This window comes from Stenotrophomonas sp. STEN083, from assembly GCF_056759195.1.
Genome location: NZ_JBRRCU010000009.1, coordinates 1 through 55,803 on the forward strand (window position 1 = coordinate 1; position 55,803 = coordinate 55,803).

Below are 55,803 nucleotides of genomic sequence, written 5' to 3' on the forward strand. Positions count from 1 at the left end.
GTTGGGTCGTCGCCTTATTTTCGTGGGGTTTTTGGGGGTGGGTGTTCCGGTGGTTGGTTGTTTTTTTTAATTCCACGCGTTGGGGGGCTTTGGCCGCTCCCACAACACCCCGTATCAAGGCCCCTGCACATGCTGCAGGATCACCTTGGCCAAGCCTTCGTAGTCACCTTCGAAATGATGGTCACCGGGCAGCTTGATCAGCTGCGCACTACCTGCAGGCAACTTCGGGCACAGCGCATCATCGTCATCGGCGCCATAGATGCACAGCGTGTGATCGGCAGCCATGAGGCGAATTTCTGGGGCGATCGGCAGCCCATCATCGCCGCCACTGGAAATCCAGTTGCTGACATGGAACTCATAGTCGGCACGTTCGCCCACCGACATCAGTGCGGTCATCCGCAAAATCTGTGCCGTGGCCGGCGGCAGCTTGTTGATGGCCGCTGGCAGCACGTCGGCACCCTGCGAGAAGCCGATCAGCATCAGCTTTTGCCGCCGCCAATGGTTGCCGTAGTAACGCGCAATACGGTCCAGATCGACCGCAAAGCCTGCCGGTGTGCGCTCACTCCAGAAGTAACGCAGCGAATCCACGCCGACCACAGGAATGCCTGCCCGCGCCAGCGCACCAGCCACATCCTTGTCCAAACCCGCCCAGCCGCCATCGCCGGATACAAACACCGCGAAGGTATCGCCCTGCCCGCTGGCAGGCACTTCCACCAACGGCAAGCCGTCCAGATCCTGCGGCACCGCAGGCAGGCTGACGCCACGCTGCGCACCAAGCACGCGTGCCGCTGCGACCTCGCCTGGCAGAGCACTGCCCCCGCGGGTACGGGCGAACTCGCGTGCCCATGGCACGGCATCCATGAAAGCCGTCACGGCCGTCGCCGGGCAGGCCTGCCCCCTGCCTGCGGCTGCGTTCAACCAAGGGAAGCGCAATGCCTGCGGCGACAGCGCGCGCCCCTTGATGGCATCGCCGCAGGTCACCGTGACGTTACCCATCTGCGGGCAGAAACCTTCGGTCAGCAAACCGGCGAACACACCCGGATCGGCCTGGGTCGCGACCGCATAGGCCAATGCCGCACCGGAACCATCACCGCCGAGGACAGGCAGGCGGTAGGTCGGCACGTGGTAATAGGCCTGCACGTAGCGCGAGAAATTCTCTACATCGCCTGCCGAAAAGCCGCACTTGCCGCCCTCTTTGGCCAGCACCCGGTAGAGATGACGGGTGTCGATATCGACCACCATCGCGCCGTCCTCGCGCAGCGCCTGCAGCCGTGCCTGATGTTCGGCAGTGGCGGTAGCCGAAGTATCACCGAACCACAGCACCACCCGTTGAGCTGGCGCACTGGGCAGCAGCACCGGCACATGCTCGAAGCGTCCATGGCTGACCTGCTCCGCCATTGCCGGCACCGCCAACAGGCTCAGCGCCAGTCCCCCCATCCGCCACATCAAACGTGCCATGTACAGGCCTCGATATCGGTGCCGCAAAGCCTACGCCCGTGGCGGGCAGAAGGATGTCCAAAGCGCCGGCTCAGGCCTGTGCTTCAGGATGACGCGCAGTCCATTCGGCCAGCTTCTGCCGGTAGGTCAGCAGCTCATCGGTATATAGATCCAGCACGCACAGCGGGCAGCCGCTGCCACAGCATTCGTTCGGACCCGGCGCTTCCGGCGGCTGCGGACGCGGATCGGGATCAGGCATGACGGGAGCTTGGACAGGCAGTTCGTTCATTACAGCGGCCGGTTCGGCCTGATCAGCAGTGGGACAACCCACATTTTAGCCAAAGCGCAGGCTCAGGCCGTGGCCCGTCGTAGATTGGCACGCGCCGCCGCGTCGTAACGTTCATGGAAGAAGTCGCTGAAAAAGATGCGCGGCTGCGCCAATAGCTTCTTCAGGAAACGCCGCCGATTGAGCCGGAACATGAAGCCCGGCACCTTGCCCTGGTATTCCTCGGCAATACCACGGTCATAGGCATCGAAGACCGCGTCCGGAGCACCAAGAATCGCCATATCACTGTCCAGGAACAGCGCGGCATCCGCATCCAGTCCGTCGCCGCTCAGGCTGCCATGGCGCGCAGTGAGGTCAATCAGCGCCATCACCCGCGCCACATCCACCTCGGTATCCGGCAGCCAGCGCTCAACGCCGGACGCGGCCAATTGTGCCGAGCGTGCCTCGTTGTCACCACGCCCAGCCTCGTAGATCGCATCGTGGTAAAGCACGGCCAGCATTACCTCCAGTGGCTGCCGCCAGCCGGGGCCAGCAGCCACATCGCGGTAGTGCTGCAGCACCGCCTGCACGTGGCCGAAGTTGTGATATGCGCGCGGCGGCTGGGCGTAAGCGGTTTTCAGCTCGGCCAGCAGCGGTGGCGGCAGGGTCTGCAGCAAGTTGTTCATGCCGTCATCTTGGCACGAAGCCGTGCAGCAAGCGTGGCGCCGGACAACCGCAAGAATCCGCCACGAAGCGCTTGCGCTGCTCGGGGCGCCGCGCGCTCAACCCAGTTGCCAGCGGCCTTCGATCTGATAGCGCCCTTGGCCGAGAAAACTGCGTACCAGCACGAATTCACGTACAAACCAGCGCAGCGGCTGCACCGGCTGCGTCGGCAAGCGGCGGCGATCGTACAGCAGGGTCATATGCGGGGTGAAACGCGGGTCCAGCTTGCCACCCACGCCCTGCAGGCAACGCGCCAGTTCCTCATGCAGGCCATTCAACAGCTCGGCACCGTACTCGCTACGCAGCACAAACGGGTTCTTCACGCTGCCGGCAAAGCTGCCCACCTGATCAAAGCAGACCTCAAACTCAGGCATCCGCACCCGCGCTGCTGCCTGCCGTACCTTGGGCAACAGGCTCGGCGGCAAGCCTGCGTAGTCACCGAGATGGTGCAGCGTCACGTGCAGGCGCTCGGGCGCCAACGGTTGCCCGACCAGACCGTGTTCCTCGCGCAGGCCATCGGCCAACTCGGCCACCCGCTCAGCGGTGAGCCCATCAGGCATCACTGCAAAGAACAGGCGTTCGGTTGGAATGTCGCTGCCCAGGCCCAGGGTCATCTGGGCCTCGGTGGAGGAAAGCTGCTTCGTCATGATCTGGTATCGAAAGCCGGCTGCCGTACCCGCTCCGTCGCGGCGGCCACTACTGTCTTGGGCCGCGGATACTAGCAGACCGCGCCGGTCGCGGCCCGGCCATGGTGAAAAATTAGCCACCACCCGGCGAGTCACGCCGCACAAGGGCTGCCAATAGTTATCCACATGTTTGCACCGTGCTGGTCCACATCCGCTGTGGATTTATCCCCGGCCCGCTTCCATCCCTCCGCAACAGGCCTACACTGGGCAAGCCGCAGCAAGCTCCGGGTGATCGCCATGATCGGTTGGAATGCGTTGGTCCTGCTCACCGTCAGCAGCGTGGCCTTGGCCGCGCCACCGCCACCGCCAGCACCGGTCCCCGGCCCGGAGCAGGTGATGGCCATTCCACCGGAAGTGCGTGCACTGCTGCAGGAGCGCGTCATCAAGGTCGCCAACTCACCGGAGCAACGCCTGCAACGGTTGGTTGAACTGGTATTCCGTCCGGAGGGGCTGGGCCTGGAGTACGACACCGAAGCCACGTTGACTGTGGCTGAAACCTGGCAACAACACCGTGCCAACTGCCTGTCCTTCACCCTGCTGTTTGTCGCCCTGGCACGCGAGATCGGCCTGGAGGCGCGGATGCAGGAGGTGGGGCAAGTGGTGTCCTGGTATCAGGACCAGGGACTGATATTCAATGCTGGTCACGTCAACGTCGGCATGCGGGTTGATGGGCGCCGGGCGACCCTGGATCTTGATAGCAACGTGCTGTACGACCGCCGCGGCCCGCAGCCGATCAGCGACAGCCGCGCGCTTGCGCACTTCTACAACAACCGTGGCGCCGAGCAGCTGGCCGCGCGCGACTATCCCGGTGCCCGCGCCTACTTCAACGCAGCGCTGCGAATGGACCCACGTTTTGTGCCGGCATGGAGCAACCTGGGCGTACTTGAATCGCGCGAAGACGATCTGACCGCCGCAGCCAAGGATCTGGAAACCGCGCTGTCGATCAACAGCAGGCATGCGCCTGCTCTGCACAATGCCACCAAGCTCTACCAGCGCATGGGCAATACCGGGCGCGTGGCACAGATGCAGACGCGGTTGGAACAGGTACGCAAACACGACCCGTTCTATCAGTTCATGCAGGGCAACACCGCTGAGCGCGACGGCGACTACGCCTTGGCCACCCACTATTACCGCGAAGCTGTGCGGCTATACGGCAATGCCCACCAATTCCATTTCGGGCTGGCCCGTGCCTATTTCCTCGGCGGCAACAATCGGCTCGCCGAGCGTGAAATGGCACGTGCCCGTGACCTTGGCGGCGATCAGTTGCGTGCGGTTTACCAGAGCAAACTGGAAGGCATCCGTCGCCTTGAAGCACGCCACGCGGCGCGCTGAGCGCACGCCGCTGGCGGCATGGGCAGCGCAAGCCGGCTCAGGCCTTGCGCAGGAAGCAGGCTTTCAGCACCAGGCCCTTGATCTTGTCCGAGTTGCCTTCGATGTTCTCGGCATCGTCTTCGACCAAGCGGATGTTGCGGATCACCGTGCCCTGCTTGAGCGGGATCGACGAGCCTTTGACCTTCAGATCCTTGATCACGGTGACGGTATCGCCGGCCACCAGCACATTGCCATTGCTGTCCCGGACAACCAACGTGGATTCGGCCGCCTCGCCTGCGGTCCATTCATGGCCGCAATCGGCGCAGATCCACAGCGCACCGTCGGCGTAGACGTTTTCCAGCGAGCACTGCGGGCAGGAAGTAACAGACATGGGGGACTCCCGTACATTGAATAACCGCCTATTGTAGCCGTTCAGCCAAAGCCACTCCCGGCAGCGCCGAGCGCGCAGCGGGAGCGTGACTGATCGCAAGCCCGTGCCCCGCAACTGGCGCACGCCCCTACCGGCAAGTGGCAGCGCACGATTCGCAATCCCGCCGGCTGGACCGACGGTCTGGACGGGCGGATGACCCTCTCATTCAGGCAGCGCGCATAGGCCGGAAAATCGTGACGCGGTTCGTGATAGTGCGGCCCTGGTGCCCGCGAACAGCGCCTCACGACCCACATGTGAAGCCAGCCGCACGACGGCGTAGTAAAGTGCGCGGCCGATTCAGCAGCAAGACGCGCAGGCCCCATGAAACTCGGCATCGATTTTGGCACCAGCAACTCGGCCGCCGCCGCCCATATCGACGGCAAGGTGGTACCCGTCAGCTTTGGTGAGGCCCAGCAGTTCCGCACCACGGTGTACTTCCCCGAGGTTATGCGCGACCCCAACGACTTCGAGCTGACCCCGGCATTGGAAGCACAGGTCGATGAGCTGATCGACTCCGGCCGCCGTGACGCCCGTGCGGTTGGCAATACACGCAGCCATGAGCAGCTGCGCAGCGCTGCCTTGCGCGTGGTGCGCCGGCAGTGGATGGAAGAACGCATTCGCGAACCGCGCAGCTCCACCACCCTGCTGCAGAACGCCGTTTACGGTGACGACGCGCTGGAAGCCTACTTCGAAGAAAACGAAGGCAATCTGGTGCAGAGCCCGAAGTCGATGCTGGGCTACAACCTGCATCCGCGTGCCAAGCAGACCATCACCGGCATCGCTACCCACATCCTTGAGCACATCCGCCTGACCGCCTCGCGCCAGCTGCAAAGCAACGTGCGCAGCGCCCTGCTCGGCCGGCCGGTGCAGTTCCGCAGCTCGATCGGCGCAGCTGGCAACGATCAGGCACTGGATATCCTGCGCAGTGCGGCGATGGCTGCCGGGTTTGACGAAGTGGATTTCCTCGAAGAACCCGCAGCTGCCGCCATGCATTACCACGCGGTCAGCAGCGAGCGCCACGAAGCGGTGATTGTCGACGTCGGCGGCGGTACCACCGATATCGCCCATGCCAGCGTTGGCGGCAGCACCGCACCGCAGATCCACCGCGCCTGGGGTATCGCCCGTGGTGGTACCGATATCGACCTGGCGCTGAGCCTGGCTGGCTATATGCCGCTGTTTGGCCGCGGCATCACCCGTGTGCCAGCGCACCACTATGTGGAAGCAGCGATGGTGCAGGACATGACCCGCCAGCGTGACTTCCGCCAGCACAACTACGATGCCGTCGATCTACCTTATGGCCCGCGCCTGCAGGCCCTGCAGGACACCGGCAATACCGCACGTCTGTACCGCGCGGTGGAGCAGTGCAAGATCGCCTTGAGCAGCCAGCGCAACCACAGCAGCGTGCTGGACTTCATCGAAGCAGGCCTCGCGGTCGACATCGACGCGCCGCATCTGACCTCAGCTGCGGGTGGCTATCTGGGTGAATTTGAATCCCTGCTGCAGCAGGTGCGTGCCGATATCGGCCACGACCCGGCGGCGGTGTTCCTGACCGGTGGCATGTCGCGCGCCGGCTACATCCAGCAGGCCGCTGCCGCGGCCTTCCCGGGCGCCACGCTGGTGCACGGCGACCCCTCGTTTGGCGTGGTGCAGGGATTGGCACTGGCGGCAACAACGAACACAGCTACTGTAGGAGCGGCGTAAGCCGCCAAGCCACAAATCTGGACGCGCAGAAGCCCCCCTCCCCAACCCTCCCCTTGCCTGCGGCAAAGGGAGGGAGCTGAAAGCCAGTCCCCCGTTGCTTCGCACAAGGAAGGGCGTCAATCAGCGATCCAGACTTACCCGCACACCGCCCGAATGCGACTGGATGGAAATATCACCATCACCGCCGCCAATCCGCGCATCCAGATTCTTGCTGGGTCCGTAACGCGGGGTCTGCACTTGGCCTACATCAGAGCGGATGCTGCCGCTGAAGGTGCTGACCTTCAACTGCGCCGAGGTGTTGGCCGGCAAGCCCAGCGACACCGAGCCACTCACCGTCTCCAGATTGACCCGGCCGCCCGGCTGCAAACCAGCGCTGCGCACGCCCAGGCTGCCGGATACCGACTCGGCATTGAGCCGCTGCACCTTGGCCAGATCCAGTGTGATCCCGCCCGACACGGTATTTGCCGAAACCTCGCCACCGCTGCCACCGGCAGCATTGATCCCACCACTGACCGTTCTGGTCTCCAGCCGCGATGTCTGCAGCTGCGAGCGGATCGCGCCACTGACCGTGGTCAACTCGGCCTCACCCGCACGACCGTTGGCAGTAATACTGCCGCTGACGGTGGAGCTCTGCAGGCGACGCAGGTCCACATCGGACACATCCACCATCGCGCTGACGGTACTGGTCTGCAACTGCGCAGCGCGCGGCACGCGCAGCTCCAGCACAGCGCCACGACTACTGCGGCCGTTCTGCGGATAAACCACTTTCAATGCCACCCGGTTGGCGCTGCTTTCCACCTCCAGGCGCTGGCCGTCGCCCAATGAACCGGTGAGCTGCACTTCGTTGCGATCCCAGCCACGTACGGTGACCGAGCCAGCCACATTGCTCAGTTCCACACGGCCGCCGCTGGACAAGGGCAGGTTGCGATTGACCGCGGTCTGCGCGAATGCGCTGGTCAGCGGGGCCAGCAGCAACGCTGTGGCGATCAGATTGCGCATGCAGGCTTTCATCGAATACTCCTTCAAGTCGGAAGTCCGGTCGGGTTTACGCCCTTGCGGGTGAGTTCAAGCCGCAGCGCGTAGGTGCGCTGCAACTGTCCAAGTAGAAAATCGGCGTCGGGGCTCTGCGCGATGGCGCTGCGGATGCTGCCGGCGCTTTCATCCAGTTCACGCAACGCTGGCTGCAGCTCTGCGGCAAGGTTGTCCTGAGGAATTGCCGCCATCGCCTGCCGGTACTGGTAGGTGATGTTGTTGGCCTGATGTTGCAGGGGGGACTCCTCCGCAGCCACCGATGCAACCGGCTGCCGCGGCAACAACGACAGACTGGTCACGCCAACCAGCGCCACGACCACCGCAGCAGCGGCATAGCGCGGCCAGTGGCGTCGCTGCCGCCGTTTTGTCCGTGCGATATCCAAGGAAGAAACAGCTACAGCATCCGCTTGCAGGGTACGCGGCGCCTGCTCCAGTTCTGCGGCGATACGCTGCCACACCATAGCCGGGGGTACCCGCTCGGCAGGCAGCCCGCGCAGGCGCTGCGCCAGCTCATCGCCTTGATCGCGATCGTCTTCGTAGTTATTCATCATGCGTCTCCAAGCCGCGTGCGTAACAAACTGCGCGCACGATGCAACTGGGCCTTGGAGCTGCCGACAGCCATCTGCAGTTCCACGGCGATTTCCTGGTGTTTCCAGCCTTCAATGTCGTGCAGCACCAGCACCGCGCGGGCACGTGGCGGCAGCGTTAACAGCGCGCGTTCCAGATCCATGCCGGTGGCATGGCAGCGCGGGGTGTCGGCCATGTCGGCCAATAGATCCATCCCGGATTCACCGATATCCAGCGATTCAAACGTTGCCGCGCGCAACTCCATCAGCGCCGTATTCACTGCAAGGCGATGCAACCAGGTAGCCAGCGTGCTCTCGAAGCGGAACTGCGGCAGCTTGCGCCAGGCCTGGATGAAGGTTTCCTGCATTACATCCTCGGCCCGCGCGGCGTTGCCGCCGCATAGGCGCCACAGCAAGGCGTACAAGCGCGGCGAGTGACGCCGGTAGATGCGCTCGTAGGCACGGGTATCTCCGGCTGCGGCGGCACGGGCCAGCGCAGCATCGTCGACGACGGGCGGTGAAGGGGCGGCGGTAGTCACGGTGGCGTCGAGCATATCCATTGGATGCGGCAAGCAGGAAAAAGGTTTAAAGCCAGTTCAATTCTTTGCTCAACTGGCCTGTCGGCACGCCGCGACTGGCAGCAAACGCCACACTGGCCGACAATCGACGCTCGCCAAACCGTTGCTGCCGATGTTGGGTAGCCCCGTCACTGCGCGTATCGCCGCGTTTGCCGCTGGCCAGCCGCGCCGCCTCCACTGCACTGAAACACTGACGTACCGCAAGGAAACCGCATGAAGCACTACCTCCCCGCCTCGATGCAGCAATGGATTGACCCCATCAACATCGGTCTGAGCATCCTGCTGATCCTGGTCGTGGCCTGGCTGCTGCGCCTGCTGACCCGCCGCCTGCTGTCCCGTCTAGGCCGCCACTACACACTGCCGGCGCAGATCGAGATGGCGATCCGGCGGCTATCCAATTTCGTCATCGGCGCGGTGGCCCTGGTTGCCATTCTGCAGACACTGAACGTACAAGCCAGCGTGCTGTGGACCGCGTTCACCGGCTTCGCAGCGGTGGGCGCGGTGGCGTTCTTTGCCGCCTGGAGTGTGCTCTCCAATATCTTCTGCACCTTCCTGATCTTCACCACCCGTCCGTTCCGCCTAGGCGACCAGATCGAACTGCTGGAAAACGGCGAAAAACCCGGCCTGAAGGGCGTGGTCACCGATATCAACCTGATCTACACCACCCTGCATGAAGTCGGCGGCCCCGCCGAAGGCACCCTGATGCAGATCCCCAACAGCCTGTTCTTCCAGCGTGGCCTGCGCCGCTGGCGCGGTGGCGATGCGATGCCCACAACCGTGCACGGAGACGGCTGAACAGGACGGTGCAGAGACCGATCAATCTCAGGTGTTGAACCATGATCCCTGCGAAAGCGGGGATTATTCTTGTTCTTGCCCACTCTCCCGCCGTGGCTCGTCATCCCCGCGAAGGCGGGGATCGCATTGGCACTGGCACTGGCCTTGGCTCTACAACCAACGCAAGAGCAAAAGCCAAGAGCAAGAGCGATCCCCGCCTTCGCGGGGATGACGGCGTAAGGCAAAAACCAAAACCAAAGCCACCGCCAAACCCAAACCCAAACCCAGCTGAACACCTTCCGTCAGCAGCGCCCCGGTCCACAGCGTTCCGCTCGCGTCCACATCACCCGTGCGAAAATTGCCGGCATTGAGCGACCGGCCCGGTCGCAAGCCCGCACGTAATGTCCTCCTCTCCCGATACCTCCTGCCCCGCCCCGCAGGCAGGCGACGCTTTTGCCGTTGCTGAAGCCCAGAATCCGCGCTCCGACCGCCAACGCTGGCTCAGCGTCATCGCCTTGGCCCTGGCGGCATTCGTCTTCAATACCAGCGAGTTCGTCCCGGTCGGCTTGCTGAGCGACATCGGCGCCGACTTCGGCAAGCCAATCGAGCACGTCGGCCTGATGCTGACCATCTATGCCTGGGTGGTCGCACTGACCTCACTGCCGTGCATGCTGCTGACCCGTAATTTCGACCGTCGCAAACTGTTGCTTGGCGTGTTTGCGCTGTTCATCCTCAGCCATGTGCTGTCCAGCGTGGCCTGGAGTTATCCAGTGCTGATGGCCAGCCGGGTTGGCATTGCACTGGCCCATGCCGTGTTCTGGTCGATCACCGCCTCACTGGCGGTGCGTGTGGCGCCGCAGGACAAACGCCCACAGGCGCTGGGGCTGCTGGCAACCGGCACGTCCGTGGCGATGGTGCTGGGCATCCCGCTCGGTCGCATCGTTGGTGAGCTGCTGGGCTGGCGCATCACTTTCATGGCCATCGGCGGCGTCGCCCTGCTGGTGATGCTGGTGCTCGCACGCCTGCTGCCGGCCCTGCCCAGCCACAACAGCGGCTCGGCCAGCAGCATCCCGTTGCTGCTGCGCCGCCCGGCATTGATGGCCTTGTACCTGCTGGTGATGGTGGTGATTTCCGCCCAGTTCACCGGCTACAGCTATATCGAGCCGTTCGTGCAGAAGATTGGTGGCTTTGATGCGCATGTGACCACGCTGGTGTTGCTGTTGTTCGGCGGCATGGGCTTCATTGGCAGCGTGTTGTTCTCGCGCTATGGATTGCGCTGGCCACGCGGCTTCCTGCTGACCGCGATCGGTACCCTGGCGGCAAGCTTGTTGCTGCTGCGCACGGGCCTGCACAGCAGCTGGCTGCTGTACGCATTGGTCTCGGTGTGGGGCGTGGCGATGATCAGCTTTGCGCTGTCGATGCAGTCCAAGGTGCTGAACCTGGCCTCCGATGCCACCGACGTGGCGATGGCCTTGTTCTCGGGCATCTTCAACATCGGCATCGGCGCCGGCGCACTGATCGGCAGCCAGGTCAGCCTGCAGCTGGGCATGCAGCATATCGGCCTGGTCGGCGGCCTGATCGCCGTCGCAGGCTGGCTGTGGTGCCTGTTCGCAATGCTGCGCTGGAGCGGCAGTTTCCAGCTTGGCGGCGCAAAGCACTGATCTGCCGCAACGCACACGTTTACAGCGCGTCCGCTGCAGGTATGCTTCCGTTCACGCCCCCCGCGTCCGGGGGCGCGCTACAGGGGAAGTACGTGGATCAGGACATCATTTTGCGCGATGCAGTCGTTGCCGATGCCGACGCGCTCAGCACGTTGGTCACGCCGTTGGCACGGCATCTGCTGGACTCTGATAGCGGCACCAGCGCACATGCCTTCCTTGCCTCGTTGACCCCAACCAGCTTCGCCGAGCGGCTGGCTGACAAGGACTTCGCGCATTACCTGGTGGAAGATGCCGGCACACTGGTCGGCATGATCGCGATGCGTGGCGACAGCCATATCCATCATCTGTTTGTCAGCCGCAGCGCGCGCAAGCGCGGCATTGCCCGCCTACTGTGGGAGCACGCATTGCGCGTGCACGGCCGCCGCGAGTACACGGTCAACTCATCCGAGATTGCAGTGCCGGTATATGAGCGGTTTGGCTTCATCAGCAAGGCCGCGCCGCAGACGGTCAAGGGCGTGCGGTTTGTGCTGATGGAACGGCCGAGATTGGTGCCTCGGGTTGTGCAGAAGCAGTATTTGAATGATGTGCTGCCAGGGCCTGGGAAGATCTGAAGCTTTGGGCTTTGAGCTTTTGACTGTGGCTTTTTTGCCGTCATCCTCGCGAAGGCGGGGATCGCTCTGGCCTTGGCCTTACGCCTGACCGGAATTACAGCACTGCCCTAAGACACAAGCGCAAGCAACTGCAGAGCGATCCCCGCTTGCGCGAGGGCGACGAGCCAAGGCAAATGCCAAAGGCAGAGCGATCCCCGCCTTCGCGAGGATGACGAGCAAGGGCAAAAACCAACGCCGCAACAACAGCCAAAGCCCCGGCCACAGCAAACCCTAGCGCAGCTGACTATCCTTGCTGCCACGCCGGTTGTAACCGGCAAACGCCTCGTCTTCGTCCTGCGCCTGTTGGCAAGCGATGCACAACCTCACTCCGGGCACGGCCTTGCGCCGTGCCTCGGGAATCGGCGCGTCACATTCTTCGCAGTGTTCCAACCCCGGACCGCTGGGCATGCGGCTGCGCGCACGCTTGATCGCGTCCTCGACGGTGGCATCAATCTGATCCTGAACGGCGGTGTCGCCCGCCCAACCGGTGGCCATGATCGCTGGCTCCGTAATGACCGGATCCCAGCCTAGCGCAGTTGCGGCAAGGCTGGGTAAACGCCGGTGGAACTCACCACATCAGGTCGTCTGGCACCTGGAACTGGGCGTAGTAGGCATCGTCTTCCGCGTTGCCGGTGGAAATCGGCATATCCGCACTCTGGCCGTGGTCGAGCACGATCAGGCTGGCGTCACGCTCGCGCACCTTTTCCGCCGCCATGCGCGGCAGCAGTTCGAAACTGTCGCCATGACGGGCAATCACCAGCGCACCATTGGCCAGCTGGGTACGCAGCGCCTCGGTGACCAGCATGGTGCGGATCACTGCGCCGTCGTTGAAACGGTATTCCAGCTCACCGGCGCGGGGCAGCTTGCGGTCGGCGATGATCTGCCGGGCCTGCGCACGCAGCTCATCGGCGCGGCGCTGGGCGTTTTGCTCGGCGGCCAGTTGACGGTCCTTTTCGGCCTTTTCGGCACGGGCGCGGTCGGCCTCGCGCTGGCTTTCGGTCGTGCTCGCCGGGCCTTTGCCATGGCGCGCCTTGACCTGCTCGCGTGCCACCTGCGAGACCTGCGATTTCTTCACCAGGCCAGCCTTGAGCAGCTGTTCCTGCAGTGGATTACCCTTTGCCATCGTCGTTGTTCATGGTTTTGTTGCCGAGGCTGCCATCATAGCGGCCTGCCCGGTCCCGCCCAAATGCCCATGCTTCCGCTGAAATACCTGAATGGCTATCCCGAACACCTGCAGCAGCGCGCTCGCGAACTGCTGGACGCGGGCAAGCTGGGCGAAGCGGTACGCAAGCGCTACGCCGAGCCCAATCCGGTGCGCAACGATCGCCAGCTCTACGACTACGTGCAGGCCATCAAGGAGCGCCACCTGCGCCAGTCGGTGCCGCTGGGCAAGGTGCTGTATGACGGCAAGCTGCAGGTGGTCAAGCACGCGCTGGGCACGCATACCGCTATCTCCCGCAACCACGGCGGCAAGCTAAAGGCCAGCCGCGAGATCCGCATTGCCAGCGTGTTCCGCGAGGCCCCGGCCGAGTTCCTGCGGATGATCGTGGTGCACGAGCTGGCCCACATCAAGGAGGCCGACCACAACAAAGCCTTCTACCAGCTGTGCCTGCACATGGAGCCGGATTACCACCAGTTGGAGTTCGACCTGCGCCTGTACCTGACTGCCTTGGAACATGAACCGGGCTGAGCCGACCATCGCCCCGGCCCCGCCACAGCGCTACACTCCCCGCCCTTCGTAGAACCCATTGCCACCATGACCACCCCTATCCGTCTCGACAAGCGCGTTGCCGCGCAGCTGCAGTGCTCGCGCTCGCAGGCCCAGCAGTACATCGAAGGCGGCTGGATCAGCGTCGATGGCGTGGTGGTGGAAACCCCGCAGACCATGGTCAGCGAGGAAGTGATCACCCTGGCCGCCGAAGGCAGCACTGAAGTGGCCGAAGCCGCCACCTTCCTGATCAACAAGCCAGCCGGCTGCACGCCCGAACAACTGTTCGCGCTGCTGGCCGACGAAAACCGCTTTGCCGATGATGCCTCCGGCATCCGTCCGCTGCGCCGTCATTTCCAGCGCCTGGACTACCTGATGCCGCTGGACGATGCCGCCAGCGGTCTGGTCGTGCTGACCCAGGACTGGCGCGTACGCCGCCACCTGCAGGAATCCGGCTACAGCCTGGAACAGGAATTCGTGGTCGAAGTCAGCGGTGAACCCACCCCGTGGGCGATGCCCAAGCTCACCCATGGCCTGATTTACGAAGGCCGCAGCCTGCCGCACGCCAAGATCAGCTGGCAGAGCGAACAGCGTCTGCGCTTTGCAATCAAGGACGTTCGCCTGGGGCAGCTGCAATTCATGTGCAGCCAGGTGGGCCTGAAAGCCGAGCAGATCCGCCGCCTGCGCATCGGCCGCGTCGGCCTGAGCAAGATGCCCGAAGGCCAGTGGCGTTTTCTGGCCACAGACCAGAAGTTCTAGACCGAGGCCAGCCTTGGTTTTGTAGGAGCGGCGTCAGCCGCGAAGCTGGCAATGCATCAGCCCACGCCTAAAACCTGCATCACGTGGTGTGCAATTGCATACGTTCAGCGCACTGACGATTCACCGGCTCCGCGGCTTACGCCGCTCCCACAAATACCAACGGCACTCATAGCAGTCGAATCAGCGCCGCTGCAGTCGCACCTGCAATCACTACCAGCAAGAACGGCAGCCGCAGCATCAGCGCGAGTGCGGCAGCCAACAACGCTCCGATGCGCGCATCGAAGGCCAGCCCCTGCCCTGCCGACACGCTGTTCATCGCGGTCAACGATGCCAGCAGGCCGATGGTCAGACAGCCAGCAACGCGATTCATGCGCGGTGATTCAAGCCAGCGGACCGGCACGAGGTAACCGGCAAACTTGATTGCCCACGCCGCTACGCAACCCAGTACGATCCACGCCCACAAACTCATGGCACCGGCTCCTCGACCTTCGCCGCAGCGTCGACCTTCGGCGCTACATCAGGCTCCAGCCCTTCATCCGCCGGGCCCTTGCCAAACCAACCCCAGACCGCAGCCAGCGCTGCCGCCAATAGAATCGGCACGCCCGCCGGCACCCAAGGCAACGCCAGCACCGTCACCAAGGCGCAGACGACAGCGATTGCAACCGGCTCGCGCGAACGCAGACGCGGCCACAGCAAGCCGAGGAAGGCCGCGACCGCCGCACCATCCAGGCCCCATTGGCGCGGGTCACCCAGCGCATCGCCAAGCAGCGCTCCCAACAGAGTGAACAGGTTCCAGCACAGGTAGACGCCCAGCCCCGCCACCCAGAAACCACGCCGCTGCTCCTGCGGCTCGGTCTGACTGGCCGCAGTCGCCGCCGACTCATCGATGGTGACATGTGCGGCCAGCGGCCGCAGCCAGCCGCGCGGGCGTAGCATGCGGTTGATCTGCGCCCCATACACCGCGTTGCGGATGCCCAGCAGCGTGGCCGCGCCAAACGCCGCTGCGCCAGCGCCGCCAGCACCGATCACACCGATGAAGGCGAACTGCGAGCCACCGGTGAACATCAGAAGGCTCAGTGCGGCGGTCTGCGCCACGCTGAAACCCGATGCCACCGCCAGCGCACCAAACGAAATGCCATACAGGCCAGTCGCAATCGCTATCGAAACGCCGATGCGTACCGCTGGCGTGATGCGCCCGGCCGCGGCCATCAGGCGCGTCCGCGCGCTTGTTCGGCCGCCGCGACAAACACCACGTCGGTGGACGAGTTCAAGGCGGTTTCAGCCGAGTCCTGCACCACGCCGACAATGAAGCCAACGCCGACTACCTGCATGGCGACCTCATTGGAAATGCCAAACAAGCCGCAGGCCAGTGGGATCAGCAATAGCGAACCACCCGGTACACCGGACGCACCGCAGGCACCAATCGCCGCGACCACACTGAGCAGCAGCGCGGTCGGCAGATCCACGGTGTAGCCCAAGGTGTTTACGGCGGCCAGGGTCAACACGGAAATAGTGATTGCCGCGCCGGCCATGTTGATGGTCGCGCCCAAGGGAACCGCCACCGAGTAGGTGTCCTCATGCAGACCGAGCTTGCGGCACAGCTCCATGTTGACCGGAATGTTGGCCGCCGAGGAACGGGTGAAGAACGCGGTGATGCCGCTCTCGCGCAGGCAGCGCAGGACCAGCGGATAGGGGTTGCGACGGGTCACCACGGCCACGATCAGCGGATTACCGACGAAGGCCATGAACAGCATCGCGCCAATCAGCACCGCCAGCAGATGCAGGTAGTCCTTCAACGCCCCCAGCCCGGACTCGGCCAACAACGAGGCAACGATACCGAACACGCCCAGCGGCGCCAGCTTGATCACCAAACGCACCACCCAGGTGACGGCATTGGAGAAATCACTGACCAAGGTACGCGTGGTCTGGCTGGCATGGCGCAGCGCCAGCCCCAGGCCCACCGCCCATGCCAGCAAACCGATGTAGTTCGCGTTGAGCAGCGCGTGCACCGGGTTGTCGACGATCTGCATCAGCAAGGTCTTGAGCACCTCACCAATCCCGCCCGGCGCGCTCATACCGATCTCGGCGGCCTTCAGCGTCAACGTACTGGGAAACAGGAAGCTGGCGGCCACGCCAACCATGGCCGCGGCCAGCGTACCGATCACGTACAGGAACAGGATCATCCGGATATGAGTCTTCTGCCCCTGCTGGTGATTGGCGATGGATGCAGTGACCAGCACCAGCACCAGGATAGGCGCCACCGCCTTCAGCGCGGAAATGAATACCGTGCCGAGCAGGCCAACGGCGGCCGCCCCGGCTGGCCAGACCATCGCCAGCACGATGCCGGCGATCAGGCCGATGACAATCTGCAGCACCAGACTGGGCGCTCGGAAAGAGGAAGGACGTTCGGTCATTACAGGGCTCGCGGCAAACGCAAACCCCGATTCTCGCCCACCTCGGGCGTTCCCCGCACCCCCGGAACGTCATGGAATCAGGACAAACTGCCGCCAGGTCACGAACACCGTTAGGATGCGCGCATGGAGAACAAGCATCGTCCCAAACGCCTGCTGCGGTTCCTGGCCTATCTGCTGGCCGTTGTGCTGCTGCTGATCGGCAGTGGCCTGCTGCTGGGTGACCACCTCACCCCCAAGGCAGTCGGCGCGCCCTCGCAGGCCCTGCCGCTGCAGGCGCAGCAGACCCTGATCGACCGCCAACTGCAGCCCTTGCTGGCCGAGCACCCGGGCAAAAGCGGCGCGGTGTACCTGTCTGACGGGCTCGAGGCCTACGCCGCGCGCTCCATCATCACCCGCCAGGCCGGGCGCAGCCTGGACCTGCAGTACTACATGTGGCACGACGACATGCTTGGCCACCTGCTTGCCCATGACGTCTACCAGGCCGCCGCGCGCGGTGTGCGCGTGCGCCTGTTGCTGGATGACATGAACGCCGCCGGGCTGGATCCACAGATGCTGGCACTGGACAACCACGCCAACATCGAGATCCGCCTGTACAACCCGTTCCGCAACCGCGATGGCCTGTGGCGTCTTGTCGAGATGGTGCAGCGGGTTTTCAGCATCAACCACCGCATGCATAACAAGGCATGGATCGCTGATGACCGCGTCGCCATCGTTGGCGGCCGCAATATCGGCGCCGAGTACTTCGACGCCCGTCCGGACGTGAACTTCCGCGATCTGGATCTGTTGCTGGCCGGCCCGGTCGCCAGTGATGCCAGCAGCATCTTCGATGAATTCTGGAACAGCGATGCGGTCGTGCCGATCGCCGCCCTGCATCAAAGCACCGACCAGCAGATGGCCAACTTCATCAGCCAGGCCGAGCTGGACGCACGCCAACAGGAAGCCGCGCCGTATCTGCAGCGCGTGCGTGCGCATTTCACCGATGCCTACCTCAGCAAACAACTGGACCTGCATTGGACCGACGGCGTAAGGATCCGCTCCGACCCGCCGCGCAAGCCCAGCGGCGGCGACAGCAGCCAATGGCTGGTCACCCGGCTGGTCGAGGTACTGAGCAGCGCCGAGCACAAATCACTGCTGATCTCGCCCTACTTCGTACCCGGCGCGGTCGGCACCAAGGGCCTGATCCAGCAAGTCCAAAGCGGCGTGCAGGTCGGCATCATCACCAACTCGCTGGCAGCCAACGACGTACCCGCCGTGCACAGCGGCTATATGCATTACCGCCGCCCGTTGCTGGCCGGCGGCGTGCAGCTGTATGAACTCAAGGCCCGTGGACACATCGAGAGGGCATCCACCTTCGGCAGCAGTGGCGCCAGCCTGCACACCAAAGCCTTCGTGGTGGATGACCGCCGCGGCTTCGTCGGCTCGTTCAACCTCGATCCGCGCTCGGCCTACCTCAATACCGAAATGGGCGCACTGTTCGATGACCCGGTACTGGCCGCGCGCCTGCGCGAGGAGTACCTGCGCCTGTCCAGTGCTGAGCTGAGTTACTGGGTGTATTTGAACAGGGACCACGAATTGCGTTGGTTGGATCGGGCCAGCACGCCACCCATCAGCCTGCGCACAGAACCGGACACCGGACTGATCCAGCGAGCCAGCACCCAGGTGATCAGCTGGTTGCCGTTGGAATCACAGCTTTAACCTGAGCAGTCAACATCGCGGAGCGGTGTCCCACGAGACTCCGGACACGGTCCGCACCGCATCCCTACGCTGCCCGCGTCACTCCAATGAGCCGTCTGCCTGCGTCAGTCGCTTCCACAACCATGTCGCCACGTGTTCTGGCATCTGGCTGGCGAGCGCCGCATTGGCGTCCGCTTCGCTCATCAGACCCTGCGCATGCATCATCGCCGCGCTCGCGGCCAGCTGCCCGACCTGTAGCGAACGTGCCAAACCAGCTGCAGCGGGCACGTGCACCTGCTTGAGCGCCTGCATGATCGGCGCCGACAACTTCCAATGCCCGGCTATCCGCACCGCGGTCGGTGCGCTGCAGCGCTCCAACACTTCCAGCAAAGTGCCCGGCTCACGTGTCCGCAACGGCGGCCGCGCCAACACATCGGCAGCAGCCTGCATCGCCATGGCCGCACTCAAGCCCAGCAGCAGGCCAGCCAGCTGGGCAGCGAAGCCATCCTCGCGCTCCACGCTGCGCGCATGGTCGGCAGCGGCCAGCGATACCCGCAATGTGTAATCCCACAACAAGCGCGCAAACTGAGCATCAACGCCGCTGGCCGACTCCATGACCGGCTGCACCAACGCGGCGGAAATGATCTGACGGATGCCATCGTTGCCGATCAGCGTCACCGCCCGCTCGATGCTTTGGATGTCCTGCCGTTGCAGGCGATACAGGGAACTGTTGGCGATACGCAACAGCGTTGCCGCCAGTACCGCATCACTACCAATGATGCGGGCGATGGAACGCGACGAGGCAGCACTGTCATTCACGCTTTGGATCAGCTGTGGCAGCAGGTTTGGTCGACGCGGCGTGTAGCGTGAAGACATGTCCGCGCGACTCAGCGCCGTAACCACGTCGTCCACCACCGACCGTTGCACGCGCAGCGCATCAGACGGCGTATCGGCGGCACCCAGTGCGCTGAGCAGGAAGCGCCGCTGCAGATCATCAACGCTGACCACGCCCGCAGCATCATCGGCTGTTGCTGCGCTGACCGACGGCGGCACGCGGAGCCGCCGTTGCGGACCTGCCGCATCGCCACTGCGCCGCTGCCAGAGCCAGACCAGGCCTCCGGCAACTACTGCTGCAAACACTGCCGAGATAATCACCATGAAAGATACAAATGGCCCACGCGGAAAGCTGCCAATCATATCGGCCATCACGAAAACTTCTTGAGTCCCTGTTCCGAGAGATCCCCCCCCGCCCGCTCCAGCCTATGCGCCATCAGATGAATCCGGAAAACCCCGAGGGAGCATAAAAGTTTCAGATCATATTCAAATAGCGAATGAGTGGAGTGCCCAAAATGACAGGCTCTCATACCATCACAGGTACGCAAGATAGCCAATGCCGGAACACCGCTTGCTGACCAAACGCGGGCAACCACCGCTTTCAAAGAGCATAGGCGGCCAAATAGAAGCCGCCTCAGTTTCACCATCTAAACAAAAACAGCTTTCAGTACACGAACAACGCCAAGACCCGCTACTCCAATCAACCGGCGAGTCACACTGAGCATCTGATCTGTGAGTAACAGCACACGCAGATGGCAACTTCCCTGATTGCCAGCCCAGTTGACGCTGCTATGTTTAATTGCAGCTTCCGCAACAACATTTAGTTTCAAACATAAAACCCAACCCTCACCATTCATTGGCAGGAAAGGCATCTGCCGGAAAACTACTCGTGCACAACCGCAGATACGTAGCGAATATCTCCACGCAACCGATACGGGCAAAAAAGAATCAGAAGTTTCGTTGCCAGCGCCGCCCGAACTGCGGGCCGACGATCCCGTGCCAATGCAATCGCGGCGAGGCTTATCCGGCAACAAACCGCCGAATTTTTCTCTACCGAACGCCATGCTTCACGCGAGAACAGGCGGCCCTCTCAGCGGGTGCAATACCCGCCTACATCGACGGCAATGTGAAGCACCAGCTGTCAGCTCTTTCAGGTTTCATTGGCGGGTTGACCCTGCCCGCCAATGACGGCCTTGTCTTCAACTAAAGGGAGGACGGATATGTCGACGCCTCAAGCAGTACCTGCAAAAGAACCCAATCGCTACATGGTACCGGCACTGGAGAGGGGCCTGAACATGTTGCTGCTGTTCGGACGGCAACGCGGTGAACTAAGCTTCACCCAGGTCTGCCAGCGCACCGGCATGCCCAAAGCATCCGCGTATCGCACCATGCAGACGCTGGAACAGATGCGCTTTCTGGATCGCAACACTGCCAGTGGCGGCTACCGCCTTGGCATCAGCGTTCTGCGACTGGGCTTTGACTATCTATCAGCGATGGACATCGTGCAGATCGGGCAGCCCATCATTCAACGGCTACGTGATACCACCAGCTACTCTGCGCACCTGTGCGTACTGGATGGTCGCGACGTGGTGTACGTGGCCCGCGCCAGCGCGATCGGCGAACTGCCAAGCGGCGTCAGCGTAGGCACACGCATTCCCGCCCATTGCACCGCAATAGGTCGAGTGCTGTTAATGACGATGCCCGAGCAGGAATTGAGCTCGCTGTACCCGGAACCGGCATTTGCATTCACCTCCGAACAAGGGCCAAAGACACCACAGGACCTGATCGAGCTGCTGGGTGATGACAGTGCGCGCGGCCACGCCATCAGCGAATCGTTCTACCAACCCGGCGTCTCGGCGGTGGCGTACCCATTGCGTGACCGTGATGGCAACGTGCTGGCCTCGATCAGCATCATGGTCCCGCGTTCGGTGCTGCCGGTGGATATGAAAACCTCACTGAGCACACAGGTTGGGAAAGCCGCGCGCGAAATTGAAGCCTTCCTGCATGCGTCTTGAGCACACTCAAGCACAGCCCTGCGCCATCCGCTGACGCTGAAAGCGTCAGCTACTCTGGTTCCGCTGGCATGACCTTGGATTTCAAGAGCAACTACCAGCGCCCAACTGAGCTGTCAGCATCAGCGCTGATCACCCTCCCCTACGGCATCACTTTTTCTGCTTGTGCAGACGCACGCCCATCGGGCCTTGCAGCGAGCCATCCTCGTTGATGGTGAAGTCCACCGACTCTGCTTCGGTGCCAGGTACTGCAACCTTCAGCATGTTGCCGTCGCGGGTATAGCGGATCTGCTGCGCCTTGCCCAGCGTTTCAACCATCACCTGCCCGTCGGAGTCAAAGGTATAGCTCAGCATTCCCGCGCCATCGCTCCAGGTGCCGCTCAGGCCCTGGCTGCAAGCAGCCAACAAAGTTGCCAACGCAACGATCAGCAGTTTTCTCATCTACAACTCCCAATGACAGCGTAGACCGCCGCAGCGGTGTATCCGCAGGCATTCTGGCACAGGCCCAATCACGCTAGGCTGGTGGCTTCTGCCATGGAGCCGGACGCAATGGGTCGTATTCTGATGTCGCTATGTCTGCTGGGTATACTCATGGGCTGCAACAGCCTGCCATCAACCGCCAACATCGCACCAGCCAAGGGGCAGTTCGTCGCGCGGCAGCTCGATTTCGAGGGCCGCCAGTTCCGTTACCAGGTGTTTGTGCCCGCCACTCCCGCCACCCCGCCCGGCGCTCGGCCACTGGTGCTGTTCCTGCACGGCTCCGGCGAGCGCGGCGATGACGGGCTCAAGCCTACCTTGGCTGGGATTGGCCCTTGGCTCACCCAGAACATGGACACCTTCCCGGCACTGGTGGTGTTCCCACAGGTGCCTGAAGGCGAGGAATGGCGCGGACGCAACGCGCGCATGGCGCTGGCAGTTCTGGACGCGGCCAGCAAAGAGTTCGCCGCTGATCCACAGCGCATCTACTTGACCGGCATCTCGATGGGCGGCTATGGGAGCTGGGAGCTGGCCCTGACCCGGCCGAGCCAGTTCGCCGCAATCGTGCCCATCTGCGGCGCACTGAGAGCGCCACGTGCCGACCGGCCCGGACTGATGGTCGACCAGGTTGCCGACGCTTCCAATCCCTACCAGAGCACCGTCAGCCGCCTACGCGATGTGCCTACCTGGATATTCCATGGCGCCCTCGACGAACTGGTGCCGACCACAGACGATCGCGCAATCGCCGCTGCCAGCCAGCAACTTGGGGCCGGCTTCCGCTACACCGAGTACCCGGACGTCCAACACAACGCCTGGGATGCCACCTATCGCAACCCCGCGATGTGGGAATGGATGTTGAGCCAGAAGCGCCACTGACAACGGCAGCCATCAAGCTGCAGCAGGAGTCTTGGAATCAGCTCTTGCGCCGTCATTTGTGGGGTTTGCGAACGATGCGGGAGTTTTGTAGCCAGTCCGTTGTGATAGCGTGACTGCAATCACGCATCGAATACTGCCGCCTACACCCGCCCTGCACGGCCCGAATTGGACAGTGGGGTAAGCGCGCGACCCTCGGCACTGTTTCCAACTGTACTTTCCAACCGTACCGGGTTCGTGCCATAACAGCGCCACCCCGCCCGCGGCAGCCACTCGGGGGCGGCTGCCCACTGCACTACGTCGCAACGGTAACCGGAGACTGAGGCTTGGCAACTACCGCATCGGCAGCGCTGGAGCAGTTGCCGCGTACCCGTGGTCTCCATTCCCGACTGCATCTATTGATCCTTGCCACCCTGCTACCGCTACTGGTGATCGGCGCCATAGCAGTCTGGAATGCAGCCCGCGACTACCGGCACAGTTCCGAGCAACGCCTGCAGGAAACCGCCACGGCTCTGGCACGCGGGGTCGATCAGGGCATCGAAGACAACATCAACCAACTACGCCTTTTGTCATTGCTGGCACCGCAGCTGGAGGAAACCGCCCCCGAGCTGCGGGCATGGGCGCGCGAAAATCCCGACATCCGACTGATCCAGGACAACAGCGAGCAGGCCCGTACGCTGCCGCCTGGCTTGCTGGACGACGCCCGCCGCGAGGACAAGGTGAAGGTCTCGGACCTGTTCACCAACGCGATCACCAATACCCCGGAAGTGGCCATTGCCCTGCCTTTCGGCGATGCCGACGACGTCCGCGTACTGACCATGGTGCAACCCTCCAATCGGCTGATCGCCAGCATCATGGGCACCGGCAACGACCAACAGCTGCTGGCTGCTGTGGTCGATAACAATGGCGTCATTGCTGCGCGATCATTGTCACCGGAACGTTACATCGGCAAGCAGGTACCGGACTGGAGGGTGCTGCAACGCAGCGGCGGCAAGCACGGGCTGTTCGATGCCAGCAGCAACGAAGGCACACCGGTTATCTTCGCCTTCCACAGGCTGCAGGCAGCGCCGGGCTGGACCTTGGTGGTTGGAGAACCACAACAGAGCTTCCAGGCGCGTTGGCAACAACCGCTGCTGGGGATAATTTTCGGCGGCATCGTCGCAGCGGTGATCGCCCTGCTCTGGGCCAACGCCGTCGCCCGCAGCATCCTGTTGCCGATCCGGGCCTTGGCCCAGCGCAGTCACAGCGTCGCTGACAATGTCGCCGCCCTGCCCGACCCACAGCCCTCCCGCATCCGCGAAGTACGCAGCCTGCAGAGCAGCCTCAGCGGCACCGTCGATGCATTGAAGAAGAGCGCCGATGAAGCGCGCGACCTGGCCCGTGACCTCAAGGCCAGCGAACAACGCTACCGCGCCGTCGCCGAAGCCGGCGCACTCGTGCTGTGGCAATCCGATCGCAATGGATTGGTGCTGTCGGCAACCGGCTGGCGCGAGCTGACCGGGCAACCCAATGATCATGCGCTCGGCAAGGGTTGGCTGCGCCGGGTCAACGAAGACGACCTGCCGCAGATAGAGATCGCCTTGGAGCAGAACTTCACCGCCACCAACGCCGCCTCCCTGGACGTGGAGTTCCGCGTGCTTGACCTGTATGGCAAATGGCGCTGGCTGCGCGCACGCGGCGCGCGGATCGGCCACAGCCTGAGCAGCTGGGCCGGCGTGCTGGAGGATGTGGATGCGCGGCGCCAGGCACAGGCGCGCATCGCCTACCTGGCCCAGCACGATCCGCTGACCTCGCTACCAAATCGCAACATGCTGTTCGAGAAACTCGACCAGGCCTTGATCGCTGCACACCGTGGTCACCACAGCGCCCTGCTGCTGCTCGACCTGGACCGCTTCAAGGACGTCAACGACAGCCTCGGCCATCCCACCGGCGACCGACTGCTGCAGGAAGTCGCCCAGCGCATCCTCAGCTGTGTACGCGGCAACGACCTGGTCGCCCGACTGGGCGGCGATGAATTCGCCATCCTGATGGCACCGGAAAGCCGCGCTCCCGAGGCAGCATTATCGTTGGCTGCCCGCCTGGTCGAAGAACTGGGCCGTAGCGTCGAGCTGGAGAACCACCAGTTCGCCATCAGCACCAGCATCGGCATCGTCCTCATCGACAACCAGGCCAACGCCGCCGACACCTTGATGCGCAACGCCGATCTGGCGCTGTACCGGGCCAAGGACGAAGGCCGAGGCTGCTATCGCTTCTTCGAGGCGGAGATGGACACGCGCATGCAGCGTCGCAGGCAGTTGGAGACCGAACTGCGTGCCGCCCTGCAACTGCAGCAGTTTGAGCTGCACTACCAACCCTTGGTGGATCTGCGCCTGCGCCAGGTCGCTGGCTTTGAAGCACTGCTGCGCTGGAACCACCCGCAACGTGGCCTGCTCGAACCCAGTGAGTTCCTGTCCCTGGCCGAAGATATTGGGATGATGCTGCCGCTGGGCGCATGGGTGCTGCGCCAGGCCGCGCAGGATGCCAGCCAGTGGCCGGAGCAGATGAAGATCGCGGTGAACCTGTCAGTTTCGCAGCTGGCCCAGCCCACCCTCGCTGAAGGCGTCGAACAGGTGTTGGCAGCAACCGGGCTGGCGCCGACACGACTGGAACTGGAAATCACCGAAAACGCGCTGATCGACAACATCGAGGCGGCATCGGCGCAGCTGCTGCGGCTGAAGATGGCCGGCGTGTCGATCGTGATGGATGACTTCGGCACCGGCTATTCCTCGCTCGGCTACCTGCGTGCGTTCCCCTTCGACAAGGTCAAGATCGACAAGTCTTTCATCCGCGACTTGGGCGAACAAAGCCAGGGCAGCGCCATCATCGGCGCGGTATCGCACCTCTGCGAAAAGCTGGGCATCAGCACCACCATCGAAGGTGTCGAAACCCAAGCGCAACTGGACCAGCTTAAGGAAGAGCACTGCGCCGAGGGCCAAGGCTATGTATTTGGACGACCAATGCCATTGGCAAAGGTGGAGGACTTCATCCTCCAGTGGCCGGCACGCTGGAACCCGGCCACGTAGCCGCGAAAGCATGCAGTGCGACAACCGAGGAAAGCGCAACTCACCGGGGGCCGTTGCTTGGCAGTCTGGAAGAACGGCAGATTCCTGTTCCCGGGTGCGCGGCGTTGACCCGAGCTATACGTTGGCGCGGCGGTTGAAGCATCCGCCCGGTTGCGCCCAGGTATCACCCGGACACGCCCAAGCTGCCCGGATGAAGTCAGACCTCAGTTGACCCCACGGATCGCCAGGGTCAAGGCCAGCACGCTCAGGATCACCGCGATGGTGCCATCCAGAATGCGCCAGGTGGAGGGCTTGGTGAACAACGGTGCCAGCATCCGCGCGCCCAGCCCCTGCACCGTCAGCCACACTCCGCTGGCGGTCACCACGCCGATGGCGAAGGCCATGCGCGACTCACCGAAGTTGTCGGCGATCGAACCAATGACCATCATGTCCAGCCAGAAATGCGGATTGATGATGGAGAAACCAGCCGCAGCCATCAGCGCCGTTCGCAGCGACTGCTCGCCGTTTTCATCCAGGTTCATGCCCCCCCCACCCACCACCGCACGCCGCGCCGACTGCGCCGCGTACCAGGTCAGGAAGGCAACACCGCCCCACAGCAGCACGGTGGTCAGCCACGGCAACTGTGCGGTCAACTGACGCAGGCCGGCCACGCTGGCCATGATGAACACCGCGTCGATGGCAAAACACGTCGCGATGATCGGAATCACGTGCTGGCGCATGATGCCCTGGCGCAGGATGAACGCACTCTGCGCGCCGACGATGGCGAACAGACCGATACCGATACCGGCACCACTGAGCCAGGCACTGCCGGCAGCTTGGGCGGAAATAACCGAAAACATGAGGAAAAACCTTGCTACTGGGGGGGGAAGGACGCAGCGGGAGAACCCACCGGCACGTCCGGACGCGGCAATTGTCGCAATGCAGCAAGGAAAAGTAGAGCTAAACTTCGTTAACCATCATTAGCAGAACTTAATATGCGCATCGATCATGCCCAGTTGCGGGCGCTGGCCGCCGTCATCCGCGAAGGCAGCTTCGAACGCGCAGCGCTGGCGCTGAACGTCACCGCCTCGGCGGTATCGCAGCGGATCAAGGCGCTGGAGGACAGGGTCGGCAAACTGCTGATCAAGCGCACCATCCCCACCGAGGCAACGCCCGAGGGCCAGGTGCTGGTACAGCTGGCCGAGCAGACCGCGCTGCTCGAGCGCGACGCCTTCGAGCGCATCGGCCTCAGCGATGCCGAGCTGCCCCGGGCCAGCATCCCGGTGGCGGTCAATCACGACAGCATGGAAACCTGGTTCCCGGAGGCGGTGCAGAGTTTCTCGCAGAGCACCTCCACCACCCTGGACCTGCACACCGAAGACCAGGACCACACCGTTGCCCTGTTGCGTCAGGGTGCGGTGATGGGTGCGGTCACCACCTTGTCCGAGCCGGTACAGGGCTGCCAGATCCATGCATTGGGCAGCATCCGCTACGCCGCAACCTGTACCCCCGAATTCCATGCCCGCCACTTCGCCAAGGGCGTGACCGCACAGGCGCTGGCGCAGGCGCCGGTGCTGGTGTTCAACCGCAAGGACGATATGCAGGCCCGTTACGCCCGACGACTGGCCGGTGTGGAGCAGGCGCACAACGCACCTACCTGGTGGATTCCCTCAACCCGCGCCTTCGTCCACGCCAACCTGGGCGGACTGGGCTGGACCATGAATCCGCTGCCGCTGGTGCGTCGGCACCTTGAGAGCGGCCGTCTGGTTTACGTCAAAGGCCGCGCCTGGGAAGACGTGCCGCTGTATTGGCAGCACTGGAAGGGCGAGGTCAAAACCATGGCCTTGCTGACCCGCGCCATCCTGCAGGCATCCACCATGTTGATACGCAAGCGCAAGTGATCTCGCCGCCCGTGCTGCACTGCAAGTTTCCCTAAAGGACACTGCCTGCGCCGGCGACACCGGCGGAAGCTGCGTGGATTACCACGTACACCCACCGGAGCAGCCAGATGTCGAACACGCGATCTGTCCCCGTCATTTCCTCCTCCCTGCTCAGCGCATTGGCCGCGCCGCTGGCCGGCGTCGTGCTGATGCTGGCGCCTGCCAGCGCCAAAGCCTTGGAGTGCGGCAGCAACAATGGCTACACCTGCACCGGCGCGGCAAACCAATATGCCGGCGGTTTCAGCCCCGGGGTTGGTCAAGGCGGTTTTGGTGGCGGCAGCTGCACCGCGAGCAAGACCCCGGTGGTATTCATTCCCGGCAATGGCGACAGCGCCATCAGCTTCGATATGCCGGCTGCTGCGGTCAGCGGCTACAACACTCCGCCGCGCTCGATCTATGCCGAGCTCAAGGCGGCCGGCTACAACGACTGCGAACTGTTCGGCATCACTTACCTCAGTGCCAGCGAGCGCGCCGCGCCGCAGAACAACTACCACTCACCGGCCACCTATCAAACGCTCAAGACCTTCATCGACAAGGTCAAGGCTTACACCGGCAAGAGCCAGGTCGACATCGTCACCCACTCGCTGGGCGCGACCATGGCCCTGGCCTCGATCAAGTACAACGCCAATCAAAGCAGCGTGAGGCGCTTCATCAACATCGCCGGGGGACTGCGCGGCCTGCAGACCTGCCGCAGCACCGGTTACCAATCGACCTTGGCCCCCACCTGCAACGCCGAGGCCTATGTATTCCCTTACAACTACTACACCTTTGGCCTGTATCCGAGCACCGGCGTTGCCTACTACGGTTACAACCGCTGGACCGGCAGTGGCAGCGGCAGCCTGCGCACGTTCCCGGCCACTTACACGGGCATCCGCTTCTACACCATCACCGCCGGGGCGCGTGACCAGGTGCATTGCTTCACCACCAGCTACAGCGCCGGCTGTGCCGATGGCGCCCTGTTCAACAGCGCCACCAATGTCTACGCGCAAGTCGACATAGGCGCAGGCAGCAGCGCCTACAGCTTCGACTGGGATTGGAGCGACGGCAGCCCTTACAACTTCGGTGGCGGCGACACCAGCAGTGGCGTCGGCCATTTCCGCTCGAAGAACAATGCCGGCCTGATCGTGCGTAACATGCTCACCAGCGACTGCACCAGCAATTGCGCAGCCGGCTACAGCGGCGTATACGGCCCAGCGGTCAATCGCTGAACCGCATTCTCAGTTGAAGGACATCGCCACGCCTACGCCACCTTGCCAGTCGGTGGTGTCGGCATCCAGCCCGCGCAGGAACGATGCATCCAGCTGCACACGCGGGCTCACCATCCAGGTCACGCCAGCACCGGCCGCACGCATGTATTGCGCACCGGTGCCATAGCCGGCTTCAATATAGGCCGACAACTGCGGCCGCAAGGCGAAACCGTAGCTGGGCGAGAACAACCAGCCGCTGCCTCCACCGCCCCATTGCCGGTCGATGTAAAACGCCAAACTGCTGTCACGCGGTAGCGCCCATGCCATCGTCACGCCCAGGTCGTAGTCGTGCCCCGCATCACCCAGCGGCGCCCTGCCCCAGGGTAGGCTGGCCCCTGCTTTGAATGCCACTGACAGTTGTTCGTTGGCCAGCGCTGGTGCCCACTTGAGTGCCACGCTGCCGTCACCACCGCCGCTGTCCTGCGCACGAATCCCGGGGCCGCGCAACCGCAGCCTGCTCCAGCTGTCCGCGCCGAGCTGCAACTCCAGCGTATCGGCAAGCCCGACGCGCAACAGCGTGTCGGCAGTCCAGGTGGTGGTGGTCAGGCCATCACTGCGATCGCGGCTGGCATCGGGCAAGCCCTGCTCCCAGACGACCATGTGCTTGCCAACCGTACTGGTGGAGAAGCCGATACCTGGACGGTCGAATTCCGGCGCGTCTTCGGCCAGGGCGTGGCCACTGGCCAAGGCAAGCACTGCAAGCAGCAGGGGCGAGGTCTTCATGCCCGCCATGTTCCATACGTGGCCGGGTGGCGGTGTGAAAAATCATGGGCGCTACCGGCATGCGCAGAGGGCGCAACGATGCGCGTTGGCCCGTTCGGGCTGTTGTAGCGCGCGCTTCCGGGGTGCGCTTCGTTTACCCAGGCTACGGATGCTCCGGGGAAGTCCCTTTGGTAGGCGTCGAGGCCACAAATGAAAACCCACCCGCTTGCGCCGGGTGGGTTTTCTGCAAACCTGCAGATCCAAGCCCTCAGCGATATGCCAGCGCGTAATCCAACGCACCGATCACCGCGGCAACCTGGGCGTCATTGCACTGCTGCGGGGTCGCCTTGGCACTGTCCGGATAGACTTCGGTGGTGGTCGTGTAGCGCGCACCGCTGACGCTGGCGCACAGGCCGAGGGCCTTGAGCGGGTATTCGATCACCCCTTCAGCCACCACCGTCGAACCAATGATCTCGCCACGCCCGTCGGCCGGTGCCAGGTGGGTCACCTTGGCGACTTCCGCATTTACCGCCTGCTGGAACTGCGGCTGGCGGTTTTCGGTGTCGTCCACCAGATAGAAGCCATCAGGAATCTCGCCCGGCTCGAACGGCTTGCCGTCACGTGCGGCCAGCGCCGGCCGGAATTCGGTTTCATCGGTGTCGGTGGTTTCGTGCAGATCGATATGCATCAGCACGCGCCCTTGCAAGGGAGCAACCAACGCCATCAACGCAGCAGATTCCTGCGCCGGGCTGTTGTCCACGAAAGAGCGGTTCGGATCCACCGCCAATGCATTCCAACGCTGGATACGCTCATAACCCCACGGGCTGACACAGGGCGCGATCAGCAGGTTGCAGCGGCCGGCGTAGCGTGCGGCATGCTGATCGATGAACTGCAGCGCGCCCTGCACGCCACTGGTCTCATAGCCGTGTACGCCACCGGTCACCAACATCACCGGCAAGGTGTCATCCCATTGATGGCTGCAGATCGCGAACAGCGGATAACGACCCGACGGATAGTCCAGCTCACCGTATTGGGTGACATCGAACCGATCGCGCAGCGCATCGATCTTTTTAACCACCTCATCTGCATAGCTGCGCTGCACCCGCTGCTGTTCCAGCCACTGCGCGCGCTCCTGCTCGCCCCATGGCTTACCGGGGATACCAATGGGATAGAAAGCGGCATCAATGCTCATGCGCAGATCTCTTCAATACGGAGGATGGCGCGCACTGTACACCCAAGCCGAGGACGCTTCAGGCTGCACGGCAGCTTTGCATGAACGCAGGCTCAATTGCGGCGGTCACCTTTCACCTCGGATTTCATTGCGTGGGTGCAGGCTGTACGCACATTGGCGCAAAGCTGCGCTGCCAATAATCAGGAGTACCGACATGGGCAAGCTTCATATCACCCTGGCCTCGGCCGTTGCCGCGAGTGCAATGCTTCTCTCCGCCGGCGCCAACGCACAGACCTATGGCCCCCGCGATGAAGGCCGCCGTTTCAATGATGGCAGCCGCGTGGTCTGCAACCATGTGGAAGTAGCCAACAATGCACGCGACCAGAACCGCGTTGCCGGCACCGCCACGGGTGCGGTGGTCGGCGGCCTGCTCGGCAATCAGGTCGGCAAAGGCAATGGCCGCAAGCTCGCCACTGTCGGCGGCGCGGTAGCCGGCGGCCTTGTCGGCCGCAACGTGCAGGGCCGCAACCAGGAGCGCAACGGCCAGCGCGTGGTCGAGACCCGCTGCGAACGGGTTTATCGCTGACGGATCCAGCACCCCGCAAAGCAACAAAGGCCCCGTCAGGGGCCTTTGTTTTCAACGATGGTGGTGATCACGCTTTGCTTTCGAGCAGACGGGCGATGTCTTCGTCCTTCTGCAACCACAGGCCATTCATCCATTGCTGGAACTGCGCGCGGAAGTTGCGATCTTCCTGGTAGTTGCGGCCGATGAACTCGGCGGGGATAGGCAGTTTGCGCACCAGCACCTTCACTTCCGGCAGGCGATTTGCCATCAGGTCCATCATCGACGGGATGCCCTTGGGATAGACGATGGTCACGTCGAGCAAGGCATGCAGGCCCTTGCCCATCGCATCCAGCACGAAGGCCACGCCGCCGGACTTGGGCTTGAGCAGATGCTTGAACGGCGAGCTCTGCGAAGCGTGCTTGGCAGCCGTGAAACGGGTGCCTTCAACGAAGTTCATCACCGCTACGGGAATGCTGGCGAATTTCTCGCAGGCCTTGCGGGTCACTTCCATGTCGCGCCGCCCCAACTCAGGGTTCTTGGCGATCTGTTTGCGGTTGTAGCGGCCCATGAACGGGAAATCCAAGGCCCACCAAGCCAAGCCCAGCACCGGCACCCAGAACAGCGAGCGCTTCAGAAAGAAGCGCAGCAGCGGGATGCGGCGGTTGAACACCTTCTGCAGCACCAGAATATCGACCCAGCTCTGGTGATTGGCCAGCACCAGGTAGTGCCCGTCGCGGTCCAGGCCCTCGGTGCCACTGACCGTGAAACGGGTGGCGGTGAACGCATGGATCATTGCGCTGTTGACTGCGATCCAGCTTTCCGCCAATCCAGTCAACAGCGGATTGCAGGCCCGGCGCACCGACTTCAGCGGCAACACCGCCTTGAACAGCGCCACCACGAACAACGGCAGGCAATGGGCCAGCGTATTGATCACGATCAACGGGAGAATCAGAGCTACACGCAACCACACCATGGAAATAACCGCGGGGAGCAGCCCCAGAACCCAAAGAAGCACAGGGTAGCAAAACCGTCGCTTCAGGTTCTATCTGAGGTGCTTTACAAGGCCCGACAGCGACGGCCAACCAGCGGTAATTCTTGGCATTTTCGCAACCGGAGCAGCTAGGGGGCCCGCTGATGCGGGTGCTCTTGGGCGAGTTTGAGTGCATCTGTCCAACTACTGCGGACCGCCCGGCACCTCCTCAGCCCAGCCCCCCCCGGCGCCCGCCACCTTCAGCTCCAGACACTGCAGCGGTCGGCCTTTCCGCCTGCGTGGGCGGCGCCCCGACATACGCTGCAATCTGGACACGGCATAATCCCAGCCTTCGTATTTGTTGTGCTTCCACATGCCCTTCAAGTTGCCGCTGCTCGGTGAAGTCCTTGATCTGCTGCCCGACGCGGTTTGCATGGTTGCCCCCGATGGCGAGCTGCTGATGGTCAATGCAGCCTTCGAGACCATCTTTGGCTACACCCCCGCCGAGGCCAAAGGCCGCCAGATCATGGACCTGGTACATCCGGAGGACCGCGCAGCCACCGAGCAATCGGCACTGGACGCGATGGAAGGCCGGCCTCGTTCCAACTTCCGTAACCGCTACATCCGCAAGGACGGCAGCGTGGTAGACATCCAATGGTCGGCCAAATGGCTGCCGGACTACGGCATCCGTATTGGTGTCGGCCATGAAGTAACCGCGCTGCGTGGGATCGAGCGACAGCTGGAGCACCTGGCCAGCCACGACGCACTGACCGGCCTGCCCAACCGCTACCACCTGCGACGCGAGCTGGAAGCTGCACTGGAACGCGCTGCGCGCGATGGCGGGGGACTGGCATTGCTCTACATCGACCTGGATGGCTTCAAGGCTGCCAACGACCGCTACGGGCATGAAGCAGGTGACCGCCTGCTGCGTGATGCCGCCCGCCAACTGCGCGACGGCCTGCGTCAGAACGACCTGATCGCCCGCGTCGGCGGCGACGAGTTTGTCGCCGTGCTGCCGGCCTGTACCAGTCCCAGTGATGCACTGAATATCGCCACAGCCTTGCGTGCGCGACTGGCCCTGTTACAGAGCCTTGGTAGCGATACCCCGCAGATCGACGCCAGCGTGGGCGTGGCCTGCTTCCCCGCCGACGGCAATGACGCCGACGCACTGCTGCGCCACGCCGATGCTGCCATGTATGCGGCCAAGGCGAAGAAGCGCCTTGCCAACTCAGCTTCAGATCGCGCCTCCAACCCGATTTCCTGATCCACGCTGTCTCTCCCTTGCAGAGGTGGCCTGCGTGGCGCAAAGATGACTCTGCCACCTCCCAACGGCCATTATCCCCGGGACCGAGCGCTGTGTTGCTGCAAGAGCGCAGCATTACCAGAACCTAGTCTATCTACGGAGTGGATTCTGCCTGCATAAGTGACGGGGATTTACTGGACTGACTGGACCTGGATCTGGGTGCTCGACGTCCGATTTCCCAACTCAATGATCTCGTCAGCATTCAGGTTGGCAACCTTGTCTTTGATCCTGGCAATGCCAAGGTGCTGCAGCTCAGGATTGCCCGCCACCTCATACGCCGAGTTCACACCGGCCAGGTTGATCTGAAGCATCGCCACCAGCAGCGTCTGCTTTTTCGCAGAGCTCACCGATTCAGTCATTCGGTTCCAGCTGGACTCAGCTGCGGCATCCGAAGACGCATCCAGGCGAATGGGCTCTTTGGCGCAGACGATACCTGTAGCCAGGGCGCTGATGATGAGAACAGCGAAAAGCGATTTTTCACAATGATCCTCCTTGAAGACTGGTCTGACGCCCATTCTGTATTACGCGCCTAGTTCCAGGGCATTTCGCCCTTGGCAACTTTGGCACTGAGCTCCAACGATGCTTCGCCTTGCAGACCCGGGTAGCGCTGCTTCATCGCCGCAATCAACGCCTTCGAGTCCTTGGACTTGGCAGCCTCTTCATCGAAGGCGCGAATGTAGTTGGCGGTGAATTCCACGGCAGCCAGATCCTGTGGCGCACCTTGCGCATAGTGGCCGGGAATTACCCGCGTCGGTGCCAGGTCCTTGATCTGCTGCAGCGCCGCCAGCCAATCCTGATGCGATTGTGGTGTCTGCGTATCGGCCATGAACACGTGCGAACCAGCATCCACCAACACCCCACCCATCACCGTCCTGATCGATGGCACCCACAAAGCCGTGCGCTGCGGGCTCGCTCCGTCCAGACCGATCACCTTCAACTCCTGCCCCTCCAACAGCAGGCTATTGCCCTGCAAGGGCGAAGGCACCAGCAACTGTTTGGGCGCATTGGCACCCAGCTGCGGCCCCCAGATCTTCAGCTTTTCATCCTTGCTGGCCTGGATATGCGCGATGGTCTGCGGCGTGGCCAAAACCTGTGCGTCCGGGAACGCGGCATGCAGCGTCTCCAGGCCGAAGTAGAAATCCGGGTCGCCGTGGCTGATGTAGATGGTGGTCAGTTTCTTGCCGGATGCCTTGATCAGCTCGACCAGCTTGGCCGCATCGGCGGTGGAGAACTGCGCATCGACCAGTACCGCGTCAGTTGCACCCGTGAGCAGTTCGGAAGACACCGCGAAGATGCCGCTGTCGCCCGGGTTGAACACCTCAACCTTGAGCGTTCGTTGGGCGGTTTGCGGGAGATCATCCGTTGCTGGCGTCGCTACCGCCGGAGCTGCCGTTGTGGCGCCATCGGCTGTCGACTGCTTCTCACAGCCTGCCAATGCCACCGTTAACGCCAGCACTGCTGCCGATGTTGTGTGCCGAATGCTTCTGCTACTCATTGCACTGCTCCAGCAAGCCAAAGACGGGTTTTCATTGTGCGCGGTGCATCCAGGAAACCACCCAGGACCCCGCTTCGGTGCCGATGCTGGCAAGAGCCCTGTTATTGGCATGTTAACGCGCAGCTCTAGCAACACAGGCGCCGCACCCAGCCGGCGCTGACAACCTTTCGGCATATCGATCACATGGCTGTACGCCCGATCCGGAAACACTGTACGCATGCGATCATCTCCTACCCCCCGATACCGCCGCGCGCAATGACCATCGAACAGCCCGATCTTGAAAGCGTCCACAACCAAGCGTACGCCGCAGTTGACGAAGGCGAACTGCAAAGCGCCACGCAGAATTTCGACGTATTGCTGCAGCACCATCCGGACAACCCTTTCTATCACTACATGCGCGGACTGGCGCTGAAGTACCAGATGGAATGGACCGGCTCGCTGCGCGACAACCTGCGTGCAATCGAATTGGCGGAAGCGTTCAGCCAGGCCCAGCACTGGAACGCGGCCATTGCCGCCACAGGTCTTGGCCAATGGAGCACGGCGCGTGAACTATGGGCAGCCTGCGACATCACCCTTCCAGAAGGTGACGGCCCCATCGATGCTGATTTCGGCGTCGCCGTGGTGCGATTGAATCCCTGGAGCGCCGGCGAGACAGTGTTCATGCGCCGCATCGACCCGGTGCGCGCACGCATCCTCAACGTGCCACTTCCGGAAAGCGGCCACCGCTTTGGCGACATCGTGCTGCATGACGGCGCGGCCACCGGCTCGCGTTTCGACGGCGAACGTGAAGTGCATGTCTTCAATGAACTGGAAAGACTGCAACCGTCCGAGTTCCAGACCTTCGTGGTGTTCGTGCGCGCGGACAGCCGCGATGATATCGATGCGCTGCTACGCGCGAGCGCACCGGGCATCGGTTACGCCGAAGACTGGACCAGCAGCATCCGTCACTACTGCCTGCGTTGCAGCTACGGCGCGCCGCATGACCATGCGCAGGAATCGAACGATGAGCTGGTCGAACAATGGCAGATAGAGCGCAATCTGGGCATTGCCGCGCAGAGCCGATTGTCGGTCGAGAAATTGTTGAAAGACTGGGCCGCCGGCCAACCTGGCCGTCACCTCGACGCCATCGAAACCCGTGAGTCTCCGCAACCGGTGCGCGAAGATGGCTATGCGTGGTGGCTGTCACCCGAGGATGAAGATGCGGATGAAAGCAGCGACGAAGAAGAGTAAGCCTCGGGCTTTGACGACGTGACGGCATCCCGCCACGTCGCTCTGACCATCAAGCGCCGGCCAGCACCGGCGCCAGCAGCCGGAACGTACCGGCATCGGCATCCATCTCCACCTTGCCGCCGACCGGAACGATGAACTGCTCCTTGATGTGGCCGATCATCGCGCCGCGATAGGCAGGGATCTTCAGCGGCAGGATGTAGTCGTCGAAGATCTGGTCCAGGGTCAACGAACCATAACCATCACCCGGCGAACAATCGGTGCACTCACCGAAGATGAAACCGGCGATCTTGTCCAGCGCGCCCATCAGCTTCAAGGTGCTGAACATGCGATCGATGCGGTACGGGGCTTCGGCGACGTCCTCCAGGAACAGTATCTTGCCACTGAAGTCCGGCAGGTAGGGCGAGCCCGCCAAGGCGGTCAGCACGGTCAGATTACCACCGATCAGTTCACCTTGCGTCTTGCCACCCCGAATCGTCAGCGTGCGGTTGTCGCGGGGCACCAGTTCGTCGTCGCTTTCGCTGCGGTTCTGGTACTGCATCAGCTCGCGTTTGAAGAACACGCGATCGAACTGATCGACGTTGAAGCGGTTCCAGCTGCCTGCGCCAATCTGCCCGTGGAAGGTCACCAGCCCGGTCTTGGCCTGGATCGCGCAATGCAACGCGGTGATGTCCGAGTAGCCAAGCAGCACCTTGGGATTGGCGCGGATACGGTCGTAATTGAGCAGCGGCAACAGCCTTGCTGCACCGGAGCCGCCACGCACGCAGATGATGGCCTTGATCTGCTTGTCGCCAAACATGGCATTCAGATCACCGGCACGCTCGGCATCGGTGCCGGCCAGGTAGCCATGGCGCGCGGCGTAATGCGCACCGGTCTTGACCACGAAACCCAGCGCTTCCATCGCCTCACGCGCCAGCTGCAGGCTGAGCCGCTCGCTGCTGGCTGAGGATGGACTGACCAGCCCCACCGTGTCGCCCTTGTTGAGGCCGGCCGCCAGCAGTTGCCCGCGTGTGGCAGCCATCGTCCCCTGCATGCCGATCAGCGGCACCGCCGCCGCCAGCGCCGTACCACCGATGAAACGCCGTCGATCCATGTTGCTGCCTGTTACCGGAATGTCAGTCCAAGAGTAACAGCGCACCGAGACGCCTGTAGCGCCCATCCATGCTCGGCTGGGGCTTTACCGGTAAGGCATCTGCCGAGCATGGCTCGGCACTACAATCAGGGGTTCCTTGGAAGGCCTCTGCCGCGCATGGCTCGGCATTACAGCTGTGGCTCGCTTACATGTTCCGACGGTACTCACCGCCCACGTCATAAAGCGCATGGCTGATCTGACCGAGGCTGTGGGTCTTCACCGCTTCGATCAGCGCTTCAAACACATTGCGGCGATCGCGCGCGGTCTTCTGCAGATAACCAAGCCCATGACCATCGTGCACCTCACCAGTCGAAGCCGCGCCTTCGATCTCATGTGAGTGCGAGGTCTCGCCTGCCGGTGCCAAGGCATTACGGTTGCGCTGCCAGGTGTGCACGTTCTCGATCTGCTGACCCTTCTCCTCCTCGGTCGAGCGGATCAGTTCGATCTCGGTCGCCACTTCGCCAGCATGCTCCTTGGGCAGGAACATATTGACGCCGACCAGCGGCAGGCTGCCGTCGTGCTTCTTGTGTTCGTAGTACAGCGATTCTTCCTGGATCTTGCCGCGCTGGTACATGGTGTCCATCGCGCCGAGCACGCCACCGCGCTCGCTGATCGCCTCGAACTCCTTGTACACCGCCTCTTCGACGATATCGGTGAGCTTGTCGACGATGAAGCTACCCTGCCACGGGTTCTCGCAGAAGTTCAGCCCCAGCTCCTTGTTGATGATCATCTGGATCGCCACTGCGCGGCGCACGCTTTCCTCGGTCGGCGTGGTGATCGCCTCGTCGTAAGCGTTGGTGTGCAGGCTGTTGCAGTTGTCGAACAGCGCATACAAGGCCTGCAACGTGGTGCGGATGTCGTTGAACTGGATTTCCTGCGCGTGCAGCGAGCGGCCCGAGGTCTGGATGTGGTACTTCATCATCTGGCTGCGCTCATTGGCGCCGTAGCGCTCACGCATCGCACGCGCCCAGATACGCCGAGCCACACGGCCAATCACCGTGTACTCCGGGTCCATGCCGTTGGAGAAGAAGAACGACAGGTTGGGCGCAAAGTCGTCGATCTTCATCCCACGCGCCAGGTAGTACTCGACAATGGTGAAACCATTGGACAGGGTGAAAGCCAGTTGGCTGATCGGGTTCGCGCCGGCCTCGGCGATGTGATAACCGGAGATCGACACTGAGTAGAAGTTGCGAACCTTGTGGTCGACGAAGTACTGCTGGATATCACCCATCATCCGCAGTGCGAACTCGGTCGAGAAGATGCAGGTGTTCTGCGCCTGGTCCTCCTTGAGGATGTCGGCCTGCACGGTACCGCGCACTGTGGACAGGGTTTCCGCCTTGATCCGGGCATAGGTCTCGGCGTCCACCAACTGGTCACCGGTTACGCCAAGCAGGGCCAGACCCAAGCCATTGTTGGTCGGCGGCAATTCACCGTGATACTGCGGACGGCTGCGGCCTTCGAAGATCTTAGCGATCGTCTGCTCGGCCTCGGCCCAGCGCGCGGGATCTTCCTGCAGATACTTCTCGATCTGCTGGTCGACGGCGGTGTTCATGAACATCGCCAGGATCATCGGTGCCGGGCCATTGATGGTCATCGACACCGAGGTGGTCGGCGCGCACAGGTCGAAGCCGGAGTACAGCTTCTTCATGTCATCCAGGGTGGGGATGTTGACGCCGGAATTGCCGATCTTGCCGTAGATATCCGGGCGCGGCGCCGGGTCTTCGCCATACAGGGTGACGCTGTCGAAGGCGGTGGACAGACGCGCAGCCGGCTGGCCAACGCTCAGGTAGTGGAAGCGGCGGTTGGTGCGCTCGGGCGTGCCTTCGCCGGCAAACATGCGGATCGGGTCTTCGCCGCTGCGGCGGTAAGGATAGACACCGCCGGTATACGGGTAGGAGCCGGGCAGGTTTTCCTTCTGCAGGAACACCAGCAGCTCACCCCAGCTGCGATAGGTGGGCGCAGCGATCTTCGGGATCTGCTGGTGGCTGAGCGATTCGCGGTAGTTCTCGACGCGAATGGTCTTGCCGCGCACCTGGTATTCATTGACCGGATCGGTGATCGACTTCAGCCGTGCCGGCCACTCGCGCAACAGGCGCAGCGCGTCCGAATCCAGCGACTGCACGGCGTCGTTGTAGCGCTGGCGCAGGGTGCGGATGCTGTTGTCGACGCCCGCATCGGTGAGTGCATCGCCTGCATACAGATCCAAGGCGCCCGGCTGGGCCGCATCACCCAACTCCTTCAGTGCTTGCCAAAGGCTCTGCGCACGTTCGGCCACCTCGGCCTGAGACTCGATGCGGGCATTGATGCTGCGGCCCTGCTCGGCGATCTCGGCCAGATAACGCACGCGTGCACCGGGTATCAGCACGGTCGCACGAGGTTCCTTCAACGTTGTATCGATCTGCGGCTGCAGGCCGGCGTCTGCCTTGGCCTTCTCGCGTAGCAGACGGCACAGGTTGGCGAACATCCAGCTGATACCTGGATCATTGAACTGGCTGGCAATGGTCGGGTAAACGGGCACATCCTCGTCCTTCATGGTGAAGGCGACGCGGTTGCGCTTCCATTGCTTGCGTACATCGCGCAGCGCATCTTCGGCGCCGCGCTTATCGAACTTGTTCAGCACCACCAGCTCGGCATAATCGAGCATGTCGATCTTTTCCAGCTGACTGGGTGCGCCGAAGTCGCTCGTCATCACGTACATCGGGAAGTCGACCAGATCGACGATCTCCGAATCACTCTGGCCGATACCGGCGGTCTCGACGATCACCAGATCAAAGTGCAGCGACTTCAGGAAGCCGATGCAATCACGCAGCACGGTATTGATCGCCGCATGCTGCCGGCGGGTTGCCATCGAACGCATGTAGACGCGTTTGGAGCGCAGTGAGTTCATGCGGATGCGGTCGCCGAGCAGCGCACCGCCAGTACGACGCCGGGTCGGGTCGACCGAGATCACCGCAATGCGCATCTGCGGGAAACTGGCGAGGAAGCGATTGAGCAGTTCATCAGTGACCGACGACTTGCCAGCGCCGCCGGTGCCGGTGATGCCGATGACCGGCGTCTTGCCGGCAGCCAGTTGCCACTGCTTGCGCAGCGAGCCCAGCTCGGCCTCGCTGTGGTTGCCATCCTCCAGCTGCGACAACACCCGGCCAATGCCGATCTCATCCTCGATCGAAGGTACATCCGGGTGCGCATCGCGGGCGGCATCTTCGCGGGCCTTGCCTGCGCGCGCCACCACGTCCTCGATCATCTCCACCAGTCCCATCTTCATGCCGTCGTTGGGGTGGTAGATGCGCTCCACGCCATAGGCCTGCAGTTCGCGAATCTCTTCCGGGGTGATGGTGCCGCCACCGCCGCCGAATACCTTGATATGGCCAGCGCCACGCTCCTTGAGCATGTCGACCATGTATTTGAAGTACTCCACGTGTCCGCCCTGGTAGGACGACAGCGCGATGGCGTCGGCGTCTTCCTGCAGTGCGGCACGCACCACGTCTTCCACGCTGCGGTTATGGCCGAGGTGGATCACTTCCGCGCCCTGCGCCTGGATCAGGCGGCGCATGATGTTGATGGCGGCATCGTGGCCATCGAACAGGCTGGCGGCGGTGACGAAGCGCAGCGGGGTGGTTTCAGGCTGCGCCTGCGGGAGCTGGGAGGCGGGGGTACTCATGGGCCGTGCAACATCCGGTTTCTATTGCAACCGATAATAGAACCGCCGCCCCCCGCAGGTCAGGTTGCAGCGCAGCGTGACCTTTTACGGGTTTGCGCTATCGATGGGCACAGCGGCCGCCGTTTTCGGCAAAGGGAGGTGCCAGCGCGGGTAGCCCAGCCTGAACATTCGCCTAGCGGGAATGGATTAGAATGGCGCATCCGCGACCCGTCACTGCCCCGACGAAGTCGCATTTTTTGTTTTCCGGCCAGCCATTTGGCTACACGATCACTGACGTTGTGGCAAACACGCCATCGGAGCCCGCATGTTGTTCGAAACCCTCGAGACCTCCGGCCATGAGCAGGTCCTGTTCTGCCAGAACCGCGATGCCGGCCTGAAGGCGATCATCGCCATTCACAACACCACCCTCGGCCCGGCCCTGGGCGGCGTGCGCATGCGCCCCTACGCCAACACCGATGATGCGCTGCGCGACGTCCTGCGCCTGAGCCGCACCATGACCTACAAGAACGCCCTGGCCGGGCTGAATGTGGGCGGCGGCAAGGCGGTGATCATCGGCGACCCCAAGACCGCCAAGAGCGAAGTGCTGTTCCGCGCCTTCGGCCGTCAGGTCGAGGCACTGGCCGGCCGCTACATCACCGCCGAGGACGTCGGTACCGACGTCAACGACATGGAAAACATCTATCTGGAAACCGGCTTTGTCACCGGCGTGCACCAGGTCCATGGCGGCTCCGGCGATCCGGCCCCGTTCACCGCCTACGGCGCGTTGCAGGCGCTGATGGCCTCGGTCAAGCGCAAGTTCGGCCATGAGGAAATCGGCAAGCTCAGCATCGCCGTGCAGGGCCTTGGCCATATCGGCATGGAACTGGTGAAGCTGCTACGTGAGCGCGGTGCCAAGCTTTACGTGACCGACCTGGACCCGGTGCTGGTGCAGAAGGCCGTTACTGAATACGGCTGCGAAGCGGTCAAGCCCGATGCCATCTACGACGTCGCCGCCGACGTGTTTGCGCCATGCGCGATGGAAGGCGCCATCGACATGAGCACGCTGGAGCGGCTCAAGGCCAAGGTCATCTGCGGCACCGCCAACAACCAGTTGGCCAGCCATGCCGTAGGCGATGAGCTGTACAAGCGCGGCGTGCTGTGGGCACCGGACTATGCAGTCAACGCCGGCGGCGTGATGAATGTGTCGCTGGAGATCGACGGCTACAACCGTGAGCGCGCGATGCGCCTGATCCGCAGCATTTATCACAACCTCGGCAAGATCTTCGACCAGTCCGAGCGCGATGACGTCTCGCCGCAGCGCGCGGCCGACCGCATCGCCGAAAACCGCCTGGAAGCGATCGGCAAGCTGAAGATGCCCATGGGCCGTTCAGTCCCACGCATGAACCGCCTGCGCGGCGAGTAAGCCCAACGGTAAAAGCACAGAAGGCGGGCGATCCCAACGCCCGCCGTCGGCCCATCATACAACTACAACCCCGGGCGGGTCAGAACGCCAGCTTGAGACGCAGCGCTACCTGTCGGTTGTCACCGCGCGGACCGAAGCGCTGGTCGTAGCCCAGCGACAAACGGGTATTGCGAGCCAACCACGAGTCCACCGACAGGCCGAACAAGCCTCCCGAACGCGATGGTTGCAGGCCGGCAATTGGCGCCCAGGCATCCAAGCCGACGAAGCTGGCATCCAGGCTCAGACCATTGCCACCCAGCGCCTGCTGCCATTCCGCATAACCATTGAAGGCCACCCGCTTCCACTGGTACTGGCCACGCAAGCCAGCCAAGGCCTGCACCCGGCTGCTGCTCCAGTCATCGGCGCGCAAACCAAAGCCGTAGCCACCCTGTTCGTGGAAGCCATCGCTGTCCACGCGGGTGTAGTCCGCGCCAAGGTAAGGCGTCAGTTGCGCACTACCGCGGCCCAGACGGTAGCCGGCCTCCACGCTGCTGGACAGGAAGTTGCCCTGGTAGCGGGTGTGCACGCCGGCGCGCTCGCTACCCAGCAACAGGCCCCGATCCAGCTCACGCTGATACTGACCGAAGCCCGCCTGGCCCAGCACATAAACTGCTCCCGACGACCAACCCGCATAGAGCTGCGACTGGGTCTGGCGATCGCGGCTGCGCCCCTGGCTTGCCTCAACCATGCTGTTGGTGCGGGTCTGCCCGAACGCGACACCCAACACCGCTTTTCCAGAATGCAACGCCTGACTGCCCATCATCCAACCGCCGACGTTGTAATCACTGCCCAGGTAACCACCTTGGCCGCCGTTTCCAAGCGAGCGCATCCAACTGCTCTGTACAGTCGTATCGGCCCTGCTTTCAGCCACCTGTGCCGACAATGCACGCCGACTCATGTCGATGCTGTCGAAGGTCATTGCAGTTGCAGCAGCATGGGCCTGTCCGGACAGGCTGTCCAAGCTGCTGCGCAAGCCCTGCACACCGCCATCCACCTGCTGCAAAGCCGCTGCTGCCGCGCCGAAGTCACCGGCCCGGCCGAGGATGTCGCCATCAAGCTGATCGAAAACCTGCTCCACGCGCACAGCCGATGCCATCGTGCGGGCACTGCTCGCACTGCCAACAGCTGCAGTCACACTGATCCGGTCGATATCAAGCCAGGCGGTGTTGGCGTCGTAGCCGTAATCGGCCTGCAGCAGGCTGAAACCCACGTTGACGGGCACGATCACCGGCTCACTGAACTGCCCCGTGAGGCCACCATCAGCACGTACCAGGTCCTGACGTACGCCATCTCGCGGCACATAACCGCTGATCGCATTGCCCAAGGTCAAGGTGCCATCCAGGGAAGCGGTACCCGTAACGTGAAGTGCATTGGCACCCAATGACGTATATATCCTGCCACCGGCCTGCTGCACGTAATTGCCTTGGATGGTGGCGGTGCCGCTGTCACCAACCACGATGACAATCCCGGCATTGTCGACGTTGCCGATCACCCGACTGTCCCGCACGAATGTCAGGCTTGGGGGAGACAGCGAAGTTACGGGGCTGATGCTGACGTTGGATCTGATTGAAGCGCCGTCTTCCAGAAAGATGTTGCCCCGCTCGATTCGCGTATCACCGGAATAGGTGTTTGTCCCCGATAACGTCAACGCCCCCCGTCCGCGCTTGATCAATCCACCCGCGCCCGAAATGTCGTTGCTCCATACCGAGCCCAGTCCCATCATGGAGACGTCGGCCACCACATCGCCCCAATCAAACCTGGCCGGTCCTTTGATCGCCTTGCCGATATTGAGCAGGCCATAGCCAAACACGGCATCCGGCCCCGCCGCCCCCAGGTCGGTGGCGGTACCGAGCAGAGTCTGCCTGACCAGATCATTGTTGAAGTAGGGGAAAGCCTCCCAGACCAGCGCCGCTGCGCCGGATACCAGTGGCGCGGCGTAAGACGTGCCGCTGCCGTAGTAGTACTTCAGGTCGCCAGCCGTGCTTTCCTTGCCGACAAAAGCCACCGTACCCGGGGCTACCAGGCAATAATTCTTGGCCACGCCACAAGCGTTGGAATAGGACGCCAGCTGGGTAGGCTTGGCGGTATCCAGCGCGGCCACCGCCAGCCAACCCTGCTCCAGATCCGCCGCCTCCAACGCGCCGTTCACCCCAGGCTGGCTCGGAAGTGCCGCCATGTCCGACGGGTTGGGTTTGGATTCGTTGCCGGTGGCAAAAATCACCAGACCATCATTATCTCTGATGAAAGGACGGTATTCGGCGGCGATCTGGGCAGTCACCGTAGGCCGGGTCCAATACAGGCCGCCCCAGGAATTGTTCATGATCCGCACACCGTCGCTGATCAATTGGTTATGGATATCGGTCATGCCCAGCGAGCCGGTCACCTCGTTGCCGTTGCCGGAACCGTCATCTTTGGGCGACTCATCGGCAATGATGCGTACCGAGACGATTTCCGCCCCCGGGGCGATACCGCCCGGCCAGCTGCCGGCGGCATTGCCTGCGGCCAACTGCGCCACCGTCGTGCCGTGCCCCACCACATCGTCGATCGCCAGATTATTGGGCGGTGACCTGACGGCGTTGTAATTGGCCACCACCCGTCCGTCCAGAGTGGGATGGTTGCGCATCACCCCCGAATCGATCACACCGATACGGTAGCCCTTGCCGGTCAGGCCTTTTTCCTTTGCTGGGCCTGCGTTGGTCAATGCCAGGTGCGCATCCCATGCCGGCTGCGGCGTGGTGGGTGCTGGCGGCGTTGTGGGAACGGTGGGCGGCGGATCCGATTTGGTACCACTGCCCCCGCCACATGCCGCCAACCCCAGCGCCAAGGCACTGGCCAATGTGTTGCGCACTACGATCCTGCTTTCCATACCTTTCCTCTCCATGTGGCATGCCCCCAGTTCAGGTACTACTGCGTTTCGGTCCGTGATCGCTCACCTTCTATACTGCGAAGGCAAGCAAAGCTCCCCGGGATGTGCCGTTGGTCCAATAGGCCAGATCCTGCGGACATCCGATAATCGCCGCTAGATATAACCGAGATTGCCCATGTCTGACATAGTCATCGCCGCCGCAAAGCGCACTGCCATTGGATCCTTCCTTGGCCAGTTCAACGGCGTCCCCACCCCGACCCTGGGCGCCACTGCCATCAGCGCCGCCATGGCGCAGTCCGGCATCCCCGCCGCGGACGTGTCCGAGGTCATCATGGGCTGCGTGCTGCCGGCCAACCTTGGCCAGGCGCCCGCACGCCAGGCAGCGCTCGCCGCCGGCCTGCCGACCAGCGCCGGTGCCACCACGCTCAACAAGGTCTGTGGCTCGGGCATGAAAGCCATCATGCTCGGCCATGACCTGATCAAGGCCGGCTCGGCCAGCATCGTGGTTGCCGGCGGCATGGAATCCATGTCCAACGCTCCGCACATGCTGCCCAACTCGCGTACCGGCAACCGCTACGGCAACTTCCAGGCAGTGGATCACATGGCATGGGACGGCCTGACCAATCCCTATGACGGCCAGTCCATGGGCGTGTTCGCCGAGGCCACCGTGGCCAAGTTCGGCTTCACCCGCGAAGAGCAGGACGCCTACGCCATTGAATCGGTAACCCGCGCACAGGCCGCGCAGGCCAACGGCGCGTTCAACGATGAAATCGTTGCGGTCAAGGTGGCCACCCGCAAGGGCGACGTCGAGTTCAACCAGGACGAGCAGCCGGGCAAGTCCGACGTCAGCAAGATCCCGACCCTGCGCCCGGCGTTCAAGAAGGATGGCAGCGTCACCGCCGCCAGTTCTTCCAGCATTTCCGACGGCGCCGCAGCGCTGGTGCTGCTGTCCGCCGACGATGCTGCCAAGCGCGGCGTGCAGCCGCTGGCACGCATTGCTGCACACGCCACCCACTCGCAGGAACCGGAGTGGTTCACCACTGCGCCGATCGGTGCGATCAGCAAGGTCCTTGAAAAAGCCGGCTGGGCCATCGCCGACGTCGACCTGTTCGAGATCAACGAAGCCTTCGCCGTGGTGGCGATGGCACCTATACGCGAGCTGGGCATTCCACATGCCAAGATCAACGTCAATGGTGGTGCCTGCGCACTGGGCCATCCCATCGGTGCATCGGGTGCCCGCTTGGTGGTTACGCTGGTAAATGCATTGCGCACGCGCGGCCTCAAGCGTGGCATTGCATCGCTTTGCATCGGCGGCGGCGAAGCAACTGCCATCGCCATTGAATTGATTTAATTGAAAAATTTCAGATAATTAAAAACCTGAATGCGGGACCGCTTGACAGTCGAAATGGGCTTGTCATCATGTTCCCGGCGCGCAATGGCGCGTTGCCTAATTTCACGACGAGGATTCACAAATGAGCATCAACAAGCTGCTGATCGCAATGACCCTGGGTCTGGCCCTGACCGCCTGCTCGAAGCAGGAGCAGGCTGCTGACGCCGCCGCTGCCGCTGACACCGCTGCAACCGAAGCCCAGGGCGCTGCTGACGCTGCTGCCACCGCTGGCGCTGCTACCGCTGACGCTGCCCAGGCTGCTGCTGACACCGCCGCCACCGCTGCTGACGCTGCTGGCCAGGCTGCTACCGACGCTGCTGCTGCCACCACCGACGCTGCTGCTGCCACCGCTACCGACGCTGCCAAGGCTGCTGAAGACGTTGCTGCACAGGCCAAGGACGCTGCTGAAGAAGCCAAGAAGTAATAACTTCTGCTTCCAAGCTTGTCTTGAAAAGCCGCTGGTTCGCCAGCGGCTTTTCTTATGGGCCGGGTTTGCTGCGGCAGTGCCGCAAATCGCTGCAAACGCGCCTTAGCGTGTCGCCTCGCCTGCCTGCCCACACAACACGCTGAGCGGCCGGCAGCCAAGCAGTGAGGACTACTGCACTGCCCCGTCGCCGCATAGCTGCTGCATTGCTTAACCGCGTGATGTGGTCTTGACGTGATCTGAATACGCCAGCCTCTAGGGTGACCAAATTGGTCCGACTCAGGAGAGTGCAATGAAGCTGTTTGTCCCCGTACTGACCGCAGGCTTGGCACTGGCTTTGGCTGGCTGCAATGACCCTAACGCCGAGCAGGCCAAGCAGGACGCAGCCGCTGCTGCAGACCATGCCGCCGATGCAGCCAAGAACGCAGCCGAATCCGCTGCCGATGCAACCCGCGATGCCGCCGATCAGGCCGCAGCGGCAACCCGTAACGCCGCCGCAGAATCGCAGCAGGCCTTGGATAACGCCGCCGATGCCACCGCCAAGGCTGCCGACGACGCCTCGGTCGCGGCCAAGGACGCTGCCGCTGATGCCAGCGCCGCTACCGCCGAGGCGGCACAGAAAGTTGCCGACCAGGCCCAGGATGCAGCCAAGCAGGCGCGCGAAAAAGCAGACGCTGCCAAGCATTGATAGACTTCTCCACGCAGCTGCCATCCCGATGGCAGCTGCGTGTCGCTCGCGCTGGATGCGTGATGCCACAGGGGCCGGATGCACACCACATCTGGGAAGGCATGTGATCACGTACGCGTAGGCAGCACGTGCGTATCATCTCGATCGTGCAATCAAGGGCCGGATGCGGAAACACACGGGCAGTAAATTCGCGCTGATATTTTCGGCGTTGGTGTTCGTCGCCATTGGCATCGGTGTATTCGTCGGCGCGCGAAGGTTCATCGCCGATGCACGGCTGGTCGCCCATACCCACGAAGTCATCAGCCGGATTGATGAGATCCAGTCGATGGTGCTCGATGCCGAGTCGGCCGAGCGCGGCTACCTGCTGACCGGCAGCCAGGCCTATCTGTTGGACTACCAGGTGAGCGTGGAACGACTGCCACTGCTGCTGAGCAGCTTGTCCAAGTCGGTCCCCGACAATCCCGATCAGGCACACAACGCACTCAAGCTCAACGAGCTGGTGAACAGGCGCCTGCAGCAGATCCAGAATGTCGTCGATATCTATGACGGACAAGGCCTGGATGCCGCACGCGCGGCAATCAACCAGAGCGCATTCCGCACCACCAGCGCCATCCGCGAGCAGGTGCGGACCATGGTCGAGGAAGAACACGAGCGACTGGTAGACCGCGCCGCCAGCTCGCGCCGCAGCGCCGACCTGCTGCTGGGGCTCGCCTTTGCCGGCATCCCCTTCGGCCTGGCCGTGGTCGCATCGGTCTACGGCATCCTGCTGTCCGAACTGCGACGCCGCACCCGCGCCGAGAAGCGCGCAGCCAGCGCCAGCCAGCAACTGGCCGGCAACCTGGAACAGATCGAACGTTCCAGCGCCGACCTGCAGACCCTGGGCCGCTATACCGGCCTGCTGCAAAGCTGCGCCAACCCGGAAGAAGCCCTGGAAATCAGCGCGCGCACACTGGAAGCGCTGATGCCCAATGTCGCCGGTTCGGTCTATCTGCTGCGCGCGTCCAATGACCGTGTCGAGAACATCGTCAGCTGGGGCAAGCCGTTAGTGGAAACCAGCGCATTCCTGCCGCCCAGCGATTGCTGGGCGATACGGCGTGGGCAACCGCATGTGATCGACGATCTGCTGCGTGATGCCAGCTGCCCGCATATCAGCCGGCCTGAGCACGGTCAAAGTGTGGCCACCGCCTGCATCCCGATGTCGGCACAAGGCGTGCAGATTGGTTTTCTATTTCTTTCCGGTGCTGGCCCTGGGCCGCTACCGCGCTTGAACATCGCCGAATCGGCGGTGGAACAGCTGTCGCTTGCACTGAGCAACCTGCGCCTGCGCGAGTCACTGCGCCTGCAGTCGATCCGCGATCCACTCACCGGGCTGTACAACCGCCGCTATCTGGAGGAATCGCTGACCCGCGAAATCGCCCGCTGCGGCCGTCGTGACTTCCCGTTGTCGGTGATCATGCTGGATGTGGATCACTTCAAGCAGTTCAACGATACCCACGGCCACGGCGGCGGCGATGCCTTGCTGGCGGCCATCGGCCAATTGCTGGGCTCGCGTCTGCGCGGCGAGGACATCGCCTGCCGTTATGGTGGCGAAGAGTTCACCGTGATCCTGCCGGAGTCGGACAGCAGCAATGCCCTGCGTCAGGCCGAGGAACTGCGCCTTGCCCTGTCGCAGATGAGCGTGCCGTTCTCCGGCAAGACGCTGCCGCCGATCACCATATCGCTGGGCGTGGCGACGTATCCGGTTGATGGTGTGGCTGGCCTCACCCTGCTGCGCAAGGCCGATGCCGCGCTGTACCGGGCCAAGCGCAGTGGCCGCAACCAGGTGCTGCGCTTCGACCCTGCGCTGGATGGTGCCGGTTGATCACGGCTGCGGCGAGGCGCGTTGCAGGAAAGCCGTGAACGTAGACAGCTGCCTTACGCGGCGGCCTTGATTCTGCAGTTGCGGGCTTGCTCGCGACTGCAATCATTGTCGGCTTCGCGACTTACGCCGCTCCCACAAGGCAACGCCTGCAAGCCGGCATTCTGCGGTTGCAGGCCGACTCGCGACTGCATTGCTGCCGACTTCGCGGCTTACGCCGCTCCTACTGGCATAGCGCGGGCCAGGATGTCGGCGAACGGTGCATCTGCCTGTAGTTGCCCATACACCGGCTGCGATTGGCGCAACCGCGAACGTACGAAGGTCTGCGCCACCGGGCTGTCCGCGCGCAACAGCATCGCCGCCTGCAACAGCAGCGCGATATCCACCACCAGCGTGCGCGCATCGGCCTGCAGCAACTCCGTTCCTTGCAGCCGCTCCAACAGCGCCTGCAGCGCCTTGTCGTAGTCATCATCGCGACCCGCAACCTGCTGCAACTCGGCCAGCAAGGCCACCCGCGTTTCTGGTTCGCGCTGCAAGGCACGCAGCACATCAAGGCACTGCACGTTGCCGCTGCCTTCCCAGATCGAGTTCAGCGGTGCCTGCCGGTACAGCCGTGGCAGCATCGACTCTTCCACATAGCCGGCACCGCCCAGGCACTCCTGCGCTTCATTGACGAAGCCCGGCGCACGCTTGCATATCCAGAACTTGCCGATGGCCGTGGCGATGCGCGCGAACGCCGCCTGCTGTGGATCCTGCGGCGCGGCATCGACTGCGCGGGCCACGCGCATTGCCAAGGTGGTCGCCGCCTCCGATTCGATCGCCAGGTCACTCAGCACATTGGCCATCAACGACTGCTCAACCAGCAGCTTGCCGAAGCTGCGCCGATGCCGCGCATGATGCAACGCCTGCGCCAAGGCCATGCGCATCTGCGCGGCCGAGCCCAGCATGCAATCCAGCCGGGTCAGCATCACCATCTCGATGATGGTCGCCACGCCACGCCCCTCGTCGCCGACGCGCCGCGCCCAGGCGCCACAGAACTCCACCTCGCTGGAGGCATTGGCCCAGTCACCGAGCTTGTCCTTCAGCCGCATCAGATGGAAGTTGTTGCGCCGCCCGCAGGCCAGCCGACGCGGCATCAAAAAGCAGCTCAATCCACCCGGTGCCTGCGCCAGCACCAGCCAGCCATCGGACATCGGCGCGGAGAAAAACCACTTGTGCCCAATCAGGCTGTACTCGCCCTCGCCCGCCAACGGTGTCGCCATGGTCGTGTTGCTGCGCACATCGGAGCCGCCCTGCTTCTCGGTCATGCCCATGCCGAGGGTGATGCCCGGCTTGTCGCCGATAGGTACATCGCGCGCGTCGTAGAAAGGTGCGGCTGCCTTGCTGGCCCATTCGGCCAGCGCAGGCTCCTGGCGCAGCACCGGCACGGCGGCATGGGTCATGGTCAGCGGGCAACTGGTGCCAGCTTCGGCCTGATGATGCAGATAGCTCAGCGCCGCACGCGCCACATGTGCGCCGGGCTGCGCCGAACGCCAGGACAACCCGGCCACGCCACGGGTTTTCGCCGTGGCCATGAGCCGATGGTAGGCAGGATGGAAATCAACGGTATCGATCCGATTGCCGTGCGCGTCGTGGGTGCGCAGCAGCGGGCGCTGTCGGTTGGCATCAAAGCCAATGCGGTACAGCTCGCCACCGGCCAACACGCCGTAGTGCTGCAATGCCCCAGCAAAGGACTCAGCACCTTCGCGTTGCACGCACTGCTGCAAGACCAGATCGTCGTGCCACAGATCGCGCTCGGCAAACGGTGGCGGCTGGTTGTCGACGACGTGGGTTTCAAACGGAGGCGGCTGCGGCTGCATGGCGGCGACTCGGGGAGGACCGCCCTTGATTCTGCCGCAAGCACCCGGCGTGCGCGCGCTGCTCAACGATTCTGCGCGACCTGGGCCAGCGCGGCGATGAATTCATCCTGCAGCGCGAGCTTGCCAAACAGGCCATGCTGGGTGCCGCTGAGCACCCGCAGCATATGGCCACGACCGCCGGGCATACGTCCCATTGGCTTGAACAGCAGGTCCCGGCCATTGGCGATCCAATCGTGATCGGATTGGAAGATCGGCGTCAGCCAGCGGCTCCAGAACTGGTACAGCCACACATGTGCCTTGCGCTGGTGCTGGTAACGCGCCAATGCAGCATCAATGCTCTGCTCCGCGCGCAAGGCATCGCGCAGCGCCATCGCGTCCATCAGCGCCATATTGACGCCCTGCCCCAGCTGCGGGCTCATCGAGTGTGCTGCGTCACCGGCCAATACCAGGCGGCCGCGGTACCAGCGCTGCATCACCGCATCGCGGTAGCTGGCGCGGGCCAGCTGCGCCTGCACCGTTACCCCGGCCAGCCGCTCGCGCGCTTCCGGCCAAAGCGTGGTGATCTCATCCAGCCACGGCTCCAGCCCATCGCGCTCCCAGGCTTGGAAACCATCGCGCGGCAAACTCCAGAAGAAGCTCAGGCGTTGCTCGCCGTCGCCCGGGCGCGTGCCCACCGGCAGCAGGCCGATCATCTTGCGCGCGGCCACATAGCGTTGGCGCAGCTCGTCGCCATGCGGCCAATCGCCGCGCGGCAGCAGGCACCACAGCGCCCCCCAAGGATAAATGCGATCCAGCTTGGTGCCCTGCACCTGCGCGCGCAGCCCGGAGCCGGAACCGTCGGTGGCGATCACCAGATCAAACGGGCCATGCCAGCGCCCGTGCTGGTCCTGCACGCGCTGCAACGTGTCATCGATAGCGCTGATGCGGCTGTCCACCTGCAGCGACGGGCCGGCATCCCAGGCGGCATCCAGCAGCGAGAACAGCGCCCCGCGCTGCATGCCCACGCCACACAGGCGTGCATCCAGCCCGGCGTAGGTCATGTCCATCACCGCGCGACCGCATGGGGTCTCGCCGTACAGGCGGCGCACCACCGCGCCGTGCTCCAGCACCTGCGGCATCAACTGCATCTGCCACAACGCCTGCAGGCCACTGGGCTGCAGCAGGAAGCCCGCGCCTACCGGGCCCGGCGTTGCGGCCTGCTCGAACACCTGCACCCGGTGCCCATCGCGCGACAGCAGCACGGCCAACGCTTGGCCGGCCGTGCCGTAGCCGACAATGGCGATATCCAATGTCTTGCTCATTACAGTCCCTCCCTGGGCGACTGCATCCTTAAAAAAAAACCCCGCCTAGGCGGGGTTTTTCCGCACATGCGGGTCGATCACTCGACCGGCATGATGTTCGAAGCCTGGGCACCCTTCGGGCCCTGGGTCACGTCATAGCTGACGCGCTGGCCTTCCTGCAGGCTGCGGAAGCCCTTGGAATTGATCGCAGAGAAGTGCGCGAAGACATCGGCGCTGCCGTCCTCCGGTGAGATGAAGCCAAATCCCTTGGCGTCGTTGAACCACTTGACGGTACCGTTCGGCATGGTGATGCGAGACCTTGTTCGATGAATGGATTGATGCACGCTGAATGAAGCGCACTGGCGGAGTATGCAAACCTTAAGCCGGGATGACAATCACCCCCGGGCCAATTCACCCACCAAAGTCGGCAAACCGGACGAAGCTGCCTCCACATTGGCCAAAACCTCGGCCATGGTGATCTCCGCGGCGTCGCCGCAGCCAGCCGCCCAATTGGCGACAATGGCCAGACAGGCATATTCCAGCCCCAATTCGCGCGCCAGCCCGGCCTCGGGCATGCCGGTCATGCCCACCAGATCACAGCCATCACGGCGCATCCGGGCAATTTCGGCGTTGGTTTCCAGGCGCGGGCCCTGGGTAGCGCCGTAACAGCCGCCATCCTGCATCGCCACACCCTTGGCTTTGGCCGCCGCCAGCACCTTTGCGCGGAACGACGGGGTGTAGGGATGGCCGAAGTCGACGTGCAGAACCTCGCTGCCCTCCTCCTCGCTGAGCGTGGAAATCCGACCCCAGGTGTAGTCGATCAGCTGGTCCGGGCAGGCCAGCACGCGCGGGCCGAAGTCGTCGCCAATGCCGCCTACCGTGTTCAAGGCCAACACTCGGGTTGCGCCCAGCTGTTTGAGCGCGGCCAAGTTGGCGCGGTAGTTGATCTTGTGCGGCGGGATCGAATGGCCTTCGCCATGCCGGGCCAGAAACGCCACGCGCTGACCGTTCAACAGGCCAACCCGGACAGGGCCGGAGGGGGCGCCGTAGACGGTTTCCACTTCATGGGCCTGGACGTCGTCCAGCGCGGCCAGCTTGTACACGCCGGTGCCGCCAATAACGGCCAGGGCGATAGGTTCCATGTTCATTCCTGATGTTCTCGTTGGGCACGCGCAAGCCACGCCCTTGGCGTGGCCCAGCCGCGATCAAACCAATAGCCGATGCCGATGACCAGCATCGGCAACCGCTATTACTGCTTCATTGCGTAGATGGCCGGCAGCGAACGCAGCGATTCGTTGACGTCCATGCCGAAACCGAACACGAAGCGGTCCGGCAGGTCGATGCCGGCATAGTCGGCCTTGACGCCCGGCAGCGCACGGTCGTGCTGCTTGACCGTCAGCACGGCGATGCGCACGTCGGTTGCGCCCTGCTCCAGGCACCATTCGCGCACACCCTGCAAGGTAAAGCCTTCGTCCAGGATGTCGTCGACCAGGATCACCCGGCGGCCAAACAGGGCCGACACCGGGCGGTGCTTCCAGACCAGCTCGCCACCGGTCTCGCCGTGGTAACGCGAGGCCTGCATGTAGTCGAACTGCGCATCCTGGCCACGCGCGCCCAGCTCCAGTGCCAGCTGGCCGGCGAACGGCAGCGCACCATTCATGATCGAGATGAACACCGGCACTTCGCCCTTGTAGTCACGCGCGATGGCGTCGGCGATGCCGGCGATGGCGGTGTCGATGGCGGGGCGGTCGACCAGCAGGTCGGCCTGGGCCACGGCTTGTTCAAGAGTGAGTTTGGACATCAGGCGGTTCTTCCAAGGTTTTCAAACAGATGATTACGAGTATCGGCGTGGCGGGCATCGGCCAGCAGGCCGCCCCAGCCCATCGCCCCGCGGCCGATCAGGCTCAACAGGGCGGCGGTGTTCAAGCTGCGACCGGTCACGGCCTGCAGTGATTCTTCGACCAGCTCCGGGTGGCAGACCAGCACCACGTCGCAGCCAGCATCCAGATGCGCATCTACGCGGGCCTTGACCCCACCGGCGGCGAACGAGGCCGCCATGCCGATGTCGTCGGAGAACACCACGCCACGGAAGCCCATCTGCTCACGCAGGATCTGGTTGATCCAGCGCGGCGAGTAGCCTGCCGGCTCCGGCGCCACCTGCGGGTAGATGACGTGCGCCATCATCACCGCATCGGCGCCAGCGGCGATGCCGGCCCGGAACGGAATCAGGTCGTGCGCTTCAATTTCGGCCAGCGGCCGCGGGTCCACCGCGGTATCCACATGGGTATCCTCGCGGACCGTGCCATGGCCGGGGAAATGTTTGAGCGTGGCAGCCATGCCGACCGAGTGCATGCCGCGCACATAGGCAGCGGTCAAGGCGGCGACGACCTGCGGGTGTTCGCCAAAGGCACGGTTGCCGATGGCCAGGTTGCCATGGCCCACGTCCACCACCGGCGCGAAGCTCAGGTCCACACCACTGGCGCGGATTTCACTGGCCATCAGCCAGGCGTGCTGCTCGGCCAGCGCCAAGGCACCGTCCGGATCGCGCGCATACAGTTTGCCGAAGCCTTCCAGCGGCGGCAGATCGGCATAGCCATCGCGGAAACGCTGCACACGCCCGCCTTCCTGGTCCACGCTGATCAGCAGCGGACGTACGGTGGCAGCGCGGATCGCCGCGGCCAGCTCGACCACCTGCGCCCGCGAGGCGAAGTTGCGCTTGAACAGCACCACCCCGGCCACGGCGTCGTGCTGCAGCCAGTCACGCTCCTGGGCAGTCAGTTCAGTGCCGGCAACGCCGATCAAAAGCATGCAAGGACTCCAATCCACCGCAGACTGCGGTGTAGCGGAATATTGTCGCAGATGGCGCCCGCCGCGTCAGAGCCCTCGTTCAGACGCTGCAGCCATCCGGGCCGCAGGCCTGTTCATCCTGGCTGGCGGCACCTGACGGTGCTTGTTCGGCCGCGATCTTGCGCAGCACG

At 63.3% G+C, this 55,803-nt stretch carries 53 protein-coding genes (1 of these 53 only partly in view); 21 read left to right on the forward strand and 32 right to left on the reverse strand.

The annotated features are described in order from the left end of the window. Window positions 1-114: 114 nt before the first annotated feature. The 4 genes from ACVOK8_RS04655 to thpR all read right to left on the reverse strand — a co-directional run bounded on the left by ACVOK8_RS04655 (window position 115) and on the right by thpR (window position 3,072). Entirely contained in the window at window positions 115-1,458 is a 1,344-nt protein-coding gene (locus ACVOK8_RS04655; protein WP_481565799.1) for a virulence factor family protein, read from the reverse strand. A 70-nt stretch (window positions 1,459-1,528) separates the two neighbouring features. After that, window positions 1,529-1,696, reverse strand: coding sequence for an oxidoreductase-like domain-containing protein (locus ACVOK8_RS04660; protein ID WP_481565800.1), 168 nt, complete (start codon window positions 1,694-1,696; stop codon window positions 1,529-1,531). A gap of 92 nt (window positions 1,697-1,788) precedes the next feature. Further along, window positions 1,789-2,388 (reverse strand): HD domain-containing protein, encoded by a 600-nt coding sequence (locus tag ACVOK8_RS04665; protein WP_481565801.1) that lies wholly within the window; start codon window positions 2,386-2,388, stop codon window positions 1,789-1,791. 96 nt (window positions 2,389-2,484) lie between these two features. Continuing rightward, on the reverse strand, window positions 2,485-3,072 hold the full coding sequence (gene thpR, locus ACVOK8_RS04670) for an RNA 2',3'-cyclic phosphodiesterase (protein ID WP_481565802.1): 588 nt from the start codon (window positions 3,070-3,072) through the stop codon (window positions 2,485-2,487). A gap of 276 nt (window positions 3,073-3,348) precedes the next feature. Here thpR and ACVOK8_RS04675 point away from each other — a divergent pair, with 276 nt between their 5' ends. After that, window positions 3,349-4,443, forward strand: a complete 1,095-nt coding sequence (locus ACVOK8_RS04675; RefSeq protein WP_481565803.1) for a tetratricopeptide repeat protein — start codon at window positions 3,349-3,351, stop codon at window positions 4,441-4,443. A gap of 37 nt (window positions 4,444-4,480) precedes the next feature. Here the strand turns inward: ACVOK8_RS04675 and ACVOK8_RS04680 are convergent, their stop codons facing one another. Continuing rightward, the gene (locus ACVOK8_RS04680; RefSeq protein WP_481565804.1) at window positions 4,481-4,813 is read right to left on the reverse strand and encodes a zinc ribbon domain-containing protein YjdM; all 333 of its coding nucleotides are present in this window, start codon (window positions 4,811-4,813) and stop codon (window positions 4,481-4,483) included. A 360-nt stretch (window positions 4,814-5,173) separates the two neighbouring features. Between ACVOK8_RS04680 and ACVOK8_RS04685 the strand changes: the two genes are divergently transcribed. Then, complete coding sequence (locus ACVOK8_RS04685; protein WP_481565805.1) at window positions 5,174-6,553, forward strand: Hsp70 family protein; 1,380 nt, start codon at window positions 5,174-5,176, stop codon at window positions 6,551-6,553. A 120-nt stretch (window positions 6,554-6,673) separates the two neighbouring features. Here the strand turns inward: ACVOK8_RS04685 and ACVOK8_RS04690 are convergent, their stop codons facing one another. Genes ACVOK8_RS04690 through ACVOK8_RS04700 form a run of 3 tightly spaced genes read right to left on the reverse strand, consistent with a single transcriptional unit; the run spans window position 6,674 to window position 8,705 of the window. After that, complete coding sequence (locus tag ACVOK8_RS04690) at window positions 6,674-7,564, reverse strand: DUF4097 family beta strand repeat-containing protein (protein WP_481565806.1); 891 nt, start codon at window positions 7,562-7,564, stop codon at window positions 6,674-6,676. A gap of 11 nt (window positions 7,565-7,575) precedes the next feature. Next, window positions 7,576-8,133 (reverse strand): hypothetical protein, encoded by a 558-nt coding sequence (locus ACVOK8_RS04695; protein WP_481565807.1) that lies wholly within the window; start codon window positions 8,131-8,133, stop codon window positions 7,576-7,578. Beyond that, window positions 8,133-8,705 (reverse strand): RNA polymerase sigma factor, encoded by a 573-nt coding sequence (locus ACVOK8_RS04700; RefSeq protein WP_481565871.1) that lies wholly within the window; start codon window positions 8,703-8,705, stop codon window positions 8,133-8,135. Before ACVOK8_RS04700 ends, ACVOK8_RS04695 begins: the two co-directional genes overlap by 1 nt. Before the next feature lie 237 nt (window positions 8,706-8,942). Here ACVOK8_RS04700 and ACVOK8_RS04705 point away from each other — a divergent pair, with 237 nt between their 5' ends. The 3 genes from ACVOK8_RS04705 to ACVOK8_RS04715 all read left to right on the forward strand — a co-directional run bounded on the left by ACVOK8_RS04705 (window position 8,943) and on the right by ACVOK8_RS04715 (window position 11,775). After that, window positions 8,943-9,524, forward strand: coding sequence for a mechanosensitive ion channel domain-containing protein (locus tag ACVOK8_RS04705; RefSeq protein WP_481565808.1), 582 nt, complete (start codon window positions 8,943-8,945; stop codon window positions 9,522-9,524). Window positions 9,525-9,904: 380 nt separating this feature from the next. Further along, complete coding sequence (locus ACVOK8_RS04710) at window positions 9,905-11,164, forward strand: sugar transporter (protein WP_481565809.1); 1,260 nt, start codon at window positions 9,905-9,907, stop codon at window positions 11,162-11,164. 92 nt (window positions 11,165-11,256) lie between these two features. Continuing rightward, window positions 11,257-11,775 (forward strand): GNAT family N-acetyltransferase, encoded by a 519-nt coding sequence (locus ACVOK8_RS04715; RefSeq protein ID WP_481565810.1) that lies wholly within the window; start codon window positions 11,257-11,259, stop codon window positions 11,773-11,775. 270 nt (window positions 11,776-12,045) lie between these two features. On the opposite strand, the gene ACVOK8_RS04720 is transcribed toward ACVOK8_RS04715, so the two are convergent. Together ACVOK8_RS04720 and ACVOK8_RS04725 are read right to left on the reverse strand one after the other, a co-directional pair. Beyond that, window positions 12,046-12,309: a DksA/TraR family C4-type zinc finger protein gene (locus tag ACVOK8_RS04720; RefSeq protein ID WP_282265397.1), complete on the reverse strand. Its 264-nt coding sequence runs from the start codon at window positions 12,307-12,309 to the stop codon at window positions 12,046-12,048. 73 nt (window positions 12,310-12,382) lie between these two features. Then, window positions 12,383-12,937, reverse strand: coding sequence for a DUF2058 domain-containing protein (locus ACVOK8_RS04725; protein WP_481565811.1), 555 nt, complete (start codon window positions 12,935-12,937; stop codon window positions 12,383-12,385). A gap of 69 nt (window positions 12,938-13,006) precedes the next feature. On the opposite strand from ACVOK8_RS04725, the gene ACVOK8_RS04730 reads away from it, so the two are divergent. Both ACVOK8_RS04730 and ACVOK8_RS04735 read left to right on the forward strand, forming a co-directional pair. Next, window positions 13,007-13,504 carry a M48 metallopeptidase family protein gene (locus tag ACVOK8_RS04730; RefSeq protein ID WP_303749993.1) on the forward strand — a complete coding sequence of 166 codons (498 nt, stop codon included), beginning with the start codon at window positions 13,007-13,009 and terminating at the stop codon, window positions 13,502-13,504. Between the two features lie 66 nt (window positions 13,505-13,570). Further along, the gene (locus tag ACVOK8_RS04735) at window positions 13,571-14,281 is read left to right on the forward strand and encodes an rRNA pseudouridine synthase (protein ID WP_481565812.1); all 711 of its coding nucleotides are present in this window, start codon (window positions 13,571-13,573) and stop codon (window positions 14,279-14,281) included. Between the two features lie 166 nt (window positions 14,282-14,447). Here the strand turns inward: ACVOK8_RS04735 and ACVOK8_RS04740 are convergent, their stop codons facing one another. From ACVOK8_RS04740 to sstT, 3 genes are read right to left on the reverse strand one after another with little or no spacing between them, the layout of a single operon-like run. Then, window positions 14,448-14,750, reverse strand: coding sequence for an AzlD domain-containing protein (locus ACVOK8_RS04740; RefSeq protein WP_481565813.1), 303 nt, complete (start codon window positions 14,748-14,750; stop codon window positions 14,448-14,450). Then, window positions 14,747-15,490 carry an AzlC family ABC transporter permease gene (locus ACVOK8_RS04745; RefSeq protein ID WP_481565814.1) on the reverse strand — a complete coding sequence of 248 codons (744 nt, stop codon included), beginning with the start codon at window positions 15,488-15,490 and terminating at the stop codon, window positions 14,747-14,749. The genes ACVOK8_RS04740 and ACVOK8_RS04745 overlap by 4 nt, the downstream gene beginning before the upstream one ends. Next, a complete protein-coding gene (gene sstT, locus ACVOK8_RS04750) occupies window positions 15,490-16,695 on the reverse strand; it encodes a serine/threonine transporter SstT (RefSeq protein ID WP_481565815.1) in 1,206 nt (401 codons plus the stop codon). Before sstT ends, ACVOK8_RS04745 begins: the two co-directional genes overlap by 1 nt. A 123-nt stretch (window positions 16,696-16,818) precedes the next feature. Here sstT and ACVOK8_RS04755 point away from each other — a divergent pair, with 123 nt between their 5' ends. Then, complete coding sequence (locus tag ACVOK8_RS04755) at window positions 16,819-18,390, forward strand: phospholipase D family protein (RefSeq protein ID WP_481565816.1); 1,572 nt, start codon at window positions 16,819-16,821, stop codon at window positions 18,388-18,390. Between the two features lie 78 nt (window positions 18,391-18,468). On the opposite strand, the gene ACVOK8_RS04760 is transcribed toward ACVOK8_RS04755, so the two are convergent. Both ACVOK8_RS04760 and ACVOK8_RS04765 read right to left on the reverse strand, forming a co-directional pair. Then, on the reverse strand, window positions 18,469-19,527 hold the full coding sequence (locus tag ACVOK8_RS04760) for an HDOD domain-containing protein (RefSeq protein WP_481565817.1): 1,059 nt from the start codon (window positions 19,525-19,527) through the stop codon (window positions 18,469-18,471). Window positions 19,528-19,850: 323 nt separating this feature from the next. Beyond that, window positions 19,851-20,267: a hypothetical protein gene (locus ACVOK8_RS04765; RefSeq protein ID WP_481565818.1), complete on the reverse strand. Its 417-nt coding sequence runs from the start codon at window positions 20,265-20,267 to the stop codon at window positions 19,851-19,853. Window positions 20,268-20,468: 201 nt separating this feature from the next. Between ACVOK8_RS04765 and ACVOK8_RS04770 the strand changes: the two genes are divergently transcribed. Next, window positions 20,469-21,218, forward strand: a complete 750-nt coding sequence (locus tag ACVOK8_RS04770) for an IclR family transcriptional regulator (RefSeq protein ID WP_481565872.1) — start codon at window positions 20,469-20,471, stop codon at window positions 21,216-21,218. A gap of 147 nt (window positions 21,219-21,365) precedes the next feature. Here the strand turns inward: ACVOK8_RS04770 and ACVOK8_RS04775 are convergent, their stop codons facing one another. Then, window positions 21,366-21,656, reverse strand: coding sequence for a hypothetical protein (locus ACVOK8_RS04775; protein WP_481565819.1), 291 nt, complete (start codon window positions 21,654-21,656; stop codon window positions 21,366-21,368). A 108-nt stretch (window positions 21,657-21,764) separates the two neighbouring features. Between ACVOK8_RS04775 and ACVOK8_RS04780 the strand changes: the two genes are divergently transcribed. Next, window positions 21,765-22,568 (forward strand): carboxylesterase family protein, encoded by an 804-nt coding sequence (locus tag ACVOK8_RS04780; RefSeq protein ID WP_481565820.1) that lies wholly within the window; start codon window positions 21,765-21,767, stop codon window positions 22,566-22,568. Window positions 22,569-22,891: 323 nt separating this feature from the next. Continuing rightward, a complete protein-coding gene (locus tag ACVOK8_RS04785) occupies window positions 22,892-25,627 on the forward strand; it encodes a bifunctional diguanylate cyclase/phosphodiesterase (protein ID WP_481565821.1) in 2,736 nt (911 codons plus the stop codon). A gap of 203 nt (window positions 25,628-25,830) precedes the next feature. Here the strand turns inward: ACVOK8_RS04785 and ACVOK8_RS04790 are convergent, their stop codons facing one another. After that, the gene (locus tag ACVOK8_RS04790; RefSeq protein WP_481545192.1) at window positions 25,831-26,466 is read right to left on the reverse strand and encodes a LysE/ArgO family amino acid transporter; all 636 of its coding nucleotides are present in this window, start codon (window positions 26,464-26,466) and stop codon (window positions 25,831-25,833) included. Window positions 26,467-26,601: 135 nt separating this feature from the next. Between ACVOK8_RS04790 and ACVOK8_RS04795 the strand changes: the two genes are divergently transcribed. Next, window positions 26,602-27,507, forward strand: a complete 906-nt coding sequence (locus tag ACVOK8_RS04795) for a LysR family transcriptional regulator ArgP (protein ID WP_481565822.1) — start codon at window positions 26,602-26,604, stop codon at window positions 27,505-27,507. A gap of 107 nt (window positions 27,508-27,614) precedes the next feature. Then, window positions 27,615-28,754 (forward strand): extracellular native short-chain-length polyhydroxyalkanoate depolymerase PhaZ7, encoded by a 1,140-nt coding sequence (phaZ7, locus tag ACVOK8_RS04800; protein ID WP_481565823.1) that lies wholly within the window; start codon window positions 27,615-27,617, stop codon window positions 28,752-28,754. A gap of 9 nt (window positions 28,755-28,763) precedes the next feature. Here the strand turns inward: phaZ7 and ACVOK8_RS04805 are convergent, their stop codons facing one another. Next, on the reverse strand, window positions 28,764-29,516 hold the full coding sequence (locus ACVOK8_RS04805) for a transporter (RefSeq protein ID WP_481565824.1): 753 nt from the start codon (window positions 29,514-29,516) through the stop codon (window positions 28,764-28,766). 247 nt (window positions 29,517-29,763) lie between these two features. Further along, on the reverse strand, window positions 29,764-30,687 hold the full coding sequence (locus ACVOK8_RS04810; protein WP_481565825.1) for a M14 family metallopeptidase: 924 nt from the start codon (window positions 30,685-30,687) through the stop codon (window positions 29,764-29,766). 241 nt (window positions 30,688-30,928) lie between these two features. On the opposite strand from ACVOK8_RS04810, the gene ACVOK8_RS04815 reads away from it, so the two are divergent. After that, window positions 30,929-31,252 (forward strand): glycine zipper 2TM domain-containing protein, encoded by a 324-nt coding sequence (locus tag ACVOK8_RS04815; protein ID WP_481565873.1) that lies wholly within the window; start codon window positions 30,929-30,931, stop codon window positions 31,250-31,252. A 67-nt stretch (window positions 31,253-31,319) separates the two neighbouring features. Here ACVOK8_RS04815 and ACVOK8_RS04820 read toward each other — a convergent pair whose 3' ends face one another. Then, complete coding sequence (locus ACVOK8_RS04820; protein ID WP_481565826.1) at window positions 31,320-32,204, reverse strand: acyltransferase; 885 nt, start codon at window positions 32,202-32,204, stop codon at window positions 31,320-31,322. Window positions 32,205-32,574: 370 nt separating this feature from the next. Between ACVOK8_RS04820 and ACVOK8_RS04825 the strand changes: the two genes are divergently transcribed. Further along, window positions 32,575-33,465: a PAS domain-containing protein gene (locus ACVOK8_RS04825; protein ID WP_481565827.1), complete on the forward strand. Its 891-nt coding sequence runs from the start codon at window positions 32,575-32,577 to the stop codon at window positions 33,463-33,465. Between the two features lie 170 nt (window positions 33,466-33,635). On the opposite strand, the gene ACVOK8_RS04830 is transcribed toward ACVOK8_RS04825, so the two are convergent. Then, window positions 33,636-34,019 carry a hypothetical protein gene (locus ACVOK8_RS04830; RefSeq protein WP_481565828.1) on the reverse strand — a complete coding sequence of 128 codons (384 nt, stop codon included), beginning with the start codon at window positions 34,017-34,019 and terminating at the stop codon, window positions 33,636-33,638. A gap of 14 nt (window positions 34,020-34,033) precedes the next feature. Beyond that, on the reverse strand, window positions 34,034-34,999 hold the full coding sequence (locus ACVOK8_RS04835; RefSeq protein WP_481565829.1) for an MBL fold metallo-hydrolase: 966 nt from the start codon (window positions 34,997-34,999) through the stop codon (window positions 34,034-34,036). 255 nt (window positions 35,000-35,254) lie between these two features. On the opposite strand from ACVOK8_RS04835, the gene ACVOK8_RS04840 reads away from it, so the two are divergent. Beyond that, window positions 35,255-36,229: a tetratricopeptide repeat protein gene (locus ACVOK8_RS04840; protein ID WP_481565830.1), complete on the forward strand. Its 975-nt coding sequence runs from the start codon at window positions 35,255-35,257 to the stop codon at window positions 36,227-36,229. A 49-nt stretch (window positions 36,230-36,278) separates the two neighbouring features. On the opposite strand, the gene ACVOK8_RS04845 is transcribed toward ACVOK8_RS04840, so the two are convergent. Both ACVOK8_RS04845 and ACVOK8_RS04850 read right to left on the reverse strand, forming a co-directional pair. Beyond that, the gene (locus tag ACVOK8_RS04845) at window positions 36,279-37,319 is read right to left on the reverse strand and encodes a S66 peptidase family protein (RefSeq protein ID WP_481565831.1); all 1,041 of its coding nucleotides are present in this window, start codon (window positions 37,317-37,319) and stop codon (window positions 36,279-36,281) included. 184 nt (window positions 37,320-37,503) lie between these two features. Beyond that, entirely contained in the window at window positions 37,504-41,019 is a 3,516-nt protein-coding gene (locus tag ACVOK8_RS04850) for a methylmalonyl-CoA mutase family protein (RefSeq protein WP_481565832.1), read from the reverse strand. A gap of 304 nt (window positions 41,020-41,323) precedes the next feature. On the opposite strand from ACVOK8_RS04850, the gene ACVOK8_RS04855 reads away from it, so the two are divergent. Then, window positions 41,324-42,421 carry a Glu/Leu/Phe/Val dehydrogenase dimerization domain-containing protein gene (locus ACVOK8_RS04855; RefSeq protein WP_481565833.1) on the forward strand — a complete coding sequence of 366 codons (1,098 nt, stop codon included), beginning with the start codon at window positions 41,324-41,326 and terminating at the stop codon, window positions 42,419-42,421. A 79-nt stretch (window positions 42,422-42,500) separates the two neighbouring features. Here the strand turns inward: ACVOK8_RS04855 and ACVOK8_RS04860 are convergent, their stop codons facing one another. Beyond that, the gene (locus ACVOK8_RS04860) at window positions 42,501-45,326 is read right to left on the reverse strand and encodes a S8 family serine peptidase (protein ID WP_481565834.1); all 2,826 of its coding nucleotides are present in this window, start codon (window positions 45,324-45,326) and stop codon (window positions 42,501-42,503) included. Window positions 45,327-45,501: 175 nt separating this feature from the next. On the opposite strand from ACVOK8_RS04860, the gene ACVOK8_RS04865 reads away from it, so the two are divergent. From ACVOK8_RS04865 to ACVOK8_RS04880, 4 genes are all read left to right on the forward strand, one after another. Beyond that, a complete protein-coding gene (locus tag ACVOK8_RS04865; protein ID WP_481565835.1) occupies window positions 45,502-46,677 on the forward strand; it encodes a thiolase family protein in 1,176 nt (391 codons plus the stop codon). A gap of 121 nt (window positions 46,678-46,798) precedes the next feature. Then, entirely contained in the window at window positions 46,799-47,140 is a 342-nt protein-coding gene (locus ACVOK8_RS04870) for a hypothetical protein (RefSeq protein ID WP_481508349.1), read from the forward strand. Between the two features lie 292 nt (window positions 47,141-47,432). After that, the gene (locus tag ACVOK8_RS04875) at window positions 47,433-47,828 is read left to right on the forward strand and encodes a hypothetical protein (protein ID WP_481565836.1); all 396 of its coding nucleotides are present in this window, start codon (window positions 47,433-47,435) and stop codon (window positions 47,826-47,828) included. A gap of 163 nt (window positions 47,829-47,991) precedes the next feature. After that, window positions 47,992-49,689, forward strand: a complete 1,698-nt coding sequence (locus tag ACVOK8_RS04880; protein WP_481565837.1) for a diguanylate cyclase — start codon at window positions 47,992-47,994, stop codon at window positions 49,687-49,689. 209 nt (window positions 49,690-49,898) lie between these two features. Here the strand turns inward: ACVOK8_RS04880 and ACVOK8_RS04885 are convergent, their stop codons facing one another. The 7 genes from ACVOK8_RS04885 to ACVOK8_RS04915 all read right to left on the reverse strand — a co-directional run. Beyond that, on the reverse strand, window positions 49,899-51,545 hold the full coding sequence (locus ACVOK8_RS04885) for an acyl-CoA dehydrogenase family protein (RefSeq protein ID WP_481565838.1): 1,647 nt from the start codon (window positions 51,543-51,545) through the stop codon (window positions 49,899-49,901). A gap of 62 nt (window positions 51,546-51,607) precedes the next feature. Continuing rightward, window positions 51,608-52,846: an FAD-dependent oxidoreductase gene (locus tag ACVOK8_RS04890; RefSeq protein ID WP_481565839.1), complete on the reverse strand. Its 1,239-nt coding sequence runs from the start codon at window positions 52,844-52,846 to the stop codon at window positions 51,608-51,610. Between the two features lie 77 nt (window positions 52,847-52,923). Further along, a complete protein-coding gene (gene cspE, locus ACVOK8_RS04895; protein ID WP_481512635.1) occupies window positions 52,924-53,130 on the reverse strand; it encodes a transcription antiterminator/RNA stability regulator CspE in 207 nt (68 codons plus the stop codon). A gap of 90 nt (window positions 53,131-53,220) precedes the next feature. After that, window positions 53,221-53,967: an S-methyl-5'-thioinosine phosphorylase gene (locus ACVOK8_RS04900; protein WP_481565840.1), complete on the reverse strand. Its 747-nt coding sequence runs from the start codon at window positions 53,965-53,967 to the stop codon at window positions 53,221-53,223. 107 nt (window positions 53,968-54,074) lie between these two features. Continuing rightward, window positions 54,075-54,626 (reverse strand): hypoxanthine-guanine phosphoribosyltransferase, encoded by a 552-nt coding sequence (locus tag ACVOK8_RS04905; RefSeq protein WP_481565841.1) that lies wholly within the window; start codon window positions 54,624-54,626, stop codon window positions 54,075-54,077. Further along, window positions 54,626-55,633 (reverse strand): beta-N-acetylhexosaminidase, encoded by a 1,008-nt coding sequence (gene nagZ, locus ACVOK8_RS04910; protein ID WP_481565842.1) that lies wholly within the window; start codon window positions 55,631-55,633, stop codon window positions 54,626-54,628. The genes ACVOK8_RS04905 and nagZ overlap by 1 nt, the downstream gene beginning before the upstream one ends. A gap of 79 nt (window positions 55,634-55,712) precedes the next feature. After that, on the reverse strand, window positions 55,713-55,803 hold the end of the coding sequence (locus ACVOK8_RS04915) for a DsbA family oxidoreductase (protein ID WP_481565843.1). Its footprint extends 605 nt past the window's final position; the window shows 91 of its 696 coding nt (coding positions 606-696); its start codon lies beyond the right edge, outside the window; its stop codon occupies window positions 55,713-55,715.

Excerpts from the sequence above, each read along its gene's own strand:
- cspE (WP_481512635.1), bottom strand. The coding sequence starts at position 53,130 with ATGCCGAACGGTACCGTCAAGTGGTTCAACGACGCCAAGGGATTTGGC.
- ACVOK8_RS04765 (WP_481565818.1), bottom strand. The coding sequence starts at position 20,267 with ATGGCGTTCGGTAGAGAAAAATTCGGCGGTTTGTTGCCGGATAAGCCT.
- ACVOK8_RS04870 (WP_481508349.1), top strand. The coding sequence starts at position 46,799 with ATGAGCATCAACAAGCTGCTGATCGCAATGACCCTGGGTCTGGCCCTG.
- phaZ7 (WP_481565823.1), top strand. The coding sequence starts at position 27,615 with ATGTCGAACACGCGATCTGTCCCCGTCATTTCCTCCTCCCTGCTCAGC.
- ACVOK8_RS04665 (WP_481565801.1), bottom strand. The coding sequence starts at position 2,388 with ATGAACAACTTGCTGCAGACCCTGCCGCCACCGCTGCTGGCCGAGCTG.
- ACVOK8_RS04790 (WP_481545192.1), bottom strand. The coding sequence starts at position 26,466 with ATGTTTTCGGTTATTTCCGCCCAAGCTGCCGGCAGTGCCTGGCTCAGT.
- ACVOK8_RS04755 (WP_481565816.1), top strand. The coding sequence starts at position 16,819 with ATGGAGAACAAGCATCGTCCCAAACGCCTGCTGCGGTTCCTGGCCTAT.
- ACVOK8_RS04760 (WP_481565817.1), bottom strand. The coding sequence starts at position 19,527 with ATGGTGATTATCTCGGCAGTGTTTGCAGCAGTAGTTGCCGGAGGCCTG.
- ACVOK8_RS04700 (WP_481565871.1), bottom strand. The coding sequence starts at position 8,705 with ATGCTCGACGCCACCGTGACTACCGCCGCCCCTTCACCGCCCGTCGTC.
- thpR (WP_481565802.1), bottom strand. The coding sequence starts at position 3,072 with ATGACGAAGCAGCTTTCCTCCACCGAGGCCCAGATGACCCTGGGCCTG.
- ACVOK8_RS04855 (WP_481565833.1), top strand. The coding sequence starts at position 41,324 with ATGTTGTTCGAAACCCTCGAGACCTCCGGCCATGAGCAGGTCCTGTTC.
- sstT (WP_481565815.1), bottom strand. The coding sequence starts at position 16,695 with ATGACCGAACGTCCTTCCTCTTTCCGAGCGCCCAGTCTGGTGCTGCAG.
- ACVOK8_RS04780 (WP_481565820.1), top strand. The coding sequence starts at position 21,765 with ATGGGTCGTATTCTGATGTCGCTATGTCTGCTGGGTATACTCATGGGC.
- ACVOK8_RS04875 (WP_481565836.1), top strand. The coding sequence starts at position 47,433 with ATGAAGCTGTTTGTCCCCGTACTGACCGCAGGCTTGGCACTGGCTTTG.
- ACVOK8_RS04805 (WP_481565824.1), bottom strand. The coding sequence starts at position 29,516 with ATGAAGACCTCGCCCCTGCTGCTTGCAGTGCTTGCCTTGGCCAGTGGC.
- ACVOK8_RS04820 (WP_481565826.1), bottom strand. The coding sequence starts at position 32,204 with ATGGTGTGGTTGCGTGTAGCTCTGATTCTCCCGTTGATCGTGATCAAT.
- ACVOK8_RS04705 (WP_481565808.1), top strand. The coding sequence starts at position 8,943 with ATGAAGCACTACCTCCCCGCCTCGATGCAGCAATGGATTGACCCCATC.
- ACVOK8_RS04660 (WP_481565800.1), bottom strand. The coding sequence starts at position 1,696 with ATGCCTGATCCCGATCCGCGTCCGCAGCCGCCGGAAGCGCCGGGTCCG.
- ACVOK8_RS04680 (WP_481565804.1), bottom strand. The coding sequence starts at position 4,813 with ATGTCTGTTACTTCCTGCCCGCAGTGCTCGCTGGAAAACGTCTACGCC.
- ACVOK8_RS04725 (WP_481565811.1), bottom strand. The coding sequence starts at position 12,937 with ATGGCAAAGGGTAATCCACTGCAGGAACAGCTGCTCAAGGCTGGCCTG.
- ACVOK8_RS04835 (WP_481565829.1), bottom strand. The coding sequence starts at position 34,999 with ATGAGTAGCAGAAGCATTCGGCACACAACATCGGCAGCAGTGCTGGCG.
- ACVOK8_RS04900 (WP_481565840.1), bottom strand. The coding sequence starts at position 53,967 with ATGGAACCTATCGCCCTGGCCGTTATTGGCGGCACCGGCGTGTACAAG.
- ACVOK8_RS04770 (WP_481565872.1), top strand. The coding sequence starts at position 20,469 with ATGGTACCGGCACTGGAGAGGGGCCTGAACATGTTGCTGCTGTTCGGA.
- ACVOK8_RS04840 (WP_481565830.1), top strand. The coding sequence starts at position 35,255 with ATGACCATCGAACAGCCCGATCTTGAAAGCGTCCACAACCAAGCGTAC.
- ACVOK8_RS04880 (WP_481565837.1), top strand. The coding sequence starts at position 47,992 with ATGCGGAAACACACGGGCAGTAAATTCGCGCTGATATTTTCGGCGTTG.
- ACVOK8_RS04810 (WP_481565825.1), bottom strand. The coding sequence starts at position 30,687 with ATGAGCATTGATGCCGCTTTCTATCCCATTGGTATCCCCGGTAAGCCA.
- ACVOK8_RS04745 (WP_481565814.1), bottom strand. The coding sequence starts at position 15,490 with ATGGCCGCGGCCGGGCGCATCACGCCAGCGGTACGCATCGGCGTTTCG.
- ACVOK8_RS04815 (WP_481565873.1), top strand. The coding sequence starts at position 30,929 with ATGCTTCTCTCCGCCGGCGCCAACGCACAGACCTATGGCCCCCGCGAT.
- ACVOK8_RS04845 (WP_481565831.1), bottom strand. The coding sequence starts at position 37,319 with ATGGATCGACGGCGTTTCATCGGTGGTACGGCGCTGGCGGCGGCGGTG.
- ACVOK8_RS04865 (WP_481565835.1), top strand. The coding sequence starts at position 45,502 with ATGTCTGACATAGTCATCGCCGCCGCAAAGCGCACTGCCATTGGATCC.
- ACVOK8_RS04830 (WP_481565828.1), bottom strand. The coding sequence starts at position 34,019 with ATGGGCGTCAGACCAGTCTTCAAGGAGGATCATTGTGAAAAATCGCTT.
- ACVOK8_RS04720 (WP_282265397.1), bottom strand. The coding sequence starts at position 12,309 with ATGGCCACCGGTTGGGCGGGCGACACCGCCGTTCAGGATCAGATTGAT.
- ACVOK8_RS04905 (WP_481565841.1), bottom strand. The coding sequence starts at position 54,626 with ATGTCCAAACTCACTCTTGAACAAGCCGTGGCCCAGGCCGACCTGCTG.
- ACVOK8_RS04740 (WP_481565813.1), bottom strand. The coding sequence starts at position 14,750 with ATGAGTTTGTGGGCGTGGATCGTACTGGGTTGCGTAGCGGCGTGGGCA.
- ACVOK8_RS04685 (WP_481565805.1), top strand. The coding sequence starts at position 5,174 with ATGAAACTCGGCATCGATTTTGGCACCAGCAACTCGGCCGCCGCCGCC.
- ACVOK8_RS04735 (WP_481565812.1), top strand. The coding sequence starts at position 13,571 with ATGACCACCCCTATCCGTCTCGACAAGCGCGTTGCCGCGCAGCTGCAG.
- ACVOK8_RS04710 (WP_481565809.1), top strand. The coding sequence starts at position 9,905 with ATGTCCTCCTCTCCCGATACCTCCTGCCCCGCCCCGCAGGCAGGCGAC.
- ACVOK8_RS04675 (WP_481565803.1), top strand. The coding sequence starts at position 3,349 with ATGATCGGTTGGAATGCGTTGGTCCTGCTCACCGTCAGCAGCGTGGCC.
- ACVOK8_RS04775 (WP_481565819.1), bottom strand. The coding sequence starts at position 21,656 with ATGAGAAAACTGCTGATCGTTGCGTTGGCAACTTTGTTGGCTGCTTGC.
- ACVOK8_RS04690 (WP_481565806.1), bottom strand. The coding sequence starts at position 7,564 with ATGAAAGCCTGCATGCGCAATCTGATCGCCACAGCGTTGCTGCTGGCC.
- ACVOK8_RS04695 (WP_481565807.1), bottom strand. The coding sequence starts at position 8,133 with ATGAATAACTACGAAGACGATCGCGATCAAGGCGATGAGCTGGCGCAG.
- ACVOK8_RS04850 (WP_481565832.1), bottom strand. The coding sequence starts at position 41,019 with ATGAGTACCCCCGCCTCCCAGCTCCCGCAGGCGCAGCCTGAAACCACC.
- ACVOK8_RS04655 (WP_481565799.1), bottom strand. The coding sequence starts at position 1,458 with ATGGCACGTTTGATGTGGCGGATGGGGGGACTGGCGCTGAGCCTGTTG.
- ACVOK8_RS04885 (WP_481565838.1), bottom strand. The coding sequence starts at position 51,545 with ATGCAGCCGCAGCCGCCTCCGTTTGAAACCCACGTCGTCGACAACCAG.
- nagZ (WP_481565842.1), bottom strand. The coding sequence starts at position 55,633 with ATGCTTTTGATCGGCGTTGCCGGCACTGAACTGACTGCCCAGGAGCGT.
- ACVOK8_RS04730 (WP_303749993.1), top strand. The coding sequence starts at position 13,007 with ATGCTTCCGCTGAAATACCTGAATGGCTATCCCGAACACCTGCAGCAG.
- ACVOK8_RS04860 (WP_481565834.1), bottom strand. The coding sequence starts at position 45,326 with ATGGAAAGCAGGATCGTAGTGCGCAACACATTGGCCAGTGCCTTGGCG.
- ACVOK8_RS04825 (WP_481565827.1), top strand. The coding sequence starts at position 32,575 with ATGCCCTTCAAGTTGCCGCTGCTCGGTGAAGTCCTTGATCTGCTGCCC.
- ACVOK8_RS04795 (WP_481565822.1), top strand. The coding sequence starts at position 26,602 with ATGCGCATCGATCATGCCCAGTTGCGGGCGCTGGCCGCCGTCATCCGC.
- ACVOK8_RS04890 (WP_481565839.1), bottom strand. The coding sequence starts at position 52,846 with ATGAGCAAGACATTGGATATCGCCATTGTCGGCTACGGCACGGCCGGC.